The sequence below is a fragment of the Marinobacter sp. F4218 genome, assembly GCF_019443085.1.
GTDB lineage: Bacteria > Pseudomonadota > Gammaproteobacteria > Pseudomonadales > Oleiphilaceae > Marinobacter > Marinobacter albus.
This window is the reverse complement of record NZ_JAHZIL010000002.1, coordinates 286,386-344,056: the sequence shown is the minus strand read 5'-3', so window position 1 is coordinate 344,056 and position 57,671 is coordinate 286,386. Positions and strand designations below refer to the sequence as shown.

Annotated in this window: 53 protein-coding genes (2 of these 53 cut by a window edge); 16 read left to right on the top strand and 37 right to left on the bottom strand. The window is 54.1% G+C overall.

Annotation, left to right across the window (positions count from 1 at the left end):
• The 4 genes from K0B93_RS02005 to K0B93_RS01990 all read left to right on the top strand — a co-directional run.
• Window positions 1-1,045 carry the 3' portion of a glycerol-3-phosphate dehydrogenase/oxidase gene (locus tag K0B93_RS02005; protein WP_219865592.1) on the top strand. Its footprint begins 563 nt before the window's first position, so the window shows 1,045 of its 1,608 coding nt (coding positions 564-1,608); the start codon falls outside the window, past its left edge; it ends in the stop codon at window positions 1,043-1,045.
• Window positions 1,035-2,594, top strand: coding sequence for an FGGY-family carbohydrate kinase (locus K0B93_RS02000; protein WP_219865591.1), 1,560 nt, complete (start codon window positions 1,035-1,037; stop codon window positions 2,592-2,594). Before K0B93_RS02005 ends, K0B93_RS02000 begins: the two co-directional genes overlap by 11 nt.
• A 77-nt stretch (window positions 2,595-2,671) precedes the next feature.
• Window positions 2,672-3,037 (top strand): MbcA/ParS/Xre antitoxin family protein, encoded by a 366-nt coding sequence (locus K0B93_RS01995; protein WP_219865590.1) that lies wholly within the window; start codon window positions 2,672-2,674, stop codon window positions 3,035-3,037.
• Complete coding sequence (locus tag K0B93_RS01990; RefSeq protein ID WP_219865589.1) at window positions 3,034-3,828, top strand: RES family NAD+ phosphorylase; 795 nt, start codon at window positions 3,034-3,036, stop codon at window positions 3,826-3,828. The genes K0B93_RS01995 and K0B93_RS01990 overlap by 4 nt, the downstream gene beginning before the upstream one ends.
• A gap of 52 nt (window positions 3,829-3,880) precedes the next feature.
• Here K0B93_RS01990 and K0B93_RS01985 read toward each other — a convergent pair whose 3' ends face one another.
• The 28 genes from K0B93_RS01985 to K0B93_RS01850 form a co-directional block, all read right to left on the bottom strand.
• A complete protein-coding gene (locus K0B93_RS01985; protein ID WP_219865588.1) occupies window positions 3,881-4,807 on the bottom strand; it encodes a tetratricopeptide repeat protein in 927 nt (308 codons plus the stop codon).
• A 66-nt stretch (window positions 4,808-4,873) separates the two neighbouring features.
• Entirely contained in the window at window positions 4,874-5,836 is a 963-nt protein-coding gene (locus K0B93_RS01980) for a type II secretion system F family protein (protein WP_219865587.1), read from the bottom strand.
• A 12-nt stretch (window positions 5,837-5,848) separates the two neighbouring features.
• Complete coding sequence (locus K0B93_RS01975; protein ID WP_219865586.1) at window positions 5,849-6,832, bottom strand: type II secretion system F family protein; 984 nt, start codon at window positions 6,830-6,832, stop codon at window positions 5,849-5,851.
• Window positions 6,833-6,835: 3 nt separating this feature from the next.
• Window positions 6,836-8,197 carry a CpaF family protein gene (locus K0B93_RS01970; RefSeq protein WP_219865585.1) on the bottom strand — a complete coding sequence of 454 codons (1,362 nt, stop codon included), beginning with the start codon at window positions 8,195-8,197 and terminating at the stop codon, window positions 6,836-6,838.
• Window positions 8,198-8,207: 10 nt separating this feature from the next.
• Window positions 8,208-9,392 (bottom strand): AAA family ATPase, encoded by a 1,185-nt coding sequence (locus K0B93_RS01965; protein WP_219865584.1) that lies wholly within the window; start codon window positions 9,390-9,392, stop codon window positions 8,208-8,210.
• A gap of 24 nt (window positions 9,393-9,416) precedes the next feature.
• Window positions 9,417-9,905, bottom strand: a complete 489-nt coding sequence (locus tag K0B93_RS01960) for a TadE/TadG family type IV pilus assembly protein (protein WP_219865583.1) — start codon at window positions 9,903-9,905, stop codon at window positions 9,417-9,419.
• Window positions 9,902-10,363, bottom strand: coding sequence for a TadE family protein (locus K0B93_RS01955; RefSeq protein ID WP_219865582.1), 462 nt, complete (start codon window positions 10,361-10,363; stop codon window positions 9,902-9,904). Before K0B93_RS01955 ends, K0B93_RS01960 begins: the two co-directional genes overlap by 4 nt.
• 53 nt (window positions 10,364-10,416) lie before the next feature.
• Complete coding sequence (locus tag K0B93_RS01950) at window positions 10,417-11,625, bottom strand: Tad domain-containing protein (RefSeq protein ID WP_219865581.1); 1,209 nt, start codon at window positions 11,623-11,625, stop codon at window positions 10,417-10,419.
• A gap of 35 nt (window positions 11,626-11,660) precedes the next feature.
• The gene (locus tag K0B93_RS01945) at window positions 11,661-11,933 is read right to left on the bottom strand and encodes a hypothetical protein (RefSeq protein ID WP_219865580.1); all 273 of its coding nucleotides are present in this window, start codon (window positions 11,931-11,933) and stop codon (window positions 11,661-11,663) included.
• A 10-nt stretch (window positions 11,934-11,943) separates the two neighbouring features.
• The gene (locus tag K0B93_RS01940) at window positions 11,944-13,437 is read right to left on the bottom strand and encodes a type II and III secretion system protein family protein (RefSeq protein WP_219865579.1); all 1,494 of its coding nucleotides are present in this window, start codon (window positions 13,435-13,437) and stop codon (window positions 11,944-11,946) included.
• Between the two features lie 47 nt (window positions 13,438-13,484).
• On the bottom strand, window positions 13,485-14,288 hold the full coding sequence (cpaB, locus tag K0B93_RS01935) for a Flp pilus assembly protein CpaB (RefSeq protein WP_219865578.1): 804 nt from the start codon (window positions 14,286-14,288) through the stop codon (window positions 13,485-13,487).
• Window positions 14,289-14,293: 5 nt separating this feature from the next.
• Window positions 14,294-15,616 (bottom strand): AAA family ATPase, encoded by a 1,323-nt coding sequence (locus K0B93_RS01930; protein ID WP_219865577.1) that lies wholly within the window; start codon window positions 15,614-15,616, stop codon window positions 14,294-14,296.
• 33 nt (window positions 15,617-15,649) lie between these two features.
• Window positions 15,650-16,171, bottom strand: a complete 522-nt coding sequence (locus tag K0B93_RS01925; protein ID WP_219865576.1) for an A24 family peptidase — start codon at window positions 16,169-16,171, stop codon at window positions 15,650-15,652.
• Window positions 16,172-16,261: 90 nt separating this feature from the next.
• Window positions 16,262-16,456 (bottom strand): Flp family type IVb pilin, encoded by a 195-nt coding sequence (locus tag K0B93_RS01920; RefSeq protein WP_219865575.1) that lies wholly within the window; start codon window positions 16,454-16,456, stop codon window positions 16,262-16,264.
• Window positions 16,457-16,595: 139 nt separating this feature from the next.
• A complete protein-coding gene (locus K0B93_RS01915) occupies window positions 16,596-17,426 on the bottom strand; it encodes an AraC family transcriptional regulator (protein WP_219865574.1) in 831 nt (276 codons plus the stop codon).
• A 266-nt stretch (window positions 17,427-17,692) separates the two neighbouring features.
• Complete coding sequence (locus tag K0B93_RS01910) at window positions 17,693-18,916, bottom strand: CaiB/BaiF CoA transferase family protein (protein ID WP_219865573.1); 1,224 nt, start codon at window positions 18,914-18,916, stop codon at window positions 17,693-17,695.
• A 24-nt stretch (window positions 18,917-18,940) separates the two neighbouring features.
• Window positions 18,941-20,404 (bottom strand): NAD-dependent succinate-semialdehyde dehydrogenase, encoded by a 1,464-nt coding sequence (locus K0B93_RS01905; protein WP_285368299.1) that lies wholly within the window; start codon window positions 20,402-20,404, stop codon window positions 18,941-18,943.
• 36 nt (window positions 20,405-20,440) lie between these two features.
• Complete coding sequence (locus tag K0B93_RS01900; RefSeq protein ID WP_219865938.1) at window positions 20,441-21,124, bottom strand: TetR/AcrR family transcriptional regulator; 684 nt, start codon at window positions 21,122-21,124, stop codon at window positions 20,441-20,443.
• A 45-nt stretch (window positions 21,125-21,169) separates the two neighbouring features.
• The gene (locus K0B93_RS01895) at window positions 21,170-21,874 is read right to left on the bottom strand and encodes an ABC transporter ATP-binding protein (protein WP_219865571.1); all 705 of its coding nucleotides are present in this window, start codon (window positions 21,872-21,874) and stop codon (window positions 21,170-21,172) included.
• Window positions 21,871-22,653 carry an ABC transporter ATP-binding protein gene (locus K0B93_RS01890; RefSeq protein ID WP_219865570.1) on the bottom strand — a complete coding sequence of 261 codons (783 nt, stop codon included), beginning with the start codon at window positions 22,651-22,653 and terminating at the stop codon, window positions 21,871-21,873. Before K0B93_RS01890 ends, K0B93_RS01895 begins: the two co-directional genes overlap by 4 nt.
• Entirely contained in the window at window positions 22,650-23,597 is a 948-nt protein-coding gene (locus K0B93_RS01885) for a branched-chain amino acid ABC transporter permease (protein WP_219865569.1), read from the bottom strand. Before K0B93_RS01885 ends, K0B93_RS01890 begins: the two co-directional genes overlap by 4 nt.
• Complete coding sequence (locus K0B93_RS01880; protein WP_219865568.1) at window positions 23,594-24,463, bottom strand: branched-chain amino acid ABC transporter permease; 870 nt, start codon at window positions 24,461-24,463, stop codon at window positions 23,594-23,596. Before K0B93_RS01880 ends, K0B93_RS01885 begins: the two co-directional genes overlap by 4 nt.
• Window positions 24,464-24,540: 77 nt before the next feature.
• The gene (locus K0B93_RS01875) at window positions 24,541-25,764 is read right to left on the bottom strand and encodes an ABC transporter substrate-binding protein (protein WP_219865567.1); all 1,224 of its coding nucleotides are present in this window, start codon (window positions 25,762-25,764) and stop codon (window positions 24,541-24,543) included.
• Between the two features lie 130 nt (window positions 25,765-25,894).
• On the bottom strand, window positions 25,895-27,508 hold the full coding sequence (locus K0B93_RS01870) for a long-chain-fatty-acid--CoA ligase (protein WP_219865566.1): 1,614 nt from the start codon (window positions 27,506-27,508) through the stop codon (window positions 25,895-25,897).
• 1 nt (window position 27,509) lies between these two features.
• Complete coding sequence (locus K0B93_RS01865) at window positions 27,510-27,896, bottom strand: DUF6285 domain-containing protein (protein WP_219865565.1); 387 nt, start codon at window positions 27,894-27,896, stop codon at window positions 27,510-27,512.
• The gene (locus tag K0B93_RS01860) at window positions 27,893-28,918 is read right to left on the bottom strand and encodes a phosphotransferase family protein (RefSeq protein WP_219865564.1); all 1,026 of its coding nucleotides are present in this window, start codon (window positions 28,916-28,918) and stop codon (window positions 27,893-27,895) included. The genes K0B93_RS01865 and K0B93_RS01860 overlap by 4 nt, the downstream gene beginning before the upstream one ends.
• Window positions 28,918-30,123, bottom strand: a complete 1,206-nt coding sequence (locus K0B93_RS19365) for an acyl-CoA dehydrogenase family protein (RefSeq protein ID WP_219865563.1) — start codon at window positions 30,121-30,123, stop codon at window positions 28,918-28,920. The genes K0B93_RS01860 and K0B93_RS19365 overlap by 1 nt, the downstream gene beginning before the upstream one ends.
• Before the next feature lie 10 nt (window positions 30,124-30,133).
• Complete coding sequence (locus K0B93_RS01850) at window positions 30,134-30,934, bottom strand: SDR family NAD(P)-dependent oxidoreductase (protein ID WP_219865562.1); 801 nt, start codon at window positions 30,932-30,934, stop codon at window positions 30,134-30,136.
• 358 nt (window positions 30,935-31,292) lie between these two features.
• Here K0B93_RS01850 and K0B93_RS01845 point away from each other — a divergent pair, with 358 nt between their 5' ends.
• The 4 genes from K0B93_RS01845 to K0B93_RS01830 are packed head-to-tail and all read left to right on the top strand — an operon-like array spanning window position 31,293 to window position 34,593.
• Window positions 31,293-31,826 (top strand): CIA30 family protein, encoded by a 534-nt coding sequence (locus K0B93_RS01845; RefSeq protein WP_219865561.1) that lies wholly within the window; start codon window positions 31,293-31,295, stop codon window positions 31,824-31,826.
• On the top strand, window positions 31,826-32,686 hold the full coding sequence (locus K0B93_RS01840; RefSeq protein WP_219865560.1) for a hypothetical protein: 861 nt from the start codon (window positions 31,826-31,828) through the stop codon (window positions 32,684-32,686). Before K0B93_RS01845 ends, K0B93_RS01840 begins: the two co-directional genes overlap by 1 nt.
• 2 nt (window positions 32,687-32,688) lie before the next feature.
• Window positions 32,689-33,735 (top strand): Gfo/Idh/MocA family protein, encoded by a 1,047-nt coding sequence (locus K0B93_RS01835; protein ID WP_219865559.1) that lies wholly within the window; start codon window positions 32,689-32,691, stop codon window positions 33,733-33,735.
• 39 nt (window positions 33,736-33,774) lie between these two features.
• Window positions 33,775-34,593, top strand: a complete 819-nt coding sequence (locus K0B93_RS01830) for an SDR family NAD(P)-dependent oxidoreductase (protein ID WP_219865558.1) — start codon at window positions 33,775-33,777, stop codon at window positions 34,591-34,593.
• On the opposite strand, the gene K0B93_RS01825 is transcribed toward K0B93_RS01830, so the two are convergent.
• Entirely contained in the window at window positions 34,580-35,920 is a 1,341-nt protein-coding gene (locus tag K0B93_RS01825; RefSeq protein ID WP_219865557.1) for an NADH:flavin oxidoreductase/NADH oxidase family protein, read from the bottom strand. The two genes, K0B93_RS01830 and K0B93_RS01825, sit on opposite strands and share 14 nt — an antisense overlap.
• A 202-nt stretch (window positions 35,921-36,122) precedes the next feature.
• Between K0B93_RS01825 and K0B93_RS01820 the strand changes: the two genes are divergently transcribed.
• Window positions 36,123-36,854 carry a DUF429 domain-containing protein gene (locus K0B93_RS01820; RefSeq protein ID WP_219865556.1) on the top strand — a complete coding sequence of 244 codons (732 nt, stop codon included), beginning with the start codon at window positions 36,123-36,125 and terminating at the stop codon, window positions 36,852-36,854.
• Window positions 36,855-36,902: 48 nt separating this feature from the next.
• Here K0B93_RS01820 and K0B93_RS01815 read toward each other — a convergent pair whose 3' ends face one another.
• On the bottom strand, window positions 36,903-37,262 hold the full coding sequence (locus tag K0B93_RS01815; protein WP_219865555.1) for a hypothetical protein: 360 nt from the start codon (window positions 37,260-37,262) through the stop codon (window positions 36,903-36,905).
• Window positions 37,263-37,549: 287 nt separating this feature from the next.
• Between K0B93_RS01815 and K0B93_RS01810 the strand changes: the two genes are divergently transcribed.
• From K0B93_RS01810 to K0B93_RS19445, 7 genes are all read left to right on the top strand, one after another.
• On the top strand, window positions 37,550-37,933 hold the full coding sequence (locus K0B93_RS01810; protein WP_219865554.1) for an HIT family protein: 384 nt from the start codon (window positions 37,550-37,552) through the stop codon (window positions 37,931-37,933).
• A complete protein-coding gene (locus K0B93_RS01805) occupies window positions 37,930-39,045 on the top strand; it encodes an HNH endonuclease domain-containing protein (RefSeq protein ID WP_219865553.1) in 1,116 nt (371 codons plus the stop codon). Before K0B93_RS01810 ends, K0B93_RS01805 begins: the two co-directional genes overlap by 4 nt.
• Entirely contained in the window at window positions 39,042-41,639 is a 2,598-nt protein-coding gene (locus K0B93_RS01800; protein WP_219865552.1) for a DNA phosphorothioation-associated putative methyltransferase, read from the top strand. Before K0B93_RS01805 ends, K0B93_RS01800 begins: the two co-directional genes overlap by 4 nt.
• 90 nt (window positions 41,640-41,729) lie before the next feature.
• Window positions 41,730-42,809 carry a DNA sulfur modification protein DndB gene (gene dndB, locus K0B93_RS01795; protein ID WP_324123940.1) on the top strand — a complete coding sequence of 360 codons (1,080 nt, stop codon included), beginning with the start codon at window positions 41,730-41,732 and terminating at the stop codon, window positions 42,807-42,809.
• Window positions 42,806-44,326: a DNA phosphorothioation system sulfurtransferase DndC gene (gene dndC, locus K0B93_RS01790; RefSeq protein WP_219865550.1), complete on the top strand. Its 1,521-nt coding sequence runs from the start codon at window positions 42,806-42,808 to the stop codon at window positions 44,324-44,326. The genes dndB and dndC overlap by 4 nt, the downstream gene beginning before the upstream one ends.
• Window positions 44,326-46,320 carry a DNA sulfur modification protein DndD gene (gene dndD, locus K0B93_RS01785; RefSeq protein WP_219865549.1) on the top strand — a complete coding sequence of 665 codons (1,995 nt, stop codon included), beginning with the start codon at window positions 44,326-44,328 and terminating at the stop codon, window positions 46,318-46,320. The genes dndC and dndD overlap by 1 nt, the downstream gene beginning before the upstream one ends.
• 1 nt (window position 46,321) lies before the next feature.
• Window positions 46,322-46,681, top strand: coding sequence for a DndE family protein (locus K0B93_RS19445; RefSeq protein ID WP_219865548.1), 360 nt, complete (start codon window positions 46,322-46,324; stop codon window positions 46,679-46,681).
• A 105-nt stretch (window positions 46,682-46,786) separates the two neighbouring features.
• On the opposite strand, the gene K0B93_RS01775 is transcribed toward K0B93_RS19445, so the two are convergent.
• The 7 genes from K0B93_RS01775 to K0B93_RS01745 form a co-directional block, all read right to left on the bottom strand.
• Window positions 46,787-47,224, bottom strand: a complete 438-nt coding sequence (locus K0B93_RS01775; RefSeq protein ID WP_219865547.1) for a DNA phosphorothioation-associated protein 4 — start codon at window positions 47,222-47,224, stop codon at window positions 46,787-46,789.
• On the bottom strand, window positions 47,217-49,226 hold the full coding sequence (locus K0B93_RS01770) for an AAA family ATPase (protein WP_219865546.1): 2,010 nt from the start codon (window positions 49,224-49,226) through the stop codon (window positions 47,217-47,219). The genes K0B93_RS01775 and K0B93_RS01770 overlap by 8 nt, the downstream gene beginning before the upstream one ends.
• The gene (locus K0B93_RS01765; protein ID WP_219865545.1) at window positions 49,223-49,396 is read right to left on the bottom strand and encodes a hypothetical protein; all 174 of its coding nucleotides are present in this window, start codon (window positions 49,394-49,396) and stop codon (window positions 49,223-49,225) included. The genes K0B93_RS01770 and K0B93_RS01765 overlap by 4 nt, the downstream gene beginning before the upstream one ends.
• A gap of 1 nt (window position 49,397) precedes the next feature.
• Window positions 49,398-51,473: a DEAD/DEAH box helicase family protein gene (locus tag K0B93_RS01760; RefSeq protein ID WP_219865544.1), complete on the bottom strand. Its 2,076-nt coding sequence runs from the start codon at window positions 51,471-51,473 to the stop codon at window positions 49,398-49,400.
• On the bottom strand, window positions 51,466-53,847 hold the full coding sequence (locus K0B93_RS19440) for a sigma factor-like helix-turn-helix DNA-binding protein (protein WP_416383187.1): 2,382 nt from the start codon (window positions 53,845-53,847) through the stop codon (window positions 51,466-51,468). Before K0B93_RS19440 ends, K0B93_RS01760 begins: the two co-directional genes overlap by 8 nt.
• Before the next feature lie 864 nt (window positions 53,848-54,711).
• Window positions 54,712-57,351: an AAA family ATPase gene (locus K0B93_RS01750; RefSeq protein WP_219865543.1), complete on the bottom strand. Its 2,640-nt coding sequence runs from the start codon at window positions 57,349-57,351 to the stop codon at window positions 54,712-54,714.
• On the bottom strand, window positions 57,348-57,671 hold the final stretch of the coding sequence (locus K0B93_RS01745) for a metallophosphoesterase family protein (RefSeq protein WP_219865542.1). 798 nt of this gene lie beyond the right edge of the window; 324 of the gene's 1,122 nt are visible here — the last part of the coding sequence; its start codon lies off the right edge, out of view — the gene reads right to left on this strand; it ends in the stop codon at window positions 57,348-57,350. Before K0B93_RS01745 ends, K0B93_RS01750 begins: the two co-directional genes overlap by 4 nt.

Here is a 57,671-nt window from a genome sequence, read left to right as displayed (position 1 = left end):
CAAAGCGCTCGAGGTTCTGCGAACCAACGGCCAGGTGTCCGGAATCCGGCTTCAGTCCGAGGAGAGTGACGAACCCTTCGACGTGTCCAGCCCACTTGTCATTAACGCGACTGGAGCCTGGGCGGACCGTTTACAGACAACATCGGGAGACCAGGCGGGGATGAACATCCGGCCGCTTCGAGGCAGTCACCTGGTCCTGCCCTGGTCCCGCCTTCCGGTTTCCTGCTCGGTATCCCTGCTGCATCCGGATGATGGCCGACCGGTCTTTGCCTTTCCCTGGGAGGGTACAACCGTTCTTGGTACCACTGATCTGGACCACTCCGGCAATCTGGACATTGAGCCCCGGATTTCCGGGGATGAAGTCGACTACCTTCTGAAAATTTCCAGCCGGCTGTTTCCGTCAAGCAACATTTCCTGTGAGGATATTATCTCGACGTGGGCCGGCGTCCGCCCCATCGTCACCGATGGCGCAGGCAAGGATCCGTCCAGTGAAAATCGTGAGCACGAATTTCGCGAGGACCGGGGTCTGATCAGCGTAGCCGGCGGAAAACTCACGACCTTCCGCCTGATCGCCAGGGAAGCGCTCTCCCGTGGCCTGGGTGACAGCGATGCCAAGTGTCTCCGGGATCAACATCTCCCTGTGTTCACGCCGGCGCCCAAGCTGACCCACCCGACTTCTCTTGGCCATCTGACCTGGAACCGGCTGAAAGGATATTACGGCCCGGACCTGGAAACCCTGCTGGCCGACGGGCATAACGAAGAGATAAAGGTGGATGGGAAACCCTCCGGTCTGCTGTGGGCAGAATTACTCTGGGCTTGTGGTCATGAGAACGTGCAGCATCTGGACGACCTGCTGCTACGTCGTACCCGGCTCGGCCTTATAGCGCCAGACGGCGCCCGCAACCTGCTTTCTGATATAAGACGGTACTGCCAACCGGTTCTGGGCTGGGACGACGCCCGCTGGCAGGACGAGGAGATCCGATACCTGAGCATCCGAAACCGTGCCTACGCTTTGCCCGGAGAGGAGTCTGGTGATGCCAGCTGAACCTTTGATCCTTGCGATTGATAATGGCACCCAGAGCGTTCGCGCCCTGCTGTTCGACAAATACGGCAACCTGATAAGCAAGGGCAAGCAAGACCTCGATCCCTATTTCTCCGAACAGCCAGGGTGGGCCGAACAGCACCCGGAGTATTTCTGGGAGAATCTCGGGAACGCCTGCCGGTTGCTGTGGGGTAATACCGACGCGCAACCCAGTCAGGTCGTCGGAATCACCGTTACCACCCAACGAGGCACGGTGATTAACCTTGATAAACATGGCAAGCCGCTGCGCCCCGCCATCATCTGGCTCGATCAACGCCACGCCAGGGTGGACGGACCCGTGAAGGGCCCCTGGGGCTGGTTGTTCAAGCTGGCGCGACTGGAAGACACCATCAATCGCTTCCGCGAAAAAAACCAGGCCAACTGGATTGCCCAGAATCAGCCGGAGATCTGGCAACAGACTCGCCATTTTCTGTTGCTGTCGGGATACCTGAACTATCGACTGACTGGCCAGTTCAGGGACTCGACGGGAAGCCAGGTGGGCTACCTGCCTTTTGATTACCGAAAGCACCGGTGGGCCGGCCGCCGAGATTTCAAGTGGCAAACCATGCCGGTTACCCGGGCCATGCTGCCCGAACTCGTCGAACCGGGCGGTTCCCTTGGTGCCCTCACCCCCGAGGCAGCGGCACATCTCGGCCTGCCGGAAGGCCTTCCTGTGATGGCGGCCGCCTCTGACAAAGCCTGCGAAATCCTGGGCTCCGGCGGTCTGACGCCTGACATCGGGTGCATGAGTTATGGCACCACGGCAACGATCAATACCACCAGCGAACGTTACGTCGAGGCGATTAAACTGATGCCGCCTTACCCGTCCGCTCTGCCCGGACGCTACTCAACGGAAGTGATGATCTATCGGGGCTTCTGGATGGTGAGCTGGTTCAAGCGGGAATTCGGTCTGAGGGAACGCAAACTTGCCGAACAACGGGGCATCGAGCCGGAGGTTCTCTTCGATGAACTCGTCCGGGCCGTACCGGCCGGATCCATGGGCCTGATGCTCCAGCCATATTGGTCCCCCGGGGTCAGGCAACCGGGGCCCGAGGCCAAAGGTTCAATCATCGGCTTCGGCGACGTCCACACCCGTGCCCACATCTACCGTGCCATTCTCGAAGGCCTTGCCTATGCCTTGCGAGAGGGCAAGGAAAAGATCGAAAAACGGACCGGCACTCCAATCCGGAGCCTTCGTGTTGCCGGTGGTGGGTCCCAGAGTGATGCCGCCATGCAGCTGACTGCGGACGTGTTCGGATTGCCGGCCGAAAGACCGCACACCTACGAAACCTCCGGACTCGGCGCCGCCATTGATGCGGCCGTAGGGCTGCGCCTGCATCCGGATTTCCAGACGGCTGTCGCCGCCATGACCCGGGTTGGTGACGTGTTTCTACCGCAACCTGAGACCCATGCGCTGTACGATCGGCTGTATTCAGAGGTCTATCTGAAGATGTACCCTCAGCTCCAACCGTTGTATCGAAGAATTCGGGAGATCACAGGGTATCCCAAATAAATCCCGGACCAATAATCGACTGTTCATTTTTCACATTTTTGATTTATACTGTGAAAAATCGACAAAGGTTTCTGGTCATGAGTACCGCAAAAATTCACGACGAATCGACTCAGGACAAAGCCCTGCTATCGAAAGCCTTGATCAATGCCGGAAAGGCATTTGGCTTCAATCAGACCGAGCTGGCTGACATCGTTGGCAGAAACAGAACCGGCCTGGTCCGGGACGGCATTGACCCTGAGAGCAAATCAGGGGAACTTGCCCTGCTCTTCATCCGCCTCTACCGCAGTGTCTACGCGTTGACCGGTGGCGATCCGGACGCCATGAAACACTGGATCAACACGGAGAACCGGTATTTCGAGGCAATCCCTCGTCAGCTGGTCAAATCCGCCGAAGGACTTGTACGGATCAATTACTACCTGGACGCCATGCGGGGTAAGCTTTGAGCTATGAAGAGCGCATTGCCCGATGCCTGGAACCGTTGCAGGGAACGGTTTACCGGGTCGTAGAGTCCCAGGAAGAAATAGCCACAACCCGGCTGGTCGACAATATTCCGGAGCAGGCGCGGTTAGAGGAGTTGCTGGAAAAAACCAAGCCAGCCCATGCCAAGGGTACCCGCGGTCTTCATTACCTGCTCGCCACACCCTTCCGCTATCCACCACTGAAACACGGCTCACGTTTCGGGCAGGCCTTCGAGAAAAGTCTTTTCTACGGCGCCATGGCCATTAACACGGCTCTGGCCGAAACCGCTTTCTACCGGTTCGTATTTATTAACCACGTCGTCACCCCCTTCCCGAAGCCTTTGAGGACGCTTCATACAGTTTTCGGAGCCAGGATCCGGACCGAACGCGGTGTCCGTTTACAGGGAAATGCATGGCGCGAGCTCCATGAAGAGCTGACCCACCCCTCCAGCTACGAATTGACTCAATCTCTGGGATCTGAAATGCGAAACTTCGGTGTAACCGCGTTTCAGTTCCTGTCTGCCCGGGCACTGCAGGCTGGCTTGTATACGCTGCCCTATGACGCCCATGACGGCATGGAAGGAATAAATGCTGCCCTGTTTGAGCCCGGCGCATTGAAAGACCGAAAACCCCGCGAAAAGCTGCGGTTGATTGTCGTGACCGGCGCCGAGTCGGTATCGATGAGCCTGACCAGGGAGGATGGTTCCCGGAACGTGCTGGAATTTTCCCGAAGCCAGTTTTTGATCAACGGGAGCTTGCCGGATCCGGCCATCTGAGGGGATACAGAAGGCCGGATACGTCGAGGCGGACAACCGTGGCTAAAAGGCCTCAGGATCCACTCTTGGCAATCAGACGTCTGACCTGTTCCAGGTTTTCGTTTGCAGTGACGTAGTAACTCGGAGAGGCCTGCGCTGCCCGGGTAAAAAACTTCTCGGCATCTTCAAGTCTTTCACCACTCATGCAAATGTAACCCATGGTGTTCAGGGCTTCTGCTTCGGACATGACTTCGGTCAGGACCTCCAGCGCCTCATCGTAGCGTTCCTGGCGAGTGTAGAGCTGTCCCAGATTGCGCCAGGCCCTTTGGTGCCAGGGATCAACATTCAGGGCGGCAAGGTATGCCCGCTCCGCCAGATCCCACTCGCCCGAGAGATAATGCGAATACCCCAGATTATTCTGGAGCCGGGCGCTCAGGGGCGACAACATCAACGCGTCGTTGTAATGCTCTGCGGCACGCCCGAAATCGCCACGAAGATCCGCAAGAATGCCAAGGGCATTGTGGGCTTTACCCAGCTTTGGATCGAGGCTGACTGCTTTTTCCAGCACAATTCGAGCCCGCTCGGGCTGGCGCATTTGCATCAGGACCAACCCCATGCCCTCAAGGGCGCCGGCGTGATCGGGATCGTTCTCCAGAGCGCTCTGAAAGGCGGTATGGGCTTTGGTTAACTCCTCTTTTTGAAGATTGATGGCCCCGATCTTGTAGAAACTTTCGGGATTATTCGGCTCCAGTTCGAGTGTCCGGATGTACTCAAAAATGGCCTGGTCGAGCTCGCCCCGGGCGCGGGCGGCATCTCCCCGGGCGATTCCCTCGGCTGCCGATTCAATCGGCATCAGGGTCGAAAACGTCAGGTCGGATTTGCCACTGTAAAGACCTGAAAAATCGCTGTCCGGACCCGCCGGAGTCGACGCACAGCCAGCCAGAAACGCCAGCGTGAGAACAACACTGCTTCCTTTCACAATCCAATTCATGCCTTTCATGGGGCGTTACTCCTTTATCCTTTGAAAGCCTCATACCACCTTCGGCACGGCGTTACGCTAGTCCATTCATTGAATGTTAAAGTGGTCCAAAAGGCCCACAACCGCAGGACCTATCGCAACCACAAAAAACGCGGGGAACATGCACAAAACCAGAGGAAAAATCAGCTTTGTCGAAATTTTTCCGGCTTCTTCTTCGGCCTTCTGCATCCTTTTGTCACGAAACTCCTCGGAGTAAATCCTGAGGGAATCCGCAATGCTGGTGCCAAACCGAAGGCTCTGGCTCAACAAAGTAACGAGGCCGGCGATTTCCTCCAGCCCGGTACGGTCCGCGAGGTTGTGAAGGGCCTCTGACCGATCAACACCCGCCCTCATTTCAGCATTCACCAGGGCAAACTCCTCGGCCAGTTCCGGGTGGCCTACGGATACCTCATCGGCCACTCGTTGAAGGGCTGGTTTGAGACCGAAGCCCGCTTCTGTGCAGACCACCAGTAGGTCGAGAGCGTCTGGGAACCCGTGATAGAGCAGTCGCTTACGACGCTGAATCAATTTCGATAACACATAGTTTGGGGTCGCAACGCCGACGAGTACTGCAACTGCCGCTGACTGCAGAGCAATCATCGAAGTCACCGATGGGATCCAATTAATGATGAGCAGAACCAACAGTGGCAACCCTATGAATAACAGCGTCTTGATGGCATAGAAGGTCGCCAGGGCGTTGTCGCTCCGGAATCCTGCATGCATCAACTTTTCTCTGGTGCGACCGCGTTCGCCTTCCTTTTTGGGCAAAACGAAGGGAGCTACTTTGCCCACCAGAAGGACCATTGCGCCTGTTTTAGGAGGTTCGCCCTCCTGCTCAGTGCCCACAACCTCCTGGAGGCGGTTCCGTACCGGGTTGAAAATGGTCGAAACCAGAAATATCCCCGCAAGGCCAACGCAGAAAACCGCAGCCCCCATAAGGGACACGAAGGTCCATTCTGCTATCTGTTCGTTTTGCAGAGTGGAGTTTAGAAGTCCGATCAGGTAGTCCATGGCGTTACTCCCTTACACCTTCAGATTAAGAATCTTCTTGATCCAGAAAACACCAAGCACGATCAATACCAGAGCCACCAGAATGATGTCCCCGCCCCGGGGGCTTTCGGTCAGCATCGGCATGTAATCGGGATTGACCACCGAGATCACCAGGAACAGGACAAATGGGGTCATCGTGAGAACCCAGGCCGAGATTCGGCCTTCCGCCGAGAGCGTTCTCACTCTCCGCTGGAACCGGAATCGCCCCCGGATAACCGCTGCAATCTTCTCCAGCACTTCTGCCAGGTTGCCGCCCGACTCACGCTGCACCAGCACTGCAGTAACCAGTGCCATAACGAGTATGCTCGGAACCCGCTGCAACAGCCCCATCAGCGCGGCACGGACATCGCCTCCGTAATTGATCTCGTTAAACGTTGTCCTGAACTCCTCCCTTACCGGGCTCGGCATTTCCGTGGAAACCAACCGGATCGCTTCGACAAAGGGGTGCCCTGCCCTGAGAGCCCGAATGATCACGTCCACAACATCGGGTAACTGCTCTTCAATCCGCGCAATTCTGCTGACCCGTTTTTTACGGATATGCAGAAACGGCAGTATAAATCCCAGGGGCGCTCCCACCGCTGGCGCCCAATAGGCCTTATTTAAGCTCCACGCGATACCGGCGCCGATGGCCGCCAATGCCAGGGCAAGGAGCAACACCCTATAGGCGGGTGTCGTCATGCCACTCTGGGCGATCAGGTTCCTGAGCGGCTCCAGGACGTCCAGCAACTCAAGGCGTTTTTCCAGCGGATTGAGATTCTGCGTGTAATGGTCTCTCAACAGGGATACCCGTTTCTGGTTATCCGCATCCGCCGTCAGCGTTTTCATCCGCCGTCTCATCCGTTTTCTGGCACTTCGACTCTCGCCGAAAACGGGAATCACCAAGCCCTGTGAAAGCAGGAACACCGCGGTAAAGACGAGCGCGACAAATATCCAGAGGTTTTCGCCCAGCACTTCCATGACTCAACCCTCCAGGTCCGGATTATAGAGAGACAGAGGCACCTCGATCCCACGTTGTTGCAGATGCTCCTGGAACCTCGGGACTATGCCGGTTGCGGCGTAACTGCCCACTACCCTGCCGTTTTCATCCTTGCCGCGGCGCCGGAAGGTGAAAAGCTCGGACATGGTGATGATGTCTCCTTCCATGCCGTTGATTTCCTGAACACTCACGAGCCTTCGGGTTCCGTCCTCCTGACGCTCTACCTGTAGAACCACGTCGATGGCGGAAGCAACCTGGGTTCGAATAGCCTTCATGGGCATGCTGGCACTCGCCATCGATACCATGTTTTCAATCCGGGTCAGCGCGTCACGCGGGGAGTTGGCGTGCAGCGTTGTCATGGACCCGTCGTGCCCGGTGTTCATCGCCTGCAACATATCCAGAGCCTCAACGCCCCGGACCTCCCCAACAATAATCCGGTCGGGCCGCATGCGAAGGCTGTTCCTTACCAGATCGCGCTGGTTCACCTCACCTTTGCTTTCGATGTTGGGCGGACGGGTTTCCAGCCGCACCACGTGAGGTTGCTGCAATTGAAGCTCTGCGGAGTCTTCAATCGTAACAATCCGCTCATCGTGAGGTACAAAACCGGACAGGACGTTCAGCAATGTGGTCTTGCCCGAGCCTGTTCCGCCGGAAATCAGTACGTTCAGCCGTCCCTCGACGATGGCCTCAAGAAGCTCGGCAATCGGGGCAGTCAACGTGCTTTTTTCGATCAGGGCATCGACCGACAGACGGCCGATTGAGAATCGCCGAATCGACAGCAGTGGTCCGTCGACAGCCAACGGCGGAATGATGGCATTGACCCGGGATCCATCCTGGAGTCGGGCATCGACCATGGGTGAAGACTCGTCGATACGTCGACCAACGCTCGATACAATCCGGTCGATCACGTTCAGCAAATGGGAGTCACTGCTGAAGGTGACGTCAACCTTTTCCAGCTTGCCATTCCGCTCCACGTAAACGCTGTCAAAACCATTAACCAGAATGTCCGCTATGCTTTTGTCCGCCAGCAGTGGCTCCAGAGGGCCAAGGCCAAGAATGTCGTCGAGGATCTGCTTTAGCACCCGCTGCCGGGAATTCAGGCTCAGCGGCACCGAATCCTCGTTCATGATTTGTTGACCGATCGCCAGAATCTGGCTTTCGGCCTCGTCACGGCCCAGAGTGCTTATCAATGAAAGATCCAGGACCTTCATCAACTTCTGGCGCAGGTTTTTCTTGCAGATGCGCTCCTGCTCCTCCTCTACCCGCCGGGCCTGTTCACCATCGTTGCTGTGGCCATTGACCCCGAATCGCGCGTAAGAGATATCGTTCGTTCCATTGGTTGTCATGTCATACACCTCATGTCCGGGCCAGTTTACGAAGTACCCTGCCTAGCCCGAACTGACCGGCTTCGGCTTTCTTTCCACTCAGGGTTTCGGCCAGATTCACAATGCTTCGGCTTACCGGTGAAGACGGCGCGAAATCCAGCAATGGGGTCCCGAGGTTGGCACTCTCAGCGACCTTCGAAAAATCATTGGGAATGCAGATGAGATCTTCAATTTCCAGACTCTTGCGGATATCTTCGACATTCAGGTCGAGACGCTTATCCCAGCGGTTCACGACGATTCTCATGCGGTTGGGCGGGATGCCCAGATAGGTGTTCAGGTATCGAACCATCTGGCGCGCATCCTGGACGTGGGCAATGCTCTGCTGAACCACCAGAAGGATTACATCGGCAGATTCCAGAACCACCCCGGCCACCGGATCAATCTGTCGAGGCAGATCGGCGATCACCTGGTCATACCCTGACCGAACCACGTCGATCAGTTTTTTGAGCTGTCCTTCTTCGATGTCGCCGGGAACAATCAACTGCTGCGATGTATCCCCCAGAATGTGAAGCCCGCTTTTGTGTTTGAGCATGTGGCCTTCGAGGGCCATGGCATCCATGTTCTCGGAACGCACGATGGCGTCGACCAGGCCACCATCAGGGGGAAGATCGAACAGGGATGACAGATGCCCGAATTGGAAATCCAGATCCAGCAAGGAAACACGTTGGCCGATCCGGGCCGCGAGACTGTGCGCCAGGGTTGCCGCAATTATGCTGGCGCCAGAACCGCCTTTGGCATTGATGACGGCCGTCAACTTGGCGTTATGGATACCCGCATCTGCCTGGAGGCCCTCTGCAATTCGGTTAAGGGAATTCCGGAGGTCGTACTCCGGCATCGGGAAACTGAAGTAGTCACGCGCGCCTACCCGCATCGCCATTCTCATGACGGCAATGTTTTCCGGCCCAATGACAATCGTCGGCGGGCGTCGGGCCATGGGTCGCTCATCAAGTGCTCTGAGCTCCTCCTCCCAGGCACTGGTGACGCAGAAGACCAGCGTTTCCGGCATTTCAGGAAGGTTATAAAGAGGGTCCGAATTGCCATTGGTGATATGCCGTAGGCTCAGGATGTGCGACGTTCCGCTCACCATCACCTTTTCCATTTCTGCTAACTGGCTGGCGTCTCGTCCTGCCAGCAACACTCTCATAATTGGTTTCATACAGCTTTCCTCATCCCTGCTGATTCAGCTCACTGTTCCAAAACAGCCAGTTCCTTCGGGTGAAACCCCTAGGCTTTCCCGGGGTAAGACAGTGACAAATGACGGCAAATCAAACTCTTGAAAGAAAAACGGAATAATCAGACGATGACGAACCGAGGCGACCTCACTTCGCACGAAAACGATGTCCAGGTAATTGGTTGTCGGATCGACCGGTGTTCCACTTGCATCCAGGTAATCGATCCGAATGTTCGATTCATTCAACGCCGGCAGGACCGGACTGGAACCACTTGAGCCGGCCACATCGAACATGCCAACACGGCGAATAGCACTGTGATTGACTGGGCAGACCACTGCCACACGGGCGCTCTGGCGACTGACTTCACCAAGTGTGTTCCAGACGAACATCAGACGACCAAACTCAATTGCTCCAAAAAGCAGGATGAAGAACAACGAACCAACCAGAGCAAACTCGACGGTATGGGCACCACTCTGTGCCCTGCGGAAACTGTTCATAATGCCCTCATCTCTACAGTGCTCTGCATTTGAAAGGACAAACTCAGAGGCGTCCCGCCGTAGAAAGCCGGAATTCTCCCCACCAGCGGAACGTAGTTGTAAATTGCAGACACCCGGATATGACTCGCATCCGGACTGGTAACCGTTACATCCGCCCGCGTCCACCGTGGCAACAGGGGGTCTCCGGCTCCCGTGGTATTGCCGTAAACCACCAGATTCCCGGTTTCCTGCACAAGGGATGTGTCGAGGTAGATCATTCCGACGCTACCAATGAGGGCGCCGGACGCCATGTGCCTGGCACCATCGCGGGTGGCCCGAGTCATGGTGTGGTACTGATGGAACGCCCAGGCGAATTCGGTCACAGCAAAGACAATCACGATGAGCAGAGGCGCGGCGACCATAAACTCAATGGCCGCGATACCACTTTGTTTGCCCTTGACCGGTGATAGTTTTTTCATCGTCTGGCCGCTCCTTTTAAATTAACGCCTGTCCTTTGCACGGTAATGATTCATCAGCTGTCCCGGGTATCCGGATCCTTGTATAACTGGATTATGTGGGGTCCTGGCCCGGTCACCGGATCGGGACCCGGGATACCACTACCGCCGCAATCGTCCTTGAATTGCCCGAAAAATACGGCCTGACCGGTTTGCTCCATCCTGGTGATCATGTAGAAGCAGGCAAAACCGAGCAGATCAACAGAACTCTGTCCGCTTGCAAGACCATCGCAGTCGCCAACCGGAAGCGTCAGTATCCGACGGCCGGGTACGCCCGATGGGGGCAAAGCCGGGTCAACACCGGCCATTTGGCCGAGATACCAATCAAGGTCGTACCCAGGCGCTACCCCGCTCTCGTAATCCGTTTCTGTATAGCTTGTGTGGTCCGAGAACCAGTCGGGCGGGTAGTCCTCAGCGCTGACGGGGCCGTTGTATACGCCCACTCGGGTATTGATGCCCTGTGCAAACGGACCCACCGTATTGCCGGGTTCTGTTTCGATGGCCTCACCGGTACTCAGGCAACTGTCGTATTTCCCCGCCGCAGACTCCCTTACATCAGCGCCACCGGCATCACCATCGAGGCGAACAAGATAGAAATTCCCATTCCCTACGGAGGAAGCGTCCCCCGCGCCGATTTTCAGCATTTCCACGTCACCCCGGGAATAACCGTAAGTCGTCCCCGGCGCCGCCGTATCCGGAGAAGTGCCGCAGACCATCATCGGCGCAACATTGCAGACGTTACCCAGCGTCGGGCTCGGGCCGGCCACCGCAGTGCCAGGAATATCGGTACTGTTAAAACCGAACAGCGGAGCAAACCAGTTATCAACATCAAAACCTTCCGCCCGAACCCGAACATAGCGGGCGGGCAAGGTTGCCGGAATGAAGGGATTGAGTGTTGATGAGAACTCGACCGTCAGTGTCAGCGGCCCGGCGGCCAGCGCATTACCCAGGGCTGTGTTGCCCGGCTGCCCTGCATTGCCGGCGAAGGTATCGCGCCCCGCCGTTTCCGCGACCAGAGTGTTACCGGTTTGATCAAGCACTTTGGCAGCGCTGAGTGCGGCGGCGTCGAGGCTATTCTGTAAGCGCGTTTTCTGGAGGTGGGCATGGCTCATGTCCAGTGCCAGCCCTGCCATTCCGAGAATGGCCAGCAACGATATTGCAAACAACGGGAGAATAGCGCCCTGCTGTTTTCGACAAACCGGTTTCGTCCAGTTGATACCTTGCATGATGCTGCCTCCTTGTCATCATCCCCTCACTGTTTTCAGAGCTCAGCGCCACCCATTCCTTCATAGATTCGTTGAGGTGCAGGGGCAGCCGTGCGGTTCCGTTCCACCGCACCGGCTGCACGGGCCCCATCCATTGTCGGTATCGCTGGAGGCTCCTGGCCGGGTGGCACATACTTCTGGGAGGCCACCATGGTGCGAACAGAGTTTCCGAAATCCCATTCGGAGGACGGCGATGCGCATCCGCCCAGGGACACCGCCACAACGATGGCGGACAGTACGAATTGTTGTTTGCTATTAATCAGTTTCATGGTGTCCACCTTAAAGTTCGTGTCCGAATTGACCTTCAACACCGCCCTTACGCATGGGCTTGGATTGCGGGCGATCCCCTGCCCCCCAGCCCTCGGTAAACCCAAGCAGATAGAATTCGAGAGAACTGGGTTCAACAAAGCGGTCTGTAGGAAGAGTGAATTTCTCTCGGTCGACCGGTTTGGCAAAATGCGGCGTAACGAGAATCACCAGTTCGGTTTTGCCCTGAATGTATTCCTGGCTGCGGAACAACTGCCCGAGGACCGGGATATCACCCAGGCCCGGGAACTTGTTCACGCGCTCCCGCAAGGTTTCATTGATCAGCCCGGCGACACCGATGGTCTGGCCATTTCCCAGCTCCACCGTTGATGACGCACTGCGACTGGTCAGTGAATTGATGAAGAAGGTGGCGCCGGCGTCTTCGATATTCAGGGCGACCGAATTCTGGTTACTCAGTTCGCTGACCTTGATGTTGAGCTTCAGGCTGATGGTCCCGGAATCCAGAACCGTCGGGAGAAAGCCCAGACTGATGCCGAACTCCTTGAATTCTATGGTGACTTCATTTTCCCTCCCGGCCACAGGAACGGGGAATTCCCCACCGGCGTGGAAGGTAGCTTCCTGACCAGTAAGGGTGGTCAGCGTGGGTTCCGCCAACACTTTCGCCAGGTTGTTTTCTTCCGCTGCTTCAATCACCAGGTCAAATAGGGTAGTACCGTCAAGGAAGCTGGCAAAAAGGCCACTGGTATCGTAGCCAAGCGGCTCCCGGACAATCGCTGTGACATCACCCGATATACCGGCTCCGCCTCCGGCAATCGGCGCACCCACCAACGCGGTCGCTCCTCGACTTGCGCCGGAGGTGACGTTCTTGGCCACATTAAGCACCTCAAACCTGGCGCCAATGTTTTTGAGCAGGTCCCGGGATACTTCGGCCACCTGGACTTCTAGCATGACCTGTTGGGCGCCCCCCACCTGCATCATGTTCAGGACATTGCCCGGGACCTCGCCAACGCCCTGGAAGCTGCGAGCCAGCTGGACCGCGGCATCGACACGCGGCGCACTGCTGACCTCTCCGCTGAGAACGATGTCACCCTGGGCTGAGCGAACCTCGATGGTTTCATCAGGGAGAATCTGATGCAGCCGGGATTTCAGGCCCTCCAGATCGTGCGTCACCTCGATGCCAAGTACGCTGACCACCGTGTTGTTATTGTCCCAGAGGGTCACGTTGGTCGAGCCCAGCTTTTTCCCGACAACGTACAGTTGGCGTGATCGGAGAATGAGAATATCGGCAATGTCGGGATTACCCAGCGAGACTTTCGCCACCGGCTCATCAAGATAAAGAATCTGGGATTGATTCAGAGCCACATCGACCAACTGCCGTTCAATGCCGGAGGACACCATGACCTGTGCTCCCAGACCAGGAGCCAGTCCCAGCAGGCAGAGCGCCATCACCCCGGCTTGAAGCCACTGCGTCCGGTTCTTCCTTGCCATTTTCATGATTGTTTTCATCGCCAACTTCTCCCTGCGTGACGTCCTTTTCTTATCGGACAGGCCTTTTACATAGATACTCTTGAAGTGCTTACATCCGTTCCCCGGATAACGGTTACCCGCTGAGAGGTCGCAACCACCCGCTTTCTAGGGGCCGGTTTTGGCTTCGGCGCTTCAGCGACGACTTCCGGCTTGGGTTCAGGTTTTGGCTTTTTGCTGTCATCAAGGGGGTTTCTCAGAGCCAGCTGGACCATGCCTTCCTGGGTTGCTTCAACCAGGAGCTCCGCTTCGAGCGGTGTCAGTTCGAGAGTGACCGCCCGCACGATGACCGGCTTGTCCTTTTCTGGTGAGGCGCTTTGATCGACCGCCAGCACCTTGACGTCTTCCAGCAGCGTTTCGGTCCGGTAGTCTCGGCGATTACCCTCCGGCTTGGCCGCAACGACATCGACACGGTTACCCGGCATCAGGAAGCCGGCAACCCCGACGACATCATTCACCCGAACGGTGACCGCTCGCTTGTTCCGCCCAATTACTGCAGATAACGCACTGCCTCCACCATATGGCGCGACCTTTTCCTTCATCACAATCTCATCGGGATAGATGGTGCCCATGGCGACGCTCCCGCTCAGGCTTTCAATGTCGTTGTAGGCGCTTGAAGGCACCAGGTGGCTCGGCATTGTTTCAACCCGCAGATCGGTCTCCTCGAGCTTCTTCCCGAAGGGAATCTGCATAGACGCCACCACCACCGGTATTCCAGCCTCCTCTTCAGAGACGGTCAGCCGCTTTATCGCCCAGCCCTTGGCCACAAAGGCCGCTGCAAGGCCCATGGCAAGGGCAAAGGTCAACATGACAAAAGTCCGTTTTTTAAACATAGCGATCACCTCTCATCCGCAAACTGCACAAAGTAGGTTTTCCAGGCCCAGCGAATGGCTTCGATACTCAATTCCGGAGCCTTGCCCCGGTAGCGACAATAGTCACTGACCAGGCTCAAAAGATCCCGGGGATGGCATGGCAGCAAAGCGCTTCCCTGCACTGGGTAAAGCTCCGTCATCATGTAACGGGTCACTTCAGGGTTGTTTTCAATTCCGTACTGCTCGCATACCTGTGCCCACAGTCGGAGGTATGGATCACTTTCCAGGGTGTTGAAGCGAATCTTGTGGCCAATCCGTCGGAGAAACGCTTCATCCGCAAGATCCAGCGGGTTCAGGTTGGTGGAGAAGACCAGCAGCATGTCGAATGGCACGGCAAAGTGCTGCCCGGCCCGGAGGTGGAGGAAATCCCGTTTCTCCTCCATGGGAACGATCCAGCGATTCAGTAATGACAAAGGAGGCATCTTCTGCCGCCCCAAATCGTCAATCAGGAACATTCCGTTGCTGGCCTTTAGCTGAAGCGGCGCCTGGTACTGTTTTCGGTCTGCGTCAAAGGTCAGGTCCAGGAGATCCATCGTAAGCTCTCCGCCGGTGACAACCTCCGGACGATGGCAGAGTTGATAGCGGGGATCGTGACCCTCCATCAAATGAACCGGATCTTGCTCCGCCCGGTTAACCGGATGGTGAAATTCCGGATCGAACACGGCTACCACGCTACCGCCAACCAATATGGAATAAGGCACATACACGGGACCGTTCAGCAGTTTGACCAGTTGCCGGGTTATGTAGCTCTTGCCACTTCCCGGCGGTCCGTAAATGAAAACTGCCCTGCCCGAATGCACGGCCGGGCCAAGTTGATCAATGAGCGACTCCTCCAGCACCGTGTTCCGGAACAGGTGACGAATATCGTCGGATGTCACTGAACAAAGGGAAACGGATTGCGCCCTGATCAACTGGGAGTATGCCTCCAGAGGGACAGGCGCCGGACCGGAATAACCGTCCCGCGACAGGGCATCCAGCGCAGCCGCGTAGCCTCGATCGGTTAATGCATAGCGAATTCCCTCGGCACCGGTTTCCGCTCCCCTCGCCTCAATCCGAGCCTCTTTTCGAAGCATCAACAGTACCGGTTCGATAACTGCGCCCGGCAAGCAGATATTCCTGGAAAGCTGGGCCAAGGTCTGGTTGCCCAGGTGATGGAGGTGCTTTAGCACAAGGTCCGCAAGGAAGTAGGCGTCGAGACCGGTTTCCTCAATGGTGTGGGGTCGCGGGCATCTGACCGCCCGGTTTACAGAAAACGAAGACTCATCCAGAGAAAGATATTCCGCATCCATTGCAAAGCACTCCCATATACTGCCGGGCCGGTATCAGGCCAGATACCAGATTGAAAAGAACGATCCGCAGGCAATGGCCAGGGCGTATGGGAAGCGTTCAGCTGCAGCTTCCCCGGTGGCCGGCGCCAGGTAAACAGGCTGTCGAGAGGCCATCATCACGGCCATGCGGCTGTAACGCCGCCACAGCGCACCGAGTCCGCCACGCGACCCGATAAAAACCAGGGCGATTCCACCACCACAGACAATGGTCGCCAATACTCCGATTAATGCGGCTTGTGGTCCCAGCAGCGCACCCACTGCCGTCATGAGTTTCACATCGCCAGCACCCATCGCACCGAAAATGTGGAGGGGCAGAAAACACAACAGCCCCACCAATGCTCCTCCCAGACCGGCAAACAATCCTTGCCACTGAGCCTCTGCAACCTGACCTGCCAACGCCACGGTGAGCACACTGAATGTCAACCAATTGGGAATGCGGTGCGTTCTGAGATCCGTGATGACTGCGATAACGAGAGCGATTGCGAGAACCAAAAACATCCAGTTTGTTTCGATCATGAGAATCCATACTCCTGTGAGCTAGCGGTACGGGATCGGGGAGATCCCGTACCTACCACGTTTACGATCTAGCTCAATCAACCATAATGCTCAGGCTGGTGCTGCACCGGTAGTAATCACCGTTGTGATGTCGTCGATCGCTTCGCCAATTGCTCCTGACAACGCGCCGAAAGCCACTACAGTACCGATCACGATCAATGAACCTGCTACCGCGTATTCGGACAGTTCCAGGCCCTCTTCATCGCGAAGAAACTGAGACACTTTAGATTTGAGGTTTTCCATCATTTAGCTCCTGCTATTAATTATCAGAGATCCCTTACGGCGGTGTTTCCTTTCGCCGTAAGGTCAGATTAGGCAGGAGTGAGGCAGGAGGGTTAGGAGTATTCTGGCCAAAAAACAGGAGAATCTTGCAGAAAGTTAATGTTCAGGGGCGCAGGGCCACCGGGACATTAAGGTCGGTCTGTTCATGCTCAACGCGTGTATTCAACCACTTACGTCGATACTGGGACGGTGTCATCCCGGTGTGCCGGTGAAACATCCTGGAGAAATAGGAAGCATCCCGAAAACCAACAGTCCAGCACACGTCGGACACCGTAGCGCTTGCGTTACGAAGAAGCTCACCGGCCCGATCCAGCCGGCGGCGCATGATGTAATCCTGGAACGTGATCCCGTAGAGCTGCTTGAACGCCCGGCTCAGGTGGTAGCTGGTTGTGTTACACCGGTCCGCGATGTCGCTCTGGGATAATTTTTCGTGTAAGTGTTGCTCAATGTGGGCAACCGCCAGTTCAACCAGCTTGTCCTCCGTCCGATGCTTCTGGAATCGCGCATCGTCAGGCAAGCGCTGCGGCGGAATGACAAGGTTCCGGCAATCCCTCGTTCGCGGTGATGCCATCATGCTGGCGAGAATGGATAACGACGATAGGACAGCCTCCGGTGCCACCGGCTTAACGAAATAGTTCCACACGCGAGCCCTCAGCGCCCAGACTGCGAGCGCTTCGGAGTGTTGCTCGGTAAACATCAGAATTGGAATCGAGGGGTGGTCGTGTTTCGTGTCGTTCAGAAGAGAAAGTGTTGAAATATCCGGAAAATCGAATTCAAAACAGAGAATGACGTTTTCGCCATTTGAACCAATATTTTCCAATCCAGCGCTCTTGTCACGGCGCTCCAAAGGAAACCTGGTTTTAATTACCCTGGCAAGCTCTTGATCTGCTCCATATTGGGTGGCATCCAAAAGCACAATGGTAGCCTTGTCCATGGTACGCACTCCGTCGCATTGACCCTGACATTTGTCAACTTTCTTTACACCTGGCTATTCTTGTTGTTAGCCAGTCGTTATATAGGCTTAGGTAGTTCGCGACTACATGTCAAGCTGGGCATTGACGGATTTTCACTACTACTTCTGATCGTAAGGGTTGCCCGGGACACTTTCAGGGCGCGTCTCAGCAAGTCCCGGAGCGCACCGAAACAGGAACTTTTCAGGAAGAATAAAGACTTACCGATCGGCAACTACCATGTAGATGTTTACGAGATGACACCGCGTTCCCTGAGTACCTTGATCGCATCGGAAGACAGCCCCAAAACTCGCCGCAGGACCTGTTCCGACTGCTCCCCCAACAGCGGCGGTGCCGTTCGGTAGGTTACCGGTGTCAGTTTCAGCTTGATCGGATTGCCGACCGTTGGCACCTCCCCCAAGTCCGTATGGGTGACAGTCTGCCTCATTCCCCGGGCCAGAATCTGGGGGTCGTCAAATACCTGATCCAGGGTATTCACTGGCCCGCAGGGCACCCCGGCTCCTTCCAGGATTTCAACCCACTCCCGGGTTGAACGCATCACGGTGGCCTGCCTGAGCTTGGGAATCAATTCCCTGCGATTGGCCACCCGGGCGCGGTTTGTCGCAAAGCGCTCATCGCACGCCCACTCTGCATGCTCCAGCACCTCACACAGCCGGGCAAACTGCTGATCGTTGCCGATCGTCAGTACCATGTTGCCATCGGCCGTAGGGAAATCCTGGTAAGGAACAATATTGGGGTGGGCATTTCCCATCCTGACCGGTGCCTTACCCGTGGTCAGGTAATTCATGGCCTGGTTGGCCAGGCAGGCCACCTGCACATCCAGCAGCGCGGCCTCCACGTACTGGCCCTCGCCCGTTCGGTCCCGGTGGCTGAGAGCGGCAAGTACGCCGATCGTGGCGTAGAGCCCGGTCATGATATCCGTCAGCGCCACACCCACCTTCATCGGGCCCGCGCCAGGCTCGCTGTCCGGCTGACCGGTGATACTCATCAACCCGCCCATGGCCTGGATCAGGAAATCATAGCCGGGGCGGTTCGCGTATGGGCCGTCCTGGCCAAACCCGGTGATCGAGCAGTAAATGAGTTTGGGGTTGATACGTTTCAGGCTGTCGTAATCGAGGCCATAGCGCTTGAGGCCGCCCACCTTGAAATTTTCCAGGACCACATCCGATTCGGCCGCCAGTTTGCGGACCAGTTCCTGCCCCTCCGGATCGGCGATGTCCACGGCCAGCGACTGCTTGTTTCGGTTGGCGCTGAGGAAATAGGCGGAGAGTTCGGCGCTGCCATTGCCCCCCCGAAGATAAGGCGGTCCCCAGGAGCGGGTGTCGTCGCCTGTTCCTGGGCGCTCAATCTTGATGATCTCCGCGCCCAGATCGCCAAGGATCTGGCCGGCCCAGGGGCCGGCCAGGACTCTGGAAAGATCGAGGACACGCAGATGAGACAGGGAGCCTGCCATTCGATTCTCCTTGTAACCAGGGATTTAGCGCATGCCACCCAGGCACAGATATTTGAGTTCCATGAACTCGTCCAGGCCGTAGCGGGAGCCTTCCCGGCCAAGGCCGCTTTCCTTGACGCCACCGAACGGCGCCGCTTCCGTGGAAATGATGCCATCGTTGATCCCGATCATCCCGGTTTCCAGGGCCTCGGCCACGTGCCAGATGCGTCGGATGTCGTTACTGTAGAAATACGCGGCCAGGCCAAACTCGGAATCATTAGCCATGGCGATCGCCTGCTCCTCGGTATCAAACCGGAACAGGGGCGCCACCGGGCCAAAAGTCTCTTCACTGGCCACCAGCATATCCTGGCTGACGTCAGTCAGGATGGTCGGCTCAAAGAAAGTACCCCCCAGGGCGTGAGCCTTGCCACCGAGAACAACTTTTGCACCCTTGGCGGTGGCATCGGCGATGTGGCGCTTAACCTTATCGAGGGCCGCCTCATTGATAAGCGGCCCTTGCTGGGTCTCACCTTCGAGGCCAGCACCCACCACCATCTTGCTGACGGCCTCCTTGAGCTTTTCCACGAACGCTTCGTAGACACCGTCCTGGACATAGATGCGGTTGGCACAAACACAGGTCTGGCCGGTGTTTCGGTATTTGGAGGCCATCAGCCCGGCTACCGCCGCATCGAGATCGGCGTCGTCAAAGACGATGAACGGAGCATTGCCCCCCAGCTCCAGGCTTACTTTCTTGACCGTGCCACTGGCCTGGCTCATCAGCAGTTTTCCGACCGGTGTGGATCCGGTGAAGGACACCTTGCGAACAACCGGGTTGGTGGTCAGCTCCTTACCCACCGCCGGTGCATGATCCTTTGAACAGGTGATTATGTTGAAGATCCCGGGTGGAACTCCGGCCTCTTCTGCCAATGCGGCCAGGGCCAGCGCACACAGCGGGGTATCCTCCGCCGGCTTGACCACTACCGGGCAGCCAGCTGCCAGGGCCGGCGCAACCTTGCGAGTGATCATGGCCACCGGAAAATTCCAGGGCGTGATTGCAGCCACCACCCCGATGGGCTGTTTGATCACCAAGATGCGCTTGTCACGGCCATGGCCGGGAATTGTGTCACCGTAGGCACGCTTGGCTTCTTCGCCAAACCACTCGATGAAACTGCCACCGTAACCGACTTCGCCGCGGGCTTCCGCCAGCGGCTTGCCCTGCTCCGCAGTCATCAAACGCGCGAGGTCTTCCTGGTTTTGCATCACCAGATCGAACCAGCGGCGCAGGATTCCCGCACGCTCCTTGGCGGTGCGATCACGCCATTCCTGCCAGGCTCCCTCGGCTGCCTGGATGGCTATCCGGGCATCTTCGGCGCCCATGTCGGGCACATAGGCCAGGTGTTCACCATTGGCCGGATTTGTTACCGGAAGTCGGTTGCCAGAACGGGCCTGAACCCATTCGCCATTTATGTAGGCGCTTTCGCGCACCAGTTCCGGATTCGTCAAGCTGATAGTCATCACAGTCCTCACAGAAGAGAGTCGATACCCTCAGAGCAAATAGCTTTCAATCACATCCCTGACAAAGGCGGCATAGTCGTCAACGGCCACATTCTGGTCACGGTATTTCCTGCGCTTCAGGTACCAGTCCTGCAGCAGGGCCTTGATCATCGAGGCCACAAGGCGGGCGTTCCTTGGCCGGTATACTCCGGCCTCGATGCCATCCTCAATGACTGCCAGGAAGATCGCTTCGATCTCCAGCTCAATGGCTACCGCATCCCGCTTTTCCGGCGCCGGCAGGCTCTTAGCCTCCATGTAGGAGAAGTAGAACCAGGCCCGCATCAGCTCGCTCAGGTACAGGTGAGCCTTGATCGCCGAAAACAACTTGTCACGCACGTCATCCGCCTCCCCGGTGTAATGCAACAGGGTGCGCCGGGTGATAGTGAAGCCATGACTCTGGATCAAGTGGATCAGATCGTCCTTGTTGCGAATGTAGGCGTAGAGCCCACCCATGCTCATGCCCGAGTCCGAACACAGATCCCTCAGCGTCATGGCATGGAAGCCCTTGGAGTTAGCCAGTCTGAGCGTCGATTCGATGATCCTGATCAGATTCTTGACCGCCGTTGCCTCCTTCTTGATGCTGATACGATCCTGGTTCTGATGGTATACCTCACGGACCACGTCCTCCTTGGACATGCTCAACTCGTTGCGAAACGCCTCATAGTTTTCAATCATTGCTGCCACGCCTATCTGCTCCTGCGGCGGGGATTATAAATCAGATCACGCCACCGACAGGAACCGGTCCTGGGTTGCCTGATCAACGCGCAACTCGTCGCTGGTTGCCTCGTGCACCACTTGGCCCTTCTCGAGGATATACGCCCTGCGGGCATGCTTGAGGGCGAAGCGAACGCTCTGATCGGTGAACAGGATGGTAGTGGTCTTGCTGAGGTCGTCGATCAACTCGCCAATCTGCTGCACGATAACTGGCGCCAACCCCTCGTTTGGCTCGTCCAGCAACAACAGTCGGGGCTGGATCATCAGGGACCGGGCCACCGCCAGCATCTGCTGCTGGCCACCTGAAAGCGTTGCCCCGTCCTGGTCCGCCCGTTCACCCAGCATCTCGTACTTTTTGAGAATGCCATCCACAGTCCAGCGCGAGGCACTCCCCTTGCGCTGGTAGGACGCCACGTCGAGGTTGTCCCGCACGGTCAGACCGGGAAAAATCCGCCGGTCCTCCGGCACATAGCCGATCCCGGCACGGGCAATCCGGTGGGCTGGAAGTCCTTGTACCGGCTTATCATCAAAAATTACTTCCCCGGATCTCGGCGGCGTAAGGCCCATGATGCTTTTCAGTGTCGTACTCTTGCCGGCACCGTTCCGGCCCAGGATGCACACGGTCTCGCCCTCCTCCAGATGCAGGGTAACACCCTGAAGCGCCTGGCTCTCACCGTAGAAGGTCTGGATATTGCGAACATCAAGAATCATGTTTTGGCCTCCTCGACCGACTCGTCCTCTTCCTCACCCAGGTAGGCGACACGAACCTCCGGATGGTTCTTCACTTCCTCGGGGGTACCGGCAAAGAGCTTCTCACCGCGGTGCATGACCAGAATACGGTCCGCCAGGTTGAACACCACGTCCATATCGTGCTCGGTGATCATGAACGTGTAGTCACCGCTGTCCGCAAGCTTCTTGATCAGCCGGGTGGTGCGCCGGGTTTCATCCGGGGTCATCCCGGCGGTGGGTTCGTCCAGCAGTACCAGTTTGGGCTGAGTCGCCAGCACCATGGCGATCTCCAGCAATCGCTTGTCGCCGTAGCTGATCACTTCGGCACGCTGCGCCTTCAGGCTGTCGATGCCCAGACGCTTCAGAAACTCAACGGCCTCCTGTTGGATTGCGGCATTGCGGGACGCAATGTTGAACAGCTTACGGCTGTGGCCATGGTAGGCCGACAGCACCACCTCCACGTTTTCCTGCACAGTCATTTCCGGGAAAATGTTGTTGATCTGAAACGACCGGGACACACCGAGCCGGCTGATCTTGTGGGGTGGAAGGCCGGTGATGTCCATGCCATCCAGAATGATCTTGCCTTCAGTGGGCCGCATCCGGCCGGAAACCATGTTGTAGAAGGTTGTCTTGCCGGCACCGTTCGGCCCGATAATAGCGATGGTTTCCTTGGGCATGACTTCAAGATTGATATCGGAAACCGCAGTAACTCCGCCAAAACGCTTGGTAAGGTTTGAAATAGTGAGAACCGGATTGCTCATTTCTTCACCTCCATCCACCAGTCAATGGCAGTACCGAGCAGCCCCTTGCGGAAGAAGATCACCATCATTGCCAGGATGATCCCCAGAACCAGCATCCAGGACTCGGTATAAGTGGTGATCCAGGTTTCCAGCAATACGAACGCCGCAGAACCGATGAATGGGCCCAGGAAAAACCCGGTGCCACCAAGAATAGCCATCAGGATGGGTTCGGCGGACATGGACCAATGGAGAAGTTCCGGGCTTGCTACCCGCAGGAACGGAGCGATCAGACCACCAGCCAGGCCCGCAAAGGTACCGGCAATAACGAAAGCCACGAGACGGTAGGTCCTCACGTTCAACCCGGCGAAGGAGACTCGCTCGGGATTCTGCCGGATGGCCTTGAGAATCATGCCGAAGGAGCTGCGACAGATCACGTAGAGCACCACCGAGGCGATGGCCACAATGGCCAGAACCACATGGTAATAGACCGATGGATTAGCCAGCGTCAGATCAAGGCCGAGCCCGAATGAGCCGAGGGTAAACCCGGCAAGACCATCACTGCCGTTGGTCACCGAACGCCACTGATAGGCGATGGCAAAGACCATCATGCCAAAGGCCAGGGTGAGCATGGCAAAGTACACTTCGTTTAGCCGGACGCTCAGAAAGCCGATGACCAGAGCCAGCAAAGCGGATGCTCCCATGGAAACCAGCAGACAGGCCAGGAATGGCCACTCGAGGTGAATCAGCACCAGGGCCGTGGCGTAAGAGCCTATACCGAAAAACGCCGCATGCCCGAAGCTCAGCATACCTGTATAGCCGAAAATCAGGTTAAAGCTGGCCGCAAACAGACCCAAAATCAGGATTTCGGTAAAAATAAACACATAGAAATAGGAAGCAATCCAGGGCACCGCAATCAGCCCGGCAATCACCACAGCCAATATGGCCATCAGAACCTTGGTCTTCATGCGCTTGCCCCCTTGCCCATAATGCCGTTTGGCTTAAACAACAGAACCAGAGCCATGCCCACGAACGGCAACAGCAGGTTCACTTCCGGCAGGTAGCGGCCACCGAAGCCGTGAATCAGACCCAGAATGATGGCGCCAAGCAAAGCACCCGGGAAACTGCCAAGGCCGCCGATCACCACCACGATGAACGACTCGATAATGATCTTGTCCCCCATGCCCGGATCCAGCGCACGCATGGGTGCCGCCATCACACCACCGACAGCGGCCAGCCAGGCACCAAAGGCAAACACGCCGGTCACCACCAGCCGGGTGTTGATGCACAGCGCCTCGGCCATATCCCGGTCCAGTGCGGCCGCCCTCATGATGCGACCAACGCGGGTGCGGTTGAACAAATACCAGAGCCCGGCCAGCAGAAGCAGACCGATGATGATGACAAACAGGCTGTAGGTGGCAACGGAACTGCCCAGCAGATCCACCGAACCGGCAAGCAAATCCGGCGGCTGAACCACATGGATGCCACTACCCCAGATCATTCGCACACTCTCGTTGATGATCAGCAGGATGGCGAAGGTCAGTAGCAGGCTGTCTGCCACGTCCCGGGAATAAATGAATCGCAACAGGAACCGATCGATGATCACCGCGAGGATGGCAACACCAATCGGAGCCAGGAGCAGGGCCGCCCAGAAGGGCATCCCCGCAATGTTGATCAGGGTGAAGGCCAGGTAGGCCCCCAGCATATAGAGTGCCCCGTGGGCAAAGTTAATGATGTTAAGCACACCGAACACGATGTTCAGGCCCACTGCGATAATGAACAGCAGCAGGCCGATATCGAGACTGTTCAGCAACGCCGCTCCGATGCCAGACATGGATTACCTCATTAGATTGGAGCCGGTTTCGTGGCGCCCCGGAGGGCGCCACGGCAAGCGTAAAATCAACAATCAGATCAAAGCTTGCAACCGGTCTCTTCAATGGTGCGGGCTACTTTTTCGCCGTCAAAGATCTGCAGGTTCGTCAGCGTGCGAATGCCGTGTTCCGGATGCATGGGGCCGGAAACACCCCAGTTCGGGCTGACCATCGCCTGGTGATCACCCTCACGGAACGTCACCGTACCGTTCGGTGCCTCCAGGCTCATGCCGCTAAGCGCCTTGGCGACGGCAGGACCTTCGGTGGTGCCGGCAGTTTCCATGGCCTTTTTATAGGCATAGATCGCGGCGTAGGCGCCCTCGGCGTTGTAGCTCGGGGGTGTGCCGTAGGCTTTGAGGTACGCCTTAACGAAGCGATCATTCACCGCGTTGTCATAGGCTTCATACCAATAGCGCGTGGACAGATGCACACCCTCTGGCATTTCCTCGCCCAGAGCAGAGAGCACCTCGGTCGCGGCACCAACGGTAAACATCACCTCCATGTCCTTTTCGAAGAACCCACGGGTATTGGCCTGGCGGATAAAGTTGACCAGGTCACCACCCCAGACCGAAATCAGCACACCCTCGGCATCAGAGTCCATGACCCGGTCAATGAACGGGGTGAAATCCTCAGCACCAAAGCGCGGGAAGTTGGTCTCCGACATCAGGTTCACATCCGGCTTGAGCTCTTTGAGGTAATTGCCGAAGAACTCCCAGGACTGGTGGCCAAAGGCGTAGTCCGGGCCGATGGTGGTCCAGTTGGTGGCACCCGTATCTGCAGCCACCAGGGCCGCAGCCTTCATATTCTGGGCCACGTTCACGCTGATGCGGTAGGTAAAGGGATTACACAGATTGCCGGTGACGTCCGGGGTGGCGGCGTGGGTGATGATCAGTGGCTTCTGCACCTCCGGCATGGTCGGAACCATACCCTGGGCAACACCCGAGCTGTCCAGACCCACCAGGGCGTCGACACCCTCGGAATAAACCAGTTTCCGGGCTGCCTGAATGGCCACCGAGGCCTTGCCCTGGCTGTCCTCATAGACCATCTCGACCTGGCGACCCAGAATGCCGCCGGAGCCATTGATTTCATCCACCGCCAGGTCGATGCCCTTCTGGGCAAACTCACCGTAGGTGGCAGCACTGCCAGAGAGAATGTAGAGGCCCCCGATCCGGATAGGATCCTCGGCATAGCTGACACTGGCGGTACCAAGCGTCGCGGTTGCGGTCATCGCAACCAGCAGATTCTTGATGTTTGTTTTTTTCATGATTTTGCTCCTGTTTTCTTGTCTTTGTTGTCACTGGAACGTCCGGGCCCGTTTTGATCAGGACCGGCTTCGTTTTTCTGACTGCATTATTCGCGCTATCGCAACCTCCTGCTGACCGCGGCCAGCCCAATCATCGGGACAGCGAGTCCCGGAGTATGTTCTTGCGAATCTTCCCGGTAGCAGTCTTGGGCAGTTCGCCCAGTACCACCTTTCTCGGCGCCTTGAAATGCGCCATATGCTCCCGGCAAAAGGCAATAATCTCCTCGGGGGTGGGTTCCTCGCCGTCATCGATCGGATTGACGAAGGCACAGGGCACCTCGCCCCACTTCTCATCGGCCATGGCCACCACCGCCGCTTCGGACACCTTCGGGTGGCGGTAAAGGACTTCCTCCACCTCCAGGCTGGAGATGTTCTCGCCGCCGGAGATAATCACGTCCTTCGCACGGTCCCGAATTTCAACGTAGCGGTCAGGGTGCATTACCGCCAGATCGCCGGTGTGGAACCAGCCGTTCCTGAAGGCCTTGTCGGTGGCGTCCGGATTCTTCAGATACCCCTTCATCACCGTGTTGCCACGGATGCAGATCTCGCCCATGGCCTTGCCATCGGCCGGCACCGGCTCATCGCTCAGCATATCGAGGATGTCGACCTCATCCAGTCCATGGGTAGGTACGCCCTGGCGCGACATCATGACTGCACGCTCTTCCAGCGACAGTTCCTGCCACTCCGGCTGGGGTACACAGAGGGTGGACGGGCCGAAGGTTTCGGTCAGCCCGTAAAGATGAGTGATCTCGAAACCGATTTCCTCCGCCTTGCGAATCACGCTGCTGGGCGGCGCGGCGCCGCCAAGGGCAAAACGGGCAAGCCGGGAGAGCTTCAGGTTTTCGCGGCCGAGATCCTGCACCAGCATGTTCATCACCACCGGGGCCCCGCACATGTGGGTCACGCCATATTCCTCAATCCGGCGATAGATCTCCCGGGTATCCACTTCCCGCAGACAGACATGGGTGCCACCGACGGCGGTAATCGCCCAGGTATAGGCCCAGCCATTGCAGTGGAACATCGGCAAGGTCCACAGGTAGACGGTCTCCGCCGTCATATCAAAAGCCATGGCGTTCGATAAGGCCGCCAGGTAGGCACCACGGTGATGGTAGACCACGCCCTTGGGGTTACCGGTGGTGCCGGAGGTATAATTCAGGGTGATCGCGTCCCACTCGTCTTCCGGTTGCATCCACGATGCATCCGGGTCGCCCTCGCCCAACAGGGACTCAAAATTCAGTTCTGCCAGCCCCTCACTGACATCCGCCTTGCGCTCGATCGCCACCAGCAGAGGCGGCACCTCCAGCTCGGCAATTGCGGCCCGGACCTGATTTTCCCATTGGGTATCGTAGAACAGGACCCTTGCCTCGCCGTGGGCCAGGATGAACGACAGAGTGCCCGCGTCCAGTCGAATGTTGATGGCATTCAGGACCGCACCGGCCATCGGCACCGAGTAATGGCACTCAAGCATTTCATGACTGTTGGGGGACAGGATCGCTACCGTATCGCCGGGGACAATACCCCGGGCGCGCAGGGCATCCGCCATCTGCCGACAACGACCATACAGTTCCTGGTAGGAAAGGCTCATGTCATCGTCGATGACCGCCCGCTTGTTTGGATAGACCCGAGCCGAACGCTGTAGCAGCGTCAGCGGCGTCAGGGCGGAATGATTGGCGGCGGTCTTGTTCAGTTTTTTATACTGGTTCATATCACACCGTATTGGACTGTCCAGATGATTTCAGGTAGCCCGGATTGTTGATTCGCAACCGAGCCTCCGTCATTCCCCTCAAAACCAATCTCAGTTCCGGTTCAGAGCCATCGAGCCGGCGTTCGCGGAGTGCCCGGGCCAGGGTCTGCTCTCCCTGCTCAGGGTTATCCGGTAGCTGATGCCCGGCGAGGAAATGCGACAGCGACCGATCGGTGGTTTCAGGCTCACCCTGCTCCCGCTGCTCTATTTCCCGGATGGCCACGCCCATGGCGTTTGCAATCATCAGGGCCTGGTACTTCCTCTCCCCCGCCAATTCCGGCGCCAGCGAATCCAATAACACCTGGCGGGCCTCGGCCAGCAGATCGCGGGTATCCGGCTCGTTAATCATTGCGCTTCCTCCAATTCTGGAATCTGGTTCAGCAGATCGTATTCCATCTGGGCCACCATGCGACCGGTGAGGGCCAACTCCAGCGAGCGCTGTTCTCCAGACATATGCCGGCGCGCCTGCTGCAACGCGATCATGGCCCAGCGCACCAATGCCATGACCTCCCAGTAACTGACCGATGCCGGATCAAGGTCGACTCCACTCACTTCCCGGTAACTGTCGAGAAGGTCCTGTTTGTCTCCGATACCGCCAACTACCCGGGCATCCCCGCCGAAGCGCCAGCTGCGGCTGCAGAGCCAGCCCAGATCCTCACAGGGATCGCTCCAGGCCGCGAACTCCCAGTCCAGAACAGCAGTCAGCTCGCCTCCATCCACCATGTAGTTACCGGTCCGGAAATCACAGTGGCACAGCACCGTCGGGCCCGGCTCCGGAGCATGGTCCTCGAGCCAGTTCAGGGCCCATTCCAGCACCGGATGGGGCTCACCGATTTCCTCCAGGTAGCGGCGATACAGGGCTACCCGGCTCAGAGCCGGATTTTCCGGTTCGGGCATAGCCAGGAAGTCCAGCGATGCCACCGGTGGCCGCACCGTGTGTAGCCTGGCCAACTCCGCACCAAACCGGCATACAAGGTGCCTGCGCTGATCCTCGGTCAAGTCGCCTTTGACCAGTTTGCGGGGTGAGGCGCTGCCCGACGCCCGGGTCATGACGTAGAACACTCGGCCGCTGACTTCGGTATCTTCGCAAAGCCAGAGCGGCTCCGGGGCCGTCACCCCGGCCTCGAACGCCGCCTGCAGAACCCGGAATTCCTCCGGACGGGAAAGACTTTCCGCTACGCCGGATGGGGCATCCTGCCGGATTACGAAAGCCTGCCGGCCCGGCCGGTCGCCCCCTTCCAGCTCCAGGGTCAGACCGAAGTTGTCCTGGATCGCACCTCCCGAGAGCCGGTCAAACTCGACGACCCGGACACTCCGGGCACCGGTCTGCCGGGAAATGAAATTGCTGAAAGTGTCTGCAAGCCCGGACATCAGGCCTTCACTCCCCAGTGCCAGAAGTCGGTACGCTCGGCCAGCAACAGCTTCGAAAACACCATCTTGTGCACTTCCGAGGCGCCATCCACCAGGCGGGCCTGGCGGGCATAACGGTAAATCCACTCCAGCGGGGTGTCCTTGGAATAGCCCCGTGCGCCACACAGCTGGATCGCGGTGTCCACCGACTTATGCAGGGTGTCGGCCACCGCGACTTTGGCCATGGACACCTCCTTGCGGGCGAAGTCGCCCTGGTCCAGCTTCCAGGCGGCGTGCATGGTCAGCAGCCGGCCGATCTGGATCTCCATGGCAGCCTCTCCGAGCAACCACTGGACACCCTCACGCTGCGCCAGGGTCTGTCCAAAGGATTCGCGCTTCTCAACATACTCGGTGGCAATCTCCAGGGAGCGACGGGCCAATCCCAGCCAGCGCATGCAGTGAGTCAGGCGCGCCGTGCCCAGGCGGATCTGGGTGACCTTGAGGCCATCGCCCACCTCCATCAGCCGGTTCTCATCCGGGATCTCCAGGCCATCAAAGCGGATTTCACAGTGTCCACCGTGTTCTTCCGGACCCATGATCGGAATGCGACGGACAACCTCCCAGCCCGGATCGTCCTTATGGAACATGAAGGCACTAAGCCCCTTACGGGTATCGTCGGATGTACGGGCAATCAAGATGAAATGGGCGGCTTCACCCGCCCCGGTGATGTAATGCTTATGGCCATGAATGACCCAGCGATCACCCTTTCGGGTGGCAGTGGTCTGCATCATGCCCGGGTCCGAGCCGCAGCCGGGAGGTGGCTCAGTCATGGCGAATGACGACCGCACCCTGCCCTCGACGATGGGCTTGAGCCAACGCTCCTGCTGAGCTTCGGTACCCACCTTGGCCAGCACCATCATGTTGCCGTCATCCGGTGCCGCAGAATTGAACACCACCGGCCCAAAGATCGATCGGTTCATCTCTTCGTAACAGGCTGCCATACCCGAAATATCCAGACCCTGACCGCCGAGATGCTCGGGGATCTGCAGGCACCAGAGGCCCTGCTCCCTGGCCTTGGCCCGCATCTGCTCAAGATGCTCGGGCGCAATGTTCTCATGCTCATCGTAGGCCTCCGGGTTCTGCTCCAGCGGCAACAGTTCCTGTTCCACAAAGTCCCGGATGCGTTCCCGGTACGACTCGTTCCTCGGATTAAGATTAAAGTCCACGGCCTGCTCCTTACAGCGAGGATTGAAGATGACCGCCGTCCACCACGAGGGTGCTGCCGGTCATGTAATCGGAATAGTCTGAAGCCAGCAGCAGCAACGGGCCGCACAGATCCTCTGCCTGCCCCAGGCGGCGCTGGGGAATGCGACGGATCATCTTCTGTCCGGGCTCACTGGCGAAAAAGTCGCGGTTCAGATCGGTCTCAATGTAGCCCGGTGCCAATGCATTCACGCGAATACCGTAGCGGGCCCACTCCAGTGCAAACGAGCGAGTCAGCTGCTCAACACCGGCCTTGGCAGCCGCGTAGGGCGCCACATTGCCGGCCACGCGATGACCGAGAATAGAGGAAATCATGATGAGGCTGCCGCCCTTGTTCATGGCGGACAGGCGGCGGGCGGCCTCGTTGCAGACCAGCCAGCAGCCCTTGAGGTTGGTGTCGACCACCCGGTCCCAATCTGAGCCGGTCACATCCAGGGCTTTCTTGCTGGTGGCAACACCGGCATTGGAAACCACGACATCCGGAATGCCCACGCCATCCGCCATGGTATCGAACGCTTCGGTGACACTCGCCTCATCGGTAACATCCATGGTGACCACATGGATCCGATTGGCATGCTCAGGGAATTCGCTCTTGAGAGACTCCAGTGCCTCGCGGCGGCGGCCACTGGCAATAACCGTGGCTCCCGCCTCAAGCAGACACCGGGTAAAGCTTTGGCCAAGGCCTCCGGCCGCTCCGGTGACCAGGGCGGTCTTGCCATCAACACGCAGAGACCAGTTCGAATTGCGAGGGTTCGTATTATTGGAATTGTTCATATCTCGACCTCCGGAACTCAAAAATAGAACGAGCGCTCGATTTATTCAAGAGGTGATCGATTTTTTTTGGGAAAGATTGAACAGAAGAAGAAATGATCAATGACGGGCTAAAACATGCACCCTTCTGAAAATTGGTGACATTTTCATCGAATAGAGAAATGGAATTGCCGTGTATTCCATCAAAGATGGGCTGGCCACGCAGGATTTTCTGGAAGTAGTCGTTCAAGGGCGTACCACTGTTACTCTGGAGCAGGTTTTTCGGTAGTGTGGACCGTATGGTTCTGGAAGTTACCCTCACGACTTTTTTATAGCGGCGCTAATCACTGCCTACATGCTTTTAGCTATCTAAGGTAACCCCATGCAAAACGGAAAGATTCAGGGGAATGCCAGGCAATCGCCCACTCTTGCTTCATTCAACCGGAAGGTAAGCCAGTTAACCTGGCAGCGCCTCGGTGACCGCGTAATGGGCGGGCAGTCTGACGGCGCCGTTGTTTGCGCTGAAGGCGGCGTTGGCATCTTTCACGGTACTGTGCGACTGGATAACGGCGGCGGATTTGCCTCCGTGAAAGCGGACCTGCCCGAACCTTTCGATGCAGCTCACTACACCGGTATTGAGCTTCTTGCACTGGGCGACGGCAAAACCTACAAGATCGGGCTTCGCAACAGCACGGACCGACGCAGTATTGTGTACCAGCACGCGTTTACACCGGATACGGAAGACTGGAACCGCATCCGGCTTCCGTTCAGAGAATTCATACCTACCTGGCGCGGCAAGACATTGACCGATGTGGAACCACTGAATCTTGAGCATCTGGCTTCAGTGAGCCTTTTCGTATCCGGCCGGCAGGTTGGTGAATTTCGGCTCAGGATTCAGGATTGGGTTCTGTTCTGATGGAGCTCAAACCGGTGACGACCACAAATACCTTTTCCCTAACTCTACAGCGGCCGTTCAACCTGCGCATGACGGTGGAAAGCCATGGTTGGTGCCAGCTTGCGCCCTGGCTCTGGGACGGTGGGAATCTTGAGCGAACGGTAAGAATTGGCGCCAAAGCGGAATGGGCGCGCGTCCACCAGCCCTCCGAAGATCAACTTCTTATCGAAACCTCCTCGTCAAACACCGACGCTGTTTCCGAACGCGTCGCCCGTTGGCTGCAACTGGATTGGGCCCCCTCAGAGTTTCTCGCGCTTTGTGACAGAAACGACCCTGACATTGCCCGCTTCATCCGGTCCGGTGGCGGGCGATTCCTGCGCGGCGACACCTTCTTTGAAGATCTCATTAAAACGGTTTGCACCATCAACACGACGTGGAAACAGACGAAAACAATGGTCGCCTCTTTGGTTACTCTGAGAGACGGCCTATTTCCTGAGCCCATGGAAGTCCGGACTATTGGCCCTGAGCGATTGGCAGCAGAGTGCAAGCTCGGGTTCAGAGCCAGGACGGTCGACACGGTAACGGCTCAATTGCTTGACGATAAAGCCATCAACCTTGATGGTACAGCTCGCGAAGGCATCGTTGACTACCAGTATTTAACATCGTTAAAGGGCATCGGGCCCTATGCCGCAGCACACACCATGATGCTTCTGAGGGATTTTCAGACCCTCCCGGTCGACTCGGAAGTGAGCGCGTATCTGCGTGACAGAAATCTCGACCCCAAACATGCCCAGAATGCCTTTCAACACTGGGGGCAGTATCGGTTTCTGGGGTATAAGCTCAAACGGATCGTGGACCAGGAAAACTGGATTGGAGACTGACTATGGAAAATCGCAAAATCCGCTGGGGAATCATTGGTACCGCCGAAATTGCCACCAAGGTGGTGGCGGGAATGCACGATGCCAAAAACGCTGAGGTCGCCGCCGTTGCGAGCCGTGCTCTCGACCGTGCCCAGGCCTGGGCAGACGAGCACAACGTCCCGCAGGCTTTCGGTTCCTACGATGAGCTTCTCGCTGATGACAGTATCGACGCCGTGTATATTCCTGTCCCGACAGCGTTGCGTAATGAATGGATCAAGAAAGCAGCCCGCGCCGGCAAGCACGTATACGCCGAAAAGCCCCTGGCTGACGGCATAGAAGGCGCCATTGAAGTCTGCAAAGAGAACGGCGTCCAGTTTATGGACGGAACCATGTGGCTGCACAGCACCCGGACGCAAGAGATCGAGAAGCGTATTGCAAACGGCGACATCGGCGATGTCAGGCGTGTGACCAGCGCGTTCACCTTCAAGGCACCCTCCAGGGAATGGTATGAAGGCGGCAACGGCCGCACCGATAAGTCCCGCGAACCCATGGGGTGCTTTGGTGATCAGGGCTGGTATCCGATCAGTGCCACACTGTGGAGCTTCGGGTACGAACTGCCCGAGCGCGTCCAGATGAACTTCGTCTCAAAGAACTCCATCGATACCATCGTCGCCTGTGGTGGCACCCTGTGGTTTGCCAACGGCCGTATGGCAACCTTTGATGCGGGTTGCGAACTCGCGCACCGCTCGCAGGTAGAAATGGTTGGCGACGCCGGCCTTATCCGCATCGACGATCTGGTTGGCGGACAAGGCAGAAGCGGCAACTTCGCCGCCTACGGAGAGCGATTCACCGGAAGCTCGAGGTACATCCTCGGTGACATGGAGGGCAAGGACACGGTGCAGGAGGTGGAGCCATGCGACCACGTGGTGAAGCTCGTCGAGAAGTTCTCGGACATTATCCTGACGGGTGAGCTGGAGGACACGTGGCCGAAGCGCAGCCTGGCCTGTCACCGGGTGATGTCGGCGCTTTTCGAATCGGCAGAATCGAACGGCGCGGCTGTCTCGATTTAAGACACTTTGAATGGATGAAATTCGGATGCGGATACTGCGATGACAAAACTGGCCCTGATAACCGGCACCAGCGCCGGAATTGGCCTTGAGGCCTGCGATCTTTTTGCCCGGCAAGGCTACAGGGTAATCGCCCTCTCACGACAGCCAACAGGCGTGGAGTCCGCGGCTCTCGAGATGACACTGGATCTTGAGTCCTTTGATCAGATTGAGGGCCTTGCGGGCGCGCTAGACAGCGAATTCGCCGCGGCCGAAAGCGTAATCCTGGTCAACAACTCTGGCTATGGGCAATTCGGCGCGCTTCGCGACCTGTCCGAATCCATGTGGCAAAAGCAATTCAGCACCCACGTGTTCGGGCCCATCAAACTGGCGGCTGTCTGCCTGAGACTCTGCGAACAACACGGAACACCCTTGCGGGTCATCGCAGTCAGCTCCGTGCTCTCCATCGCGCCCCAGAAAATGAAAGGCGCGTATTGTGCCGCCAAATCCGCGATGAACACGGCCCATGAAAGCTTCTGGTTTGATGAACAGGGCAGCAAGAGCCTGGACAGTGTCTCGCTGGTGCTCCCGGGGCCGGTGAAGACACGGTTCAGAGAACATGCACTCGCGGCTTTGCAGCCCCTGCTTGGCCGGGCAAGCGCCGTGCACCGGGAAAAGTACAAAGCGATGGAAGCGGCGCTCGCGCCAGGCGCCAGCATCAAGCCTTTTACAGCCAGTGCGTCGGACGTCGCGAAAAAGATCTACAGGGCCGCAGAGGCGACACGACCCAAACCCAGATATCTGGTTACACCACAGACCTACGCTGCCGAATTTATCACCCGGTTTATTCCCCGGTCGATCCAGAGAATCATCTTGCGATAAGCCGGGCCTTCTTCACCCGCCGGGCCCGGCTCAGTTCATCCTTCACGTATGCCCCCACGGCCTTGAGGAGACCCAGATCCGGGTCAGCCTCTTTGTCATCCGCCAACCGGAAAATCTGCTGGTAATACCAGGCCTGGCCGCCCAGTACATTTATGATTTTGAATGGCATCAGCGGACTGGCCGGGGAGAAAAATCCCCGCTGGGCAAGCTTGACGTGATCTTCGTGGCAAACGGTCTTATCGATGCGCCCCTCAAGCAGATCCTTCGGTGTATTCGGATCCGTGCAGAGCGGCCGGCCAAGGCCAATCACGTCGGTTTCGCCGCTGGCAACGACCTCTTCCATAAACGTGCGCGTCCGGAATCCACCGGTGACCATCAGCGGGCAATCGCACACCTCTCGAATCGTCTGGGCATAATCGAGGAAGTAAGCCTCCCGTTTACGAGTGCTTTCCCGCATGGCCGGCCCGTCGCTCGCGGTTTCGGCATCGCCACTGTACCCGAGCAGCCGAGGCTGTTCGTAGGTGCCCCCGGAAACCTCCAGCAGATCAATACCCTCCTCATTGAGCCAGCGCACCACGCTCACAGACTCATCGAGCGAAAAGCCGCCCTTGCGGAAATCGTCGGAATTGAGCTTCACCGCCACCGGAAAATCCGGCCCCACCGCATCACGAGTCGCGCGGACCACCTCGAGCAGGAAACGGGCGCGATTTTCCAGCGACCCACCCCAGCGATCGGTGCGTTGGTTGGTGACCGGCGACAGAAAAGACGACAACAAATACCCATGGGCTCCATGCACCTGAACGCCGGTGAAGCCCGCCTCTTTGGCGATCCGGGCCACATTGGCAAAGCGCTGGATAAAGTCGAGGATCTCCGTCTCCGTGAGTGCCCGTGGACGGGCATAGTTACCCATCAGCGATAGCTGCACCGCCGAAGGCCCCATCGGCCGCGAGGTAACGTAACGCGGCGACTGGCGACCGGCATGGGATATCTGCATCCACAAATGGTTGCCATTGCGGGTGCCCGCCTCGGCCCAGGCACGCAATTGCGCCATACCCTCGGGCTCCCTCTTCCCTTTTGTTAAATCGGGCGCCGGATCAATCGCCACGTTACCCGGCCGCTCAAGCACCCGGTGATCAATCATCACGTTACCGGTAATCAGCAACCCCGCCCCGCCTTCGGACCAGCGCCGATACAGGGTTTCATTGCGGTGGGTGGCGTGCAGCCGATCGTCTGCCAGCCCCTCGGTCATCGCAGCCTTGGCAATACGGTTAGGGAGGACTGCTCCGCAGGGGAGTTTCAGGGGTTTGGCGAGGGGCGATTGGGGCATGGCATCATCCTAGTGGTTTGAATCTGTTTTTGTTTGGATCATGTTATGCGCTTTTACTTATCTTATTCTATGGTGATCAACACTTTACTCAGCCCAAATCGGCCTTAAAAACCGACGTTACTAGCCCTGAAGCCGGCGAATCGATGTTTACAGATGCACACAAAAACTCTCAGGTATCCTTTATGAAAAAGGTCGTTCTGCGATGGTAATGCTTGCGGGAATCGATTTGGCGTGGCAAAGCACACGAAACCCAACAGCGATAGCCTTTGGCGAGCTTGAAAGTTCTGTGCTTGAACTGACGACGATTAAGGAACGAATTTTTAGCCCGCAGTCGGTATTAGCCGAGCTTCAATCCGTCCAGTCGCTCCAAGGAATTGCTATCGACGGCCCACTTATTATTAACAACGCAACTGGCCAACGGGCCTGTGAGCGATCCCTAAGCCGAGAATATGGGTCAAGACATGCTTCCTGCCATGCCTCAAATTTTACCCTCTACCCGGATGCGGATGGTGTCCTAATTTCAGCGGAACTGGAACAACGTGGTTTCAAACATTTGGGCCCGCAAAGAGAGAAGTGGCAACTGGAGTGCTACCCGCATCCTGCCATTATTGAGATTTTCCAACTTCCTGAACGACTCAAATACAAAAAAGGCAGAGTAGCGGCAAAGCGGCAGGGCCAGCAAAGGCTTGCAGAATTACTGCTCGACCTCACGGCGACAGGCCCAATCGGGCTATGCATTCCAGATCACGTTCACCACTTTTTCGACCCGAAACATATTGCCAGTCTTCGAGGCAGCGCGCTCAAGCACAACGAAGATGTGCTTGATGCAGTGGTCTGCCTGTATATCGCAGCACTCTATCAATCCAACCATCTGCAGAAGATCTTCGGCGATATCGAGCACGGGTATGTGGTTGTGCCCGACTGCGCCATTTAAAGACCATTACTGGACTTCGGCGCACGCAGGCTTCCCATAGCCATTCCATCAATGTCGCCTCCTATTCGTCTCAAAACCGCCACACAGGATTACTCGATAAGCGAAGGCATCTGCTTTTCTTGCTCCTTTTTTCGCTCGCGATTTCCTGAAAATGGGATGCGTTGGAGCAAACTTGTTAATTCGATGTTTTTCCCGTGCAGCAGCTTGAGCAACGCGCTTGTCTTCTCGCCTCTCCTCAGTCCTTTTAAGCTCCTTCGCAAGTTGCTTAAGTATTGCTTTGGGGTGCTTGTATTTCGACAATCGACGCCTCAATTCAGTAATAGCATCTGAACGGCCTTCCTTGGCGCCCCGCATCAAAATCACCAGCTGTGAAGGAACGCTTGCGCTGTCTAATTGGGTCGAATTCATCACCTGAACCTCAATCGTTATTTACGTTCTTACGGAGAGGATCAGCACCGCTGAAAACCTCCTTATCGAGTTTTGAGAGTAGTGAGAAAATCGGACATTCTTTGACCGGAAATGTGATGAATTATGGCGGCACCTTATCCGAACAGAAATTGCTTCAACGAACACACAGAACAATTCAAACCGTCCGGCCTTAAAGGTTATAGTTCCAGCAGATAACAAAATTCTGCTAAGCCAATGCCGGCAGCAGTTTGTCAGACACATTTCACATCGTGGCGGACATTGGGTCTATGACAGAAGAGCGCTGTCCATTTTGTAGCATTACCCAAGATCGCATTCTCCTAGAGAATGATAGTGGTTATCTCATTAATGATGGGTTTCCGATCTCACCTGGGCACAGCTTGATTATTCCCCGCGACCACTACGCCGATTTCTTCGAAATTCCTGAAATCGTTCGCACTGACCTCTTTCGACTAGTTGATGAGGGCAAGACATTGCTGAGTGGCTCGCTCTACCCAGACGGCTACAACATCGGAATCAATTCGGGATTCGCAGCTGGCCAAACAGTGCCGCATCTTCACATCCACTTAATCCCCCGTTTCAGCGGCGACCAAGAAGACCCTAGAGGTGGTGTTCGCTGGATATTCCCAGACAAGGCAAAGTACTGGACATGACGGAAACCAAACTGCCACCTGACATCCAACTGGACACAGGCGCTCTCGGTGCCCTCTTCCAAAACACTACTAATTCCTACAAATATCTTTTCTTCCTGGGCCTGCTAGAAATAATCAAACGAGACATGAGCGGAAGTCAGGTAACGCGGATCGTTCAAATAAAGGAATTGATCGCTGAAAGCCTGAGATTTGGCTGGTATCCGCACCGTTTTTTTAAGCTTTCTTTTGGCACTCAAGATAAGGTAGGTCTTGCGCTCGACAATCTAAACTTCTCCATAGACGAGAGATCTGTTGGGCACGACGCTACAGCAAAGAATTTGCTGCAGGCGATTCGAGAACAGTTCAGAGAGATTAATGGAAAGCATTTTGCCCGCTATGTTCCTTACCGGCTGCTTGGAATTTTCTTTAGCCCAGAGCTCAAGAGCATCAAAAAAGACGGCAGAAAAAAGGAAGCGATTTCGCGATTGGCGGGAGAGCGTTTCTACTCGAAGACACCACCGCTCTACCGATTTTCAGAACATCAAGACAAGATTGAACTACACCCTCTTTGGCTCGAATATCTTCAGATAAATTATAGGGTTGTTCGCGGCTGGGCTCTGTTCGAGTGGGCTAAATTTCTTCAGGCGCGAAACCCAAACACTCCAGCAATCCTGCAGAAAATAGAGCCACCAACCCGACGTACATCGATGAAACAGCAAACCGCGTTTTGGGACGCTGTCTTGGAAGCTGCCCCCATGCACTGCATCTATTCAGGCACTGTTCTCGAACCGGGAGGATTTCACCTCGACCATTTCATACCTTGGTCTTTTCTATGTCACAACGAACTATGGAATCTTATTCCAGCATCTCGCTCTGCCAATATTTCAAAGGGCCGCTCGCTACCGAACGAAAAAAATGTCCAAGACTTTATTCTCCAACAAAGTCACGCGCTCAAATGCAGTCACCAAATCATGGCAGCCTCCAATTGGCGAAAAGCGGTCCAACCCTATTCGGATAGTCTATCACTCACCTATGAGTCGCTCTTAGAAGAGAAGTGCTTGTTGCCGGCCTATGAAAACCGGCTTTACCCCCTGTTATCCCTGGCGCGCCAGCTAGGATTCGTAAACTTATGACCGACTCCTACAGCAATATAGGCAAGAAAGTTGGTGAGTACCGTTACTTCCATAGCTCCGCACTCCAGGTGCTCGAACCGGAGGTTCAGCAACGGATAGCTGATGCTGCCTCGAGAGCTTCAATTGTCATTGGAAAGAACTTCAACGTTGTGAAACTAAGTTCCCGAACAGATGACATTACCCTTTTGAACTACCCAACGTTTTTTGAAGAGGCTTTTCCAATACTTGAGCAGTCTTGGAAGTTTGACCTGGAGACTCTGGATTATCGTTACCGCGTTTACTCAGAATCAATCAACCCGCCGATTCTTCATCGGAAAGAACTCCTGCTAACACCTGATCATGATGAGATTCCACGCTTCTCGGCTCTCACAAAAGAAGCTGAGAGCATCGGTCTATTCGATGACACCAAGAGAATCGGCTTTCTTCAGGAATGGGAACGTCTACTCAAAGACAAAGGCTATGACGTAGTCGACCACTCACTGATACCTATAGCCAACCAGGAAACAGTTTCTCAAATAGAACCGACGAGTCTCGAATCACAGCAGATCCACCGACATCTAACGGCGTTGACGCGAATCCAAATGTCCGCGCCAATGCAAAGTCTGGCACGTTACGGATATTTAGACGGCTCTAAGTCCATTTTCGATTATGGATGCGGGAAAGGTGGAGACCTACAGCTTCTGAAAGAAAACAACGTACAAGCAGCAGGCTGGGACCCTTATTACGCGCCAAACGCAAAAAAAGAGCCGGCTGACATAGTCAATATGGGCTTTGTAATAAACGTTATCGAAGACGCAGAAGAGCGCAGCGCAGCTCTTCAATCAGCATTTGGCCTTGCAGAAGAGTGTTTAGTCATCTCTGCCATGCTTGAAAATGCCAATGCGCGAAGCGGCATGCCCTACAAAGACGGTGTTCGAACATCTAGGAACACCTTCCAAAAATACTTTTCCCAATCAGAGCTCGCCGCATACATAGAAGCAACCCTCGGAGCGGAGCCAGTCCCGGTAGCGCCTGGTGTTTTCTACGCCTTTAAAACATCTGAAGCGGAAGCCGATTTCTTTCACCGCAAAAATTCTCGGCGTCGCACACCAATTAATGTTGCGGTACGAAGAAATGTACATAACTCCCAGCCCCCAAGAAAGAGAACAGCCTCTTTAGCGTGCAAATATGAAAACAATTCTGAGCTACTAGAGAAGTTGTGGTCCTTCTGGCTTGAGCTGGGCAGAGAACCAAAACCAAACGAAGTCGAAGACCTGGAAAAGATTCGAAATTGCTTAGGATCTTACCCGTCAGCTTTAAAAATACTAGTGAAGCAAAAGGGTGAAGAAGGCGAAGCGATGCTGGAAAAAGCTCAGCAGCAGCGCAATAACGACTTAATAGTTCAATTAGCTGAACATAAGTTCTATCGAAAGCCCCTACCCCGACCTTTGCCTGAACGCCTGAAAGAGGACCTCAGGCACTTTTTCGGGAACCAGGCCAATGCGCTAGCTGTTGGAGAAGAGCACCTGGTTAGCATTTTGGACAACGCAAGGATCCATTCAGAGTGCGTTGAATCAGCCCAGAAGGGTATCGGTTGGCTAGATGACAGTCACTCGCTTCAGCTGCACACGGATTTGATCCCCAGACTACCTCCAACTCTGAGAATCTACATAATTTGTGCGTCCAGTCTATATGGAGATCCAAGCTCGGCTGATCTCGTTAAAATTCACATACGCTCAGGAAAATTGACGCTGATGAATTTCGACGACTTTAACGGGAAGGCTATCCCCCGAATGCTGGAGCGCACCAAAATTAATTTGATGAACCAGCGGATTGACGTTTATCAGTACGGGGAGGAATTCGAACCTCCCAACCTTTATTTGAAAAGCCGATACCTTCATGAGGACCAGGAAGGCTTCTCTGAACAATTACGATTCGATGAAAAAATGGAGGAGATGCGAGTAGCCGATTTCAGCGGCTTCGGCCCATCGCCATCTAAGTTTGAACAAATCCTCCAAGACAATCGGCTATCGATTGATGGTTTGGCGTTGGTGAGAAGTCGAGATATTCCGCCTCTGGATAGCGCTTGCGGCAGATATTTTAAATATCGAGACTTTGTCGAATGCGGAGAGACACAGGAAGCAGAGCAAATTGAGAATCGTCCCAAACAAGCTGAAACCTACACAGCTCTTTACGATTTGGCTAAGAACCTTTTAGACCCCATTATTGACTACTTTGGCATGATTCAGCTCACTTACGGCTTCTGCTCTGCCAAATTGAACAAGAAGATTCCAGGTCGAATCGCACCCAAGCTCGACCAGCATGCCTCTCACGAGCTCAACAGACTAGGGAACCCAATCTGCGAAAGAGTTGGTGCCGCAGTCGACTTCATCGTCGAATATGAAGATATGTTTGAGGTCAGCCAATGGATAGCGGAGAATCTCGAATTCGATCGACTCTATTTTTACGGTAAAGATCGCCCTATCCATTTGAGTTTCAGCGAGTCACCAACTCACCAGGTGACCATCATGACGCGCGGCGGTATGACAAAAAAGCTCCTCCCCAGATCTTACTCGCGAGACAAATTTTTAGAATTACAAACCACTCCAATTTAATAATTCCAGTCGACGAGATATTGACCTGGAAGTTTAATTTCGATAACTTCACTTCCAATGAATATTTAACTTCCAAGCATGGAGGCCTTCGTGGACGAGTTCTCCCGCACTTTCCCCGCAGCAAGGGGCGTACAGTCTGGTCGACCTTGCTATGTCGCCATGTGCCCACTCCGCCTCATCCCAAAAATTTTCATTTTCGACGGGCAGGAAGTTCCGCCGGAACTTAGAGCTCAAAGAGTCCTAAACAGAACCAGAATTCCAGACATTGTCAGCTACCTGGTAGACAATCCATCGGATTATACCCTTTCAGGCATTACAGCATCAGTCGATGGCCAGGTTTCGTTTGAACCCAGCACTGACACAGGTCACGGTCAAAATCTGGGGCTGCTCTCTATTCCAATGGATGCCACGATTCTGATCAATGACGGACAACACCGCCGTGAAGCCATCGTTCAAGCAATCGAGCAAAACCCTGAACTTGGCTATGACAACGTTCCAGTACTCTTCTTCATCGATGATGGCCTCAAGCGTAGTCAACAAATGTTCGCCGACCTGAATAAGCACGCAGTGCGGCCAAGCGACTCAATAAGCACACTCTATGATCATCGCGATGCTCTGTCAGCACTGGCTCGAAATGTAGCCAAAGAAGTGAAAGTCTTCTCACGGTTAACGGAGATGGAGCGATCCAGCATCTCTAACCGAAGCAGTAAGCTCTTCACGCTTTCAGCGATCAAAAATGCATCCAAAGCAATGCTTATGAAGGGTAAAAACGATCCCATCACGCAGGATGAGCAGGACCTCGCGATCGATTTTTGGAACGAAGTAGCCGAGAACATGAGGGACTGGCAGCTCGCCCTCGAAAAGAAAGTGGCAACTTGCGACCTACGGGAACAATACGTCCACGCGCATGGGGTCATGCTGCAGGCAATGGGCCAAATTGGCGCAGACCTCCTGTTCAAGCCTAAAGCCCAGTGGAGCAAGATTCTGAAAGGCCTGCAGGAAATTGACTGGGCACGCGCAAACGCTGACTGGGAAGGCCGTGCAATGCATCATGGTCGCATTAGCAAAGCTCGAAGCAGTGTCGTTCTAACCGGCAACTACATCAAACAGCAACTTAGTGTTCCGCTTACACCCACGGAGCAGGAATACGAGGAGTCGTTCAAGAAATGACGGCACAAGAACAGTTCGTCTATCCGACCCACTTAAACATGATTCAAGAGTTCTCTCTTGGAAATCGCCCACTCGTGGATCTGGTTCGAGAAATACAAACAATATACTGCTCAGATGACCGCCCTTGGATCATTGGCTTTAGTGGCGGCAAAGACTCCACCTGCGTTTTATCACTTATTTATATGGCACTGCTGCAACTGCCTGCAGAAAAACGCAAAAAGCACATCTACGTGGTCTCATCCGATACTCTGGTAGAAACGCCTGTAGTCGTCGATATGATCAAAAAGGTCATTAACACCATAAACGAATCGGCACCCCGAGAAGGCCTACCGATCAGTGCACACAGTGTCGTCCCGAAGACTGATCAAACTTTTTGGGTCAATTTATTGGGCCGTGGCTACCCTGCCCCAAATCAGACATTTCGCTGGTGCACCGAGCGGATGAAGATTGATCCAGTGAGCGAGTTTATCCTCGACACAGTGGCTCGGTTCGGTGAAGCCGTTGTAGTTTTGGGTTCTCGAAGTGAAGAAAGTGCCTCTCGTGCCCAAGTCATCGCCAAGCACAAAATTGACGGCTCAGCTCTAAGCCGCCATAGCTCACTCCCAAATGCCTACACCTATATGCCAATCGAAAGCTGGTCGGCTGATGAGGTCTGGATGTACTTAATGAGCGCGCCTTGCCCCTGGGGCGGCTCGAACCAGGAACTGCTAGAACTTTACAAAGGTTCGAACCAAGGCGAGTGTCCGTTGGTTATCGACAAAAGCACGCCGTCCTGCGGAAACAGCCGTTTTGGCTGCTGGACCTGCACAGTGGTTACGGATGACAAAGCCCTACATGGGTTAATTCAGTCAGGATCTGACTGGATGAAGCCACTACTTAAGTTCAGAAACTGGCTCTACGAATCAAGACAGCCTGAAAACTCCGAAGAGTATCGCAATTTTAGACGCCGGACTGGCCGCGTCTCCTACAACTCAGGCGATATTAGTGACGATAGCGTGCGGGAAGTAAGGCACATCCCCGGCCCATACCTCCTCTCGGTAAGAAGAGAATTTGTGCGAGAACTCCTCAAAATCGAGAAAGGCATCCGGGATGGGGGACGCGACATTGAACTCATTACTCGCCCTGAACTTCATATGATCCGTCGTGAGTGGCTGCGCGACCCGAACGAACCCGATTGGGAAGACTCACTTCCAGGCATTTACCTCGAAGTTTACGGCGAGGATCTTGACTGGATAGAAGATGACGCCGGTGCTTTTACCAGAGCCGACTCGAAAACCCTGGAAAACCTCGCAGATATCTATAACGTTCCTGCTGCACTCATTCGAAAAATGCTTGAAGCGGAACTTGAAGTTTCCGGCCTGGGCAACCGTCGGGGGATATTAAACAGATTAGAGTCCATTCTTCAGCGAGATTGGGAAGAACTCTCCGTGGTCAACGAACGAAACGCTGAGCACCGAAAATATGAAAGGTCTCACGTTGAGGAAATTAAAGAAGAATTCTCCGAGTTCCTAAACTGATGCTTATTCAAAACCTTACTCTGACAAACTTTCGCGTATACGAAGGTACCAACAGCTTCGACCTAACCCCCGTTAAACGCTTTGGGCAAACACGTCCAATAATTTTGTTCGGCGGGCTGAATGGCGCAGGAAAAACAAGCCTTCTTTCAGGAATTCGTTTGGCTCTCTACGGGCGCCGTTCTCTTGGGTCAACAGTCGCACAAAAGCGCTATGAGAATTACCTTCTCGAATCTATACATCACTCCAAACAGACCGATCGCTCCCCAAACACTGCTTCTGTTGAGCTGACCTTTACCTACGCGAAGCTTGGTACCGAGAACCAATACCGGGTCAAACGTGAGTGGGAACGGAAAGGAAAGGGAGTTAAAGAAACTCTGACTATTGAACAGGATGGCCAGTCCATTCAGGGGCTTTCGTATGAACAGGCTCAAACCTTTCTTAATGAATTGATCCCAATTGGGGTGTCCGACCTGTTCTTCTTCGACGGCGAAAAGATTGCTGAGCTTGCCGATGACACGGGAGGTGCTGCACTTGAGCAATCCATCAAAAAACTATTAGGTTTGGATGTCGTTGAGAGACTCTCCGGTGATCTAACTGTTCTTAAGCGCAACATAACAAAGCGCTCCTCGGTTGAGTCCATCCAGGCTGAAATTGATTCGGCAAAAGCTGAGCTTGAAGAAAAAAGAAAGGACGTCGAGCAAGTTCGTCAGGAGATTACGACCGTAAATTCCCAGCGCTCCGAGGTACAGAGCCAAGTCAACAAGTTGCAAAAAGCAATCAACGAGCGAGGCGGTCATTTTTCCGCGTCGAGAAAACACCTGGAAAGCAAACTCTCTCACTTGCAGGACCAGAGAGGTGAGCTGACAACGCAAATCAACGCTCTCATCTCAGATGCTGCACCACTCGCACTTGCACATGATTTTTGCGAAAGATCAAAATCTCAAATTGAGAAAGATCTTTCTTCACAGACGGCTCATAGGGAGCTAAAGCTTCTCCGTAAATATTCAAAGCAATTGAACGAGCGGATCTCTGGATCGATTCCGAAGGACGCTATGAAAGTGGTTTCTCGAGAGTTGGACGCCATTCTTGAACAAAGCTCCCAAAATCGTCCGGGGGAAATCATTCATGATTTGACACCAATTCAAGCTAGCCGCCTATTTTCCACCTTCGATGATGCTCAGAAACAAAAAGCTGATTTAGCTGAGACTTTTCAGGCACTGGAACACGTCGAGTCAGAACTCGATGAAATTGGAGTATCCCTTGCCCGCGCGCCTGACGATATTTTGATCGCAAATGACTTTCATAATCTTCAGAAACTTCAACAGCACATTGGTGGATTTGATGCCAAACTTGAGGCCCTCAAGAAATCCGGTAAGGAGATTGCTAACGGCGCCGTCGAGGCGGCACGAAAGCTCGATCGACTATATGAAGAAGCTGCGAAAACCAGTGATCAAAAACGAATGCTCGATTACATTGGCGGCACAAACTGCCTTCTGAAAGATTTCGTTGATCAAACCTCCGAGGCGAAGATTAGTGATCTTGAAGCTCAATTCACCGAGTGTTTTGCGAAACTGGCACGCAAAGATGATCTCCAACTCCAGATACGAATTGATGCGAAAACGTTCCAAGTTCAACTACTTTCCGTTTCGGGACGGCCAATTGCCAAAGACGAAATATCTGCTGGAGAAAAGCAGATTTTCGCGATATCGGTTCTAGAAGCTCTTGCCAAAACCTCCGGCCGCCAACTACCGATGATCGTGGACACTCCTCTGGGGCGTTTGGACTCACAGCATCGTAGCAAACTGATCGATGGATACTTCCCGACAGCGAGCCATCAGATGATCGTGCTATCTACTGACACGGAGGTAGACGAGTCATTTTATTCCGATCTATCACCAGATATTTCACGCGCTTACAAACTCGAGTATGACCCAAAAGCAGGAGCAACTCGTGCCAGCGAAGGTTATTTTTGGAAAATGAGGGAGGCGAGCTGAAATGTTTCCAACTCGGATTCAGTTAAGTAAAAAAACTTGGGACAAACTCCAGTATCTGCAGACTAAAACCCGTTTGACCCCAAACGTTACGGCACGGATAGCAATCTCGCTGGCACTTAGGGACACTCGGACGGCCTCTATCAACGAGAGCAAACCGGAGCAGGCCCACGTCATTAACCGCGACGTCTTGTTCGGTGAGCACGAAAAAGCATACGAGGCGTTGATCCGCCAATTCTGTTTCGAACAAAATGTTCAAAACGACATTCAGGAGGTCATCAGATCTTTAATCGATAGCGGTTTGCATAAACTCGGGCACACGAGGAGTTTGTCAGATTTACGACACGTATTTCAGTACGAGTAAACAGTGTAAACATCCTTGTTTGATTTCCGCCGTCTCAGAATCTAAGTCCATTTAAAACTTATAAATGCACCGTTATGCAGCTCGGAATAGAAGATGCCAGCAAGCCTAGGCACCCAAACCGGTAATATCATCAATGATATTGTGTTTAGCTTCTTCATCTAAGATCAGACGAATTAGTTCGCCCTGGGCATCAAGCCCAGGGTCGATAATCGTACTCTTAATGATATCGAGTCCCCCACACGCGTATTCTTCAAAGAGTTTTATCTTAGCGTCAAACTTCTCCCCTTCTGGCTCCAAGTACCCGGAGTCTTTATGGTCGAAAAGTGCCAAGACATTCATAAAAGCTTCGTCGTACTCACCTCTAAAAACCGACAACGGAATAGGTTCACTCGACTTGTCAAACTCGACAGACTTTCCTCTGGAAAACCCCAGTGCAGCAGCAAACACCATGACATCCTTATACGTGGCAAATATACCGACATCATCTTTTAGGTAGTTGAAGGTCTCGGTATGTTTTGCAGGCTTCCTGACTCGATCAACCATAAAATCCTTCCTCCAAGTTTGTGTACTCGAACCTCTCTTCACTCTCTTGGTCGGGTTTATGGTATTTCAGCGTGTATTGCTTACCCAGACGTTTTGAAAGCTCGTTCTCTACTTCACCACGCCACTGAGATTTAGACACCATTACAATGACTTGATCTGCCAAGGCCGGGATAAATGACGCCACTTTTTCACGGTACTCAGGGTCTAACGCTCCAAAAGGCGAGTCCATAACAATGGGGTAAATCCCTCCCTTCTGGAAAGCACCTGGATTCTTGGCTTTTTCCTTGGCACTGTTAACAATACTACTAATAAAGCAAAGACTTGTTACTTGGTTCTCGCCCGTGGACTTCTCAAGCACGGCTTGCTTACCATGCCCTTCAATGTTTTTATAGATTTTTAAGGTAAAGTCCTCATCGATTTCGGCCCAATAGTCTTTTCTCATTATTTTCTGGAAAGTCCCATCGACCTTTGCAGAAAGTTCTGTGCGGACTTGATGGGCCAAAGCCTCGTGTAGTTCAGAAATGGTATCCGCCACTTCCTTTGCCAACTGCTTTCTTCTCTGGCTCAGATCAGCCTGATTCGTTTTGGCTTGCTCTTTTCCAATTTCTTTTTCAACTTCATTTAGCTGGTCTTCCCACCCGGTCTTTTGGTGACGACCTACAGCACAATTTTCGTTGAATTCTTTGCTTTTCGCTTTTAACTCAACCCGCCGACTTTCAAGTTCGGAGGAATCATTGACCCCCAGTATTTCTTCACCCAATTCATCGATTCGCCCGAGCAGATCTTTTCGTCGATCGGCAAGATCTTTTAACCTGTTCATGGATTCATGAATATTTGAAAACAAACCCTTACGCTCAGACTGTAAATGGGACATGACACCGAAAAGAGCCATGAATTGCTCTTCAGCCCCGTTATCCTGAATGGTCGTTTTATACGACTCCAAGGTTTTTACACAATCACTTCCTGGCTCGAGGGGCTGACCGCAAATGCACTGACCAAGCTCAATAAGATCATCGATGAAGGTTGATTTTACCTTACTCGGCATCTCTCCTCGGATCCTCATTTGATCAAGATAGTCTTTAACTTCAATCAGTTGTGCATCAATGAACGCCAGGAAGCCTCGCTCTGATATGTATTTACCTAGGGAGGATGATTCTTCAGATTTATCTTTTTTGATTTGGTCCAGCTGCGCCTCTAGCTCGCGTCTCAACTTTTGCTTTTCAGCAATAGCTTTGATCGAGTCTAAACGTTTATCAATTTCTTCGATCTCAAGCTCAATCTCAATTTGATTCTTTTTCCAGGCTTTGATTTCCTCTTCTTTCTCTTCAATACGATCCGTTAACGATGACTGCTGGTCAAAGAGAGCAGCTAAGTTTCCAGTAGAGCCCTCTTTTGCTTCTTTATTAAAATGCCGGACCACCGAGTTCTTAAGTTGTCTTTCGGCACGATCAAGAATATTCAGCCCCATTAGGCCTTTAATGGCGTCTCTGACCTGCGTCGATGCGCTGTTGTAGGCAAGCTTTTCAATTCTTTCCCCGTTAAAGAAGAAATAACTATGCATATCCTCTGGCAAAATTTGATTCAGCTGACTACCAGGGTTGGACGAACGATGGGAAAGACCAGCAGAATCGGTATAGGTTAGTGTAGGAACGGACTGCCCCAATGATTCCGCATGTAGGCCTGTGCCTTTACTAAACTTCTGCTCCCTTTGAGCGGTGTAAGTTGCGCCGTCGTCGTCAAATTCTAGGGACACAGACATGATAATCGTACTGTTAGGCGCGGCCTCAGCGATGGCCTTTTCACTGAGCAGGTTTTCATTATTGGTATCGAAATCTGTAGTCCCATATAGCACCCATTTAAACGCATTTAACAGGGACGTTTTTCCCGAACCGTTTTCTCCATGGATGACTGTAACACTCGCCTTTTCATCGGTTGAAAAGCTGATCGACACCTCGCCGTAGAACTGTCGAAAGTTCCTAATGGTCAGTGTTTTTAGTTTCATACCTTAACTTCGTCCTTAATCACTTTGATGATTCTCTCGCAGAAATCTCGCTCTAAATCCGATGGGAGATCTCTGTAATGCTTACCTTCTTGTTGGATCTTTAGGACTTTATTAATCACCGACTGAGCTTCTGGGGAAGCTGCCTTAATTACCTCAGATGGAGTTTTCATATTAAGCTCCTAATAGTTTCAATTTCTTTCTTATTTCTCTCAATGTCGAAAGGGTTTCACCGTAGTTTTCCGCAATCTCGGCAAACTCTTTGACTCGTTCAAGCTCACGCTCGACCATACCTTTTTCAATCTTGAAGGTTTCCGCATCCTCGCCAAGCCTCTCCAAAGGAGGAATAGCGATAAAATCGTAGATTGACGCGATCCCCTTCCCTTGGTATTGCCTGAGAACACGGCCTCTTCGCTGTATGAATTGACGGGGGTTCGTCGACGACGCAAGAATATATGCCGTTTTCGTTTGAGGAATATCTACGCCTTCATCGAGACACTTAATTGCGACGATGCCCTCAATTTCTCCAGACTTAAAGCTTTTCAAAATCTCAGATCGTTGCTCTTTGTTCTCTTCAGCGGTGAACTTGGCGACTTTCCAGTGACAGTCCCTTCCTGCTAGACGTACGATCTTATCAATATCTTTTTCACCCTCTATGATTGCCTCACTCGAGTAAATAAGCGTATGTTTTCTATCTTGGTTATCATCTAACAGAGTCTTTAATTGTCGCTTTTTCCCTCTGCTGCTTCCGGTGAGCTTGGCTCTCTTAATGAGTTCTAATTTTAAGCTCGTCGAGAAATCATCAGAGTCACTCATGGCCATCAGTCGAGCAATCTTTTTGCTCAACTGTATGTATTCTTCGAGCTCGTCCGAATCCAATTCACATATGACCGGATAGTAATTGTACTTGCACAAAAACCCGGCCTTGATGGCGTCCTTAATATCGAAATTAATCACGGGTTCGCCAAAGTAATCAAAGATCGCTTTTGTACCGAAGGGATCGTTGTGGCGGATTGGCGTCGCGGACAAGCCGATTCTGAAGCGGGCGTGCTTAGGCAACTTATCGACAATATTTTCTGCACCCATGTTATGCACTTCATCAGACACAAGCAGTAAGTTGGATCTGATACCGTTCAGAATAGATTGAAACTCGCGATTGCTGAAGGTGGCATTGACCGCGATGGCCAATACGTAATCCCTTTCTCCAGACAGCAACTGGTTATAAGAGGACTGAAAATCATCCAACCACTTACCTTTGCCCCCGTAGCATTTTATCGGGTCGAACCCAAAAAATGCCGCTTCGTCGGCCCACTGCTCGCCTAAATGGACGAAGGGAACGGTGATGATTATGACCAGGTTGGACTCTTTACTGTTAACGTATTCCAACAGTCGAGTAGACGCAGTCAGAGCGGTAATCGTTTTGCCTGCACCTGTAGCCATACAGAAAAGGCCTTGCCCATTTTGAGAAAACCAGCTTTTTATCGCTTGTTCCTGATAATCCCGGATGTTTCCATCCTCATCTTGTATGGCGCTCGGTACCGACGGGCGGCCAGCTGGAAGGCTATAGGGCCGCGTGCCAGAAGCTGCATAGGCTTTGATCTTTTCTATGGCTTTCGTTGATGGTTCGAAAACCATGAGATTGACGTCTTTGCCCTCCCAGATATTTTCGAATTCTTTCTTCTTGTTGGCGCACCGTTGTCGCCCTTCCTCACTCGACCATGAGCGGAAGATCTCAATGGTCTCCCAATTTGAAGAGGCTCTGGAGGTAAGGTTGTAAGAACCGCTAAAGGCAATTTCATTGCCAGCCTCATCCGAGAAAATGCCATTCTTGGCATGATAGATACCGCTGAGCTTATTGATAGGCACGGCAATTCGAAGTTCGACAATGCCATCCCTAATCAGCCAGGCCAACACCAAGCGGGCGTCATCTTTGAGTGCCGAGAACACATCATCAACTTCTTCTTCGAAAATTCGTTTTGCATGAAACTCCCTGTCGGCCACTTGTCTGAAATTCACGATCGAGTCAATGTCTCTCTCGTGCAACTCATGGCCGACAATCCAACGGGCCTTCCCACGGGATTTGGCAAATCGAGAGATTCCATGGGCAGTGTCTGCGATCCATCCGGAGGTAAAATAACCAACACCAACGTCATACGTTAGGGCGCAATTCAGCACAGGGTCAAAAAAAAGGTTATTTGGATCTTCTGAAGAAGTGTTGATCGATAGCGGGAGGTCGATATCTTTAAACATTCAGATCAAACTCCCTCACCAAAGAATCTAGAATGGCGGTATCAATAGATCTCTCCACAGAATAATGCCGATAATCCAGTTGAGCTAACGCCCTGGGCTCGCCTGTCTCATAATAGTTTTCTAGCTCGGTGTCGGCCCCGAAGAACCCAATGTAATCACCGTCCCGCTTTGTTTCCGGATCCTTCCATATAACGGAAAGAATGGTTCCAATTCCGTAATCAACACCGGTCGACCTAATTCGGTTATAAACAGACGATAACGCAACTTGTTCCTTATACGCGGCCAGTCTGATCGCGATTTTCAGCTTTCGAATATCAGAGGCGTTATTGAAGACGCGTTCCGCAACATCCCATTTTCGTTGTTCGGAGGTCAAGAAAATCTTATCGGAGCACACTAAGGTGTTCCTCACTGAGCCATTAGTTAACTCGCCTCTGGTGGGGCGGAGCAAGTCAATAACCTCTGTGATAGTCACAGGTCCATGGTTTTCCACGATCCCTTCAATCTCTGACTCAAGAGAGAGATGATCACCGAAACTCGGTAACCCCACCATAAACCCCTTTTTAATTTGGTACTGTCCATCGTCCTGAAGCACTCCATGTACAAGGTAATAATTGAAATAAGACTCTCTCAAGGGCAAATCGGGACACACTCGACGCACATGCTCATAAATAATTCTTGAACTTAAATACTGGCCCCTATTTTTTATTAACTCAAAAGCTTCCTTTTTAATTCGTTCAATGTCTTCGATATTCAAACTCAAATGAGAATACAGCGCAAAGGTCCCTGGCCCCACAATAAGTGCATCTGGCAGCCGGTTAAAGGTTGACCCTAGATTATGCTCTGTCGTTTCCATTTTAAATATGGTTTTGTAAAGCCTTGTAGCCTCACTGGTATGGATTGGCTGACCAGCAATAGCCAAAACAATACGCGCTCGTTCCGATGCAGAGTTAATGGAGAGTGCAATCTCTCCGTCCTTGTTTAAAGAGAACTTTTTATTAAAAAAATATAGAAAGTATCGCAATATTTGGCTATTAACGCCCTCTATGCTCTGTAGGGTTATTTTTCTACCAAGTCCTGCTTGACGGTATATAGATGCTTCTATTTTTCCGAATACTTTCTCTTGACATTCTCTGAATCCGCTAGTGACCAGGTAATCACCATCTCTTGAAAGATATGAATCATCGTTCTCAGGTATAACAAGATTCAATACAACTTCTAGTTTATCTTTTGAGATCCCATACAAACTTTTCAATACATTAACAGGCAAAACACCTTTTGTAGCTTTAACATATTTTTCAATGTCTTCAGATAGGCTTAGAAGCCCCACCCGGTTAGCCTTAATATATTTTTTTAGCGCCTTTGACTCTATTTGGCGGACCCTCTCTCTGGTAAGCCCAAACTCTTTTCCAAGCTCCTCAAGAGTCGTCTTATCGGCACCAGATCGTGACAATAATATTTTAGATTCTTTTTCATTTAGAGCGGAAAAGTCATGTAAAAAGTATTCTTCGTGATTAAATTTGAGATTACTCTTTCTGAACAAAAATTGGTAAAAATCCATTAATATAGACTCAAGCTCTGATGTAAGCTTTGTATCCGCAATGAGTAATGTAGAGATTTCATCTAACTTACCACTGCTCGAAGCTAACACTTGAGAGAGTGGAATACCTGCATTTTCCCGATTGAGTGTTTTGAGAAGCTTATCTTCGTTCTTCGAGCGGCCCGGCATTTTTCTTATTATTTCCTCTACAGTAATGTCGCCATAGCGCTCTTTTTCGAGCAGGGATAAATAGTGAGCCGCCCAATCAATTTTATCGGACTGAGGATGACCGCCAGCTTGATCTCCAGTTTGGGAATCAAGGCCTTCAGCAGACTCAGGTGAAATTGTGTTCAAAAGGTCCAAAAATTCTTCGACAGATTTCCGGCCCAGGTTCTGCACTCGATGCAGTTCACTCTTCAGCGCTTGAACGCTCTTGCCTTCGAGATCTCCCAAAGACTCGGCAGGAAATTCATTTCTTTCAATCGCGCCGATTAGCGCATTTTCTAACCTCACGCTGCAATCCGTCGACCTGATAAATGCGACAATACTGACGCTCTTAAATGCATCGGGTATGAGGAGCTCTCCTGAAATGGTTGAGATGGCTCCGGGCAAGTCCTGGCAGTACTTGTCAAGCAAGCCGATTAGTTCGTTTATCGTTTTTTTTCCAACATTAGGGAGTCTGTGGAGGCGTTGAATCGTCTCTTCTTTAGTCTGGCTATACTCTAGAAGTGTCTCGAAGGGCATTTCCCCTTGTTGATAAGCCCTGTTCAATGCATTACGTAGCCGATTACTCACTGGCTCGCGCTCTAGAATATCCAGTACGTTGTAGTCAGTCACGCCGCTCACGCTCTTAAAGCTCCCTACTTTCCGATACCGCTAGATGCCAATTGCAGTGGCCAATTAGGCCTGCAGAGACCTTTAAGACCAGTTGACATCCCTACTTCAATTCCAACCAACTGTTACCAATGGCGCACTCATCACGTTCCTATACCGAAGAAAGTGTCCCTGAAAAAAAATCGAGCTTCTATATCAGTCTTGTGATCGACAACCAGTGTTTCGCTTACTACGTGGACAAAAATGCCCATCACTCCGCTCACTACTTGCGCGCATCTGTTTAGCTTTGAAATCTGAGCCTCACATTTCCACAAAGAAACACAGCCAATATTTTTTCAATATGGGCTTTGAATTTTCCTAAATGCCTACTTTTTTGTGCCTCGACATCTGCGTTTCCGAACTGTCCTAACGTTATAACCGCTTGCGTTAGTTACGGCAAATTCGAGTCTGTTAATTCACGTAAATACATCAGAAAATCAATTTTTTAGAGCTAGATTTTAGCGCCTTCTACCCAAACAAATTTTTCATTATTCCGTACAGATTCACCATCAGACCGGTAGGCACACAGGCTTCCACCGTGCTTGCCGGCTACGCTGTAATCCAAGCGTGCGATATGGTCACTGAGAGGTGCCGGCTCGCCACTCCTCCAATAGTAACCAACGAATACCGGTTTTTAACCGTCGTAACCAGGGAGCAGGGGTGCCCCTCTAGGCTTGTCAGGAATTTTTTCAATTTCCTCTCCCGCAACCATCGCCAGATCACGCTAGGTTCGCTTACCGGAACGCCACCACTGAGAGCGTTTATCGGTTCGTTTGTTACCGCCTTTGTCATGGAGCTGCGCCGCGTCAGTCAAAGACTTTTTAGGTTCTAAGTCCCCAACTCCTTCGACGCCTGAATATCCACAGGCGGCACCCCCAAGTCCTGCCACTTCTCCGGATGGCAGGTAAACAGCAGTATCTGATGCCGGCTGGCCGCATCGAAGAGGATCCGTTTCATGTCTTCCAGGCGGTCGCTGTCAGTGTGCACCAGGGTGTCGTCCAGGATGACCAGCGTTGGCCTTCCGGCTTCCCGCAGCAGATCGGCGTAGGCCAGACGGCTGATCAGGCCCATCTGTTCCCGGGCGCCAAAGCTCAGTTCGGTGATCAGCCCAAGCTCGGTGCCCCGGCTGAAGGTGCCGGGCCGTAGCTGTTCATCCACTTCCAGCGAGGCTTCCGGGAAAAGCACAGAGAGATAGTGGTTGAGGTTCTTTTGCAGGGGCGCCTGGAGGCGGCGTGTCAGGGCCTGGCGTTTTTCGGTGAGCAGATGGAGCAGTAGATCCAGCGCCTGGGCGCGCCGGTGCAGTTCCTCGTAGCGGCGATTGCACTGGTCGAATTCCGCCTCTTTCTCATTGAGCTGTTCTTCGAGCCCCTCCGCGCCCCAGGCTTCCAGCCTGACTTTGATATCGCGCAGTTCTCGCCCCCGGTTCTCCTGGGTTTGGCGCAGCTGGTTGACCGCATTCTGGTAGCGCTCGATGTCCTGTCGGAGAAATTCTGGGCGGGCATCGCGAATTTCCCGTTCGCGGCGCTCGAGGCTGGCTTCCAGTTCGGCCTGCTGCTTTTCGAGGTTTGCCAGATCGGTGGTTATCTGGCGAAGTTGCTGTTGGCGTTCCGGGCTCTTTTCTTCATCCGCCAGCCGCTGCCATTCCGTTTTGGCATTGTCCCGGGCCTGCTTCAGGGCCGACAGCCTGGACTGATGCGCTCGCTCATCGGATTCCGCTTTATCCAGGGCGGCGCTGGCCTGGTTAAACGCGGCCTCGGCTTCCTCCAGGGTGGGAACTGTTTCGTTCGAGTCCGGTTTCGGCGTGGATTCCAATTGTTTCCTGGCCTTTTCCAGTTCGCTTTCGGCCTCGCTTTGTTCAAAGACAAGTTGCTCGAGGCCTGCCGGGGCCACGGTTTTGAACAGATCTTCCGCGTGCTTTACGACACTTTCGGCACTTTCGAACGCGGAAAGACGATCCTCTGCCCGTTTCACCGATTCCACGCCAAGGGTCTTCAGCTGTTCTTCCAGGTTTTCCTCGAGCGCTTTGAGCTTCCTCCGGGTGCTGGCCAGTTCTTCCCCGCCGGGTGTTATGCCCAGGGTGCCCACACCGGGAATAACCAATGTCGATTCTTCCAGCAGCTGCTGTTCGCCTTGCCCGACAAGCGGTTCGTTGTTCAGCGTCAGTGATGCGTCAGCGTCCAGTTTCCAGCTCAATCGGGTGGCGATGGTCTGTGAACGAATGGTTTCTTCGTTCAGTTGACTCCCGGTTGCTCGCAGTTTTTTGACCAACTCTGAATCGATCCGGTTTTCCCTGGCCTGCTGCCTGGCTTGCTCCAACTGCCGTTGGTATTCCCTGGCTTTGGCGAGGTTCTGGCTGATCACTTGTTGTTGCTGTTCAAGCCGTCTCAGATCCTGCTCCAGCCGCTCCCGGGTTTGCAGCAAACCCGAGAGTTTCCGTTGCTTTTCCGCTTGCTCGTAGGCGGTTCTGGCTTCGGCTAAACGGCCTGTGACGGCCGGCGTTTGTGCTTGAGCCACGGAGAGGTCATGCTCAGCGCGATCCAGCTCTGCCTTTCGGCTCTCCAACTGGCGACTGAGCCCTTCCAGATGCTCTTTGTTCTGCTGCAACAATCGATGGTTTTGCTGCTGCTGGGCAAACGTGGCCTTCTCCTGGTTTTGCTCCTGCTCCAGTCGTTCAACCTTTTGATAGCGCGCCCGGGCTTCCTCCAGATGGCGTTGAGCGTCTTCCCAGGGCCGCTCGGCTTCCGCCTGCTCATAGTCCTGGGTCAGTTTGCCAAGCCGGTCGACCTGTTCCTGGTATTTATGAACTCGCTCCTTCAGCTCTTCGATTTCAAGTTGGTGCTGGGCGCGGTCTTTTTCCAGTTTCAGATAATCGCCCCGGGGCTTGCCGGTTCCGGTCAGCAGGATGTCCCGCTGGCTGCGGACGGTCTCGATCAGGTCATCGCCCCCGGAACTGGCCACCTCTCCGACCATGGAATTCAGGGCGGATTTCAGATGATCGCCGGCGTGTTCTATAGCCTGTTCGATGTCCTGCCCGGTGCCCTGCTCGACCCACAATAGTCCCGGTATGCCCCAGTGCTCGGCTTTGCTGGCGCCACGTTTCGGGTACTGGTAGCCCAGCAGTTCAGCCAGTTTTTCTTCCGCATCGTCTTCACTGTAGGACTCGGTGCCAACAACCAGGTCGCAGCGTTTACGCTGCAGAAAGCTTTTGGTGAGCCGCCAAGCGCGGTTGTCGTGCTCAAAATCCAGCTCAATGGTGGGCGCCGCGGCGGAGTCGCCCCACGGGCGCAGGTCGTCCACGGCTGTTGACCGATAGCGTTCGAAAAACGCAGCACGGATGGCCCGTACCAGCGTGCTTTTACCGGACTCATTGGGGCCGTGAATCAGGTTGAGGCCCGGCTGCAGGTTGTCCAGAACAAAGGGTTTGCGGAACTGGCGCAGCTGTTCAATGCGCATTCGCTGCAGCTTCATTGCCCCGCCTCCTGTTCACGCTCACGCAGTAACCCCGCCAGGATTGCCAGCGCATCCCGGGCGGAGTCATCCTGCGCGTCTTCTTGCCGATCGCGCAGGCTCTCAACTACTTCGCCCACGTAGCCATCGGCCTTCAGAGCCGCGATGTCTTCGTCGGTCGGGGCAAGCTGAAGCCCACTTCGCTCGCAGCGAAGGCTGCGGAATCGTGCTTCTGCGACCGACAACGCCTTCAACAGGGTTTCCTCGCCGGCCAGGGTCACCGAGCCTTCAAGGCGCAGATCAACAACAGCAGATTCGGGCAAGGTGTTCAAACGTTCCAG

Bases quoted from the DNA above. Each gene is read 5' to 3' on its own strand.
- K0B93_RS02000 (WP_219865591.1), top strand. From the start codon at position 1,035: ATGCCAGCTGAACCTTTGATCCTTGCGATTGATAATGGCACCCAGAGC.
- K0B93_RS01995 (WP_219865590.1), top strand. From the start codon at position 2,672: ATGAGTACCGCAAAAATTCACGACGAATCGACTCAGGACAAAGCCCTG.
- K0B93_RS01985 (WP_219865588.1), bottom strand. From the start codon at position 4,807: ATGAAAGGCATGAATTGGATTGTGAAAGGAAGCAGTGTTGTTCTCACG.
- K0B93_RS01980 (WP_219865587.1), bottom strand. From the start codon at position 5,836: ATGGACTACCTGATCGGACTTCTAAACTCCACTCTGCAAAACGAACAG.
- K0B93_RS01975 (WP_219865586.1), bottom strand. From the start codon at position 6,832: ATGGAAGTGCTGGGCGAAAACCTCTGGATATTTGTCGCGCTCGTCTTT.
- K0B93_RS01970 (WP_219865585.1), bottom strand. From the start codon at position 8,197: ATGACAACCAATGGAACGAACGATATCTCTTACGCGCGATTCGGGGTC.
- K0B93_RS01965 (WP_219865584.1), bottom strand. From the start codon at position 9,392: ATGAAACCAATTATGAGAGTGTTGCTGGCAGGACGAGACGCCAGCCAG.
- K0B93_RS01960 (WP_219865583.1), bottom strand. From the start codon at position 9,905: ATGAACAGTTTCCGCAGGGCACAGAGTGGTGCCCATACCGTCGAGTTT.
- K0B93_RS01955 (WP_219865582.1), bottom strand. From the start codon at position 10,363: ATGAAAAAACTATCACCGGTCAAGGGCAAACAAAGTGGTATCGCGGCC.
- K0B93_RS01950 (WP_219865581.1), bottom strand. From the start codon at position 11,625: ATGCAAGGTATCAACTGGACGAAACCGGTTTGTCGAAAACAGCAGGGC.
- K0B93_RS01945 (WP_219865580.1), bottom strand. From the start codon at position 11,933: ATGAAACTGATTAATAGCAAACAACAATTCGTACTGTCCGCCATCGTT.
- K0B93_RS01940 (WP_219865579.1), bottom strand. From the start codon at position 13,437: ATGAAAACAATCATGAAAATGGCAAGGAAGAACCGGACGCAGTGGCTT.
- cpaB (WP_219865578.1), bottom strand. From the start codon at position 14,288: ATGTTTAAAAAACGGACTTTTGTCATGTTGACCTTTGCCCTTGCCATG.
- K0B93_RS01930 (WP_219865577.1), bottom strand. From the start codon at position 15,616: ATGGATGCGGAATATCTTTCTCTGGATGAGTCTTCGTTTTCTGTAAAC.
- K0B93_RS01925 (WP_219865576.1), bottom strand. From the start codon at position 16,171: ATGATCGAAACAAACTGGATGTTTTTGGTTCTCGCAATCGCTCTCGTT.
- K0B93_RS01920 (WP_219865575.1), bottom strand. From the start codon at position 16,456: ATGATGGAAAACCTCAAATCTAAAGTGTCTCAGTTTCTTCGCGATGAA.
- K0B93_RS01915 (WP_219865574.1), bottom strand. From the start codon at position 17,426: ATGGACAAGGCTACCATTGTGCTTTTGGATGCCACCCAATATGGAGCA.
- K0B93_RS01910 (WP_219865573.1), bottom strand. From the start codon at position 18,916: ATGGCAGGCTCCCTGTCTCATCTGCGTGTCCTCGATCTTTCCAGAGTC.
- K0B93_RS01900 (WP_219865938.1), bottom strand. From the start codon at position 21,124: ATGATTGAAAACTATGAGGCGTTTCGCAACGAGTTGAGCATGTCCAAG.
- K0B93_RS01895 (WP_219865571.1), bottom strand. From the start codon at position 21,874: ATGATTCTTGATGTTCGCAATATCCAGACCTTCTACGGTGAGAGCCAG.
- K0B93_RS01890 (WP_219865570.1), bottom strand. From the start codon at position 22,653: ATGAGCAATCCGGTTCTCACTATTTCAAACCTTACCAAGCGTTTTGGC.
- K0B93_RS01885 (WP_219865569.1), bottom strand. From the start codon at position 23,597: ATGAAGACCAAGGTTCTGATGGCCATATTGGCTGTGGTGATTGCCGGG.
- K0B93_RS01880 (WP_219865568.1), bottom strand. From the start codon at position 24,463: ATGTCTGGCATCGGAGCGGCGTTGCTGAACAGTCTCGATATCGGCCTG.
- K0B93_RS01875 (WP_219865567.1), bottom strand. From the start codon at position 25,764: ATGAAAAAAACAAACATCAAGAATCTGCTGGTTGCGATGACCGCAACC.
- K0B93_RS01870 (WP_219865566.1), bottom strand. From the start codon at position 27,508: ATGAACCAGTATAAAAAACTGAACAAGACCGCCGCCAATCATTCCGCC.
- K0B93_RS01865 (WP_219865565.1), bottom strand. From the start codon at position 27,896: ATGATTAACGAGCCGGATACCCGCGATCTGCTGGCCGAGGCCCGCCAG.
- K0B93_RS01860 (WP_219865564.1), bottom strand. From the start codon at position 28,918: ATGTCCGGGCTTGCAGACACTTTCAGCAATTTCATTTCCCGGCAGACC.
- K0B93_RS01850 (WP_219865562.1), bottom strand. From the start codon at position 30,934: ATGAACAATTCCAATAATACGAACCCTCGCAATTCGAACTGGTCTCTG.
- K0B93_RS01845 (WP_219865561.1), top strand. From the start codon at position 31,293: ATGCAAAACGGAAAGATTCAGGGGAATGCCAGGCAATCGCCCACTCTT.
- K0B93_RS01840 (WP_219865560.1), top strand. From the start codon at position 31,826: ATGGAGCTCAAACCGGTGACGACCACAAATACCTTTTCCCTAACTCTA.
- K0B93_RS01835 (WP_219865559.1), top strand. From the start codon at position 32,689: ATGGAAAATCGCAAAATCCGCTGGGGAATCATTGGTACCGCCGAAATT.
- K0B93_RS01830 (WP_219865558.1), top strand. From the start codon at position 33,775: ATGACAAAACTGGCCCTGATAACCGGCACCAGCGCCGGAATTGGCCTT.
- K0B93_RS01825 (WP_219865557.1), bottom strand. From the start codon at position 35,920: ATGCCCCAATCGCCCCTCGCCAAACCCCTGAAACTCCCCTGCGGAGCA.
- K0B93_RS01820 (WP_219865556.1), top strand. From the start codon at position 36,123: ATGGTAATGCTTGCGGGAATCGATTTGGCGTGGCAAAGCACACGAAAC.
- K0B93_RS01815 (WP_219865555.1), bottom strand. From the start codon at position 37,262: ATGAATTCGACCCAATTAGACAGCGCAAGCGTTCCTTCACAGCTGGTG.
- K0B93_RS01810 (WP_219865554.1), top strand. From the start codon at position 37,550: ATGACAGAAGAGCGCTGTCCATTTTGTAGCATTACCCAAGATCGCATT.
- K0B93_RS01805 (WP_219865553.1), top strand. From the start codon at position 37,930: ATGACGGAAACCAAACTGCCACCTGACATCCAACTGGACACAGGCGCT.
- K0B93_RS01800 (WP_219865552.1), top strand. From the start codon at position 39,042: ATGACCGACTCCTACAGCAATATAGGCAAGAAAGTTGGTGAGTACCGT.
- dndC (WP_219865550.1), top strand. From the start codon at position 42,806: ATGACGGCACAAGAACAGTTCGTCTATCCGACCCACTTAAACATGATT.
- dndD (WP_219865549.1), top strand. From the start codon at position 44,326: ATGCTTATTCAAAACCTTACTCTGACAAACTTTCGCGTATACGAAGGT.
- K0B93_RS19445 (WP_219865548.1), top strand. From the start codon at position 46,322: ATGTTTCCAACTCGGATTCAGTTAAGTAAAAAAACTTGGGACAAACTC.
- K0B93_RS01775 (WP_219865547.1), bottom strand. From the start codon at position 47,224: ATGGTTGATCGAGTCAGGAAGCCTGCAAAACATACCGAGACCTTCAAC.
- K0B93_RS01770 (WP_219865546.1), bottom strand. From the start codon at position 49,226: ATGAAACTAAAAACACTGACCATTAGGAACTTTCGACAGTTCTACGGC.
- K0B93_RS01765 (WP_219865545.1), bottom strand. From the start codon at position 49,396: ATGAAAACTCCATCTGAGGTAATTAAGGCAGCTTCCCCAGAAGCTCAG.
- K0B93_RS01760 (WP_219865544.1), bottom strand. From the start codon at position 51,473: ATGTTTAAAGATATCGACCTCCCGCTATCGATCAACACTTCTTCAGAA.
- K0B93_RS01750 (WP_219865543.1), bottom strand. From the start codon at position 57,351: ATGAAGCTGCAGCGAATGCGCATTGAACAGCTGCGCCAGTTCCGCAAA.